Genomic DNA, 57,671 nt, shown 5'->3' on the forward strand with positions numbered 1-57,671 from the left:
ACGGCCCGATCCTCGGCTGCGCTGGTGCCGTCCCGGGCGGCTGGAACTGGTCGTGGTATTGCAACAAGGAGCTCGATGCCAAGGCGGCCGAAGCCGACTCCATCGTCGACCCGGCCAAGGCTGGCGAACGCGCCAAGATGTGGAGCGAGATCTACGGCAAGATCATGGAAGACGCGCCCTGGGCACCGGTCTTCAACGAGCAGCGTTTCACCATGAAATCAACCCGCATGGGTGGCGCCGACAACCTCTATGTCGACCCGGTCCACATCCCGATCAACTACGACAATGTGTATGTGACCGATGTGCAATAACTGCGACTACACCATCCACGGGCGCCACCATCATTTCGGCTGGGACAATTCCTTTGTCCCGACCGAACGGGTGGCGCCAGGGTCGACGATCGAGTTCCAGTGCCTGGACTCGTCCGGCGGGCAGCTGACGATGGAGAGCACCGTCGACGACGTTGCTTTGCTCGACTTTGCCAAGGTGAACCCGGTCACTGGGCCAATCTATGTCGAAGGGGCAGAGCCGGGCGATGCCCTGAAAATCACCATCGAGGCGTTCAAGCCGTCCGGCTTCGGCTGGACGGCGAATATCCCGGGATTCGGTCTGCTGGCGGATGACTTCACTCAACCGGCACTGAATATCTGGAAGTACGACGCCGCCTCGCTCGAACCGGCGCTGTTCGGCAAGAGCGGCCGGGTGCCGCTCAAGCCCTTCGCCGGCACCATCGGCAGTGCCCCGGCTGAGCCGGGTCTGCATTCGGTGGTCCCGCCGCGGCGCGTGGGCGGCAATCTGGACATCCGCGATCTCGCCGCCGGCACGGTTCTCTACCTGCCCGTGGAGGTCGCGGGAGCGTTGTTCTCGGTCGGCGACACGCACGCCGCGCAGGGTGACGGCGAGGTCTGCGGCACGGCGATCGAGAGCCCCATGAACGCCGTGCTGACGCTCGATCTGGTCAAGGATGCCCGGCTGCGGACGCCGCGTTTCACAACGCCCGGTCCGGTGTCGCGGCATCTCGACGCCAAGGGCTATGAGGTGACAACCGGTATCGGGCCGGATCTGATGCACGGCGCCAGGAGCGCCGTTTCCCAGATGATCGACCTGCTCTCCGGCCGCTACGGGATGGATCCGGTAGATGCCTATATGCTCGTCTCGGTTTGCGGTGACCTGCGCATCAGCGAGATCGTCGACATGCCCAACTGGGTGGTTTCGTTCTACTTCCCCCGCTGCGTCTTTGAATGAAGGTGGAGGACATCAAACGATCCGGGCAGGCCGCCGCGGAGAGTGGCTCTGTCAGACCGGTACTCAGCGTCTCAGGTCTGAGCGTCGCCGTGCGCGGCGAGGAGGGCGAGCGCGACGTCGTTTCCGACCTGACATTCGGCCTGATGCGCGGCGAAACGCTTTGCATCGCCGGCGAGTCCGGTTCCGGCAAGTCGATGATGGCGCTGGCCATCATGGGCTTGCTGCCGCAGCCGGCGGCACGCATCAGATCAGGCTCCATCCGACTCGGCGATCAGGATCTCGCGGCTCTCAGCGAGAGCCGCATGCGCCGCATCCGCGGCAACCGTATTGCCATGATCTTTCAGGAACCGATGACGTCGCTCAATCCGGTTCTGTCCGTCGGCCGTCAGCTCAAGGAGGCGATCGAGGCACACACCTCGATGTCGCGCTCCAACTCGCGGCTGAGGGCGCTCGAGGCGCTGAAGGCAGTCCGAATTCCGGATGCCGAACGGCGGCTCGAGCACTATCCGCTCGAACTCTCAGGCGGCATGCGCCAGCGCGTGATGATTGCCATGGCTCTGGCCCTGAACCCGGACGTGCTGATCGCCGATGAGCCGACGACCGCCCTCGATGTTACGGTTCAGGGCGAGGTGCTGGAGCTGCTGCGCGACCTGCAGCGCGAGCACGGCACCAGTGTTATCCTGATCACGCACGACATGGGCGTCGTCGCCGAGATGGCGGACCGCGTCATCATCATGCGCGACGGCCGGATGGTCGAGCAGGGCAGGGCGGCTGACATCTTCAATCGCCCGCAGGCCGACTATACACGCGAGCTTCTGGCCGCCGTGCCGCGTATCGGCGGTGGACGGACGGCCGAAGACCGACAAGATGCCGCCAACATGCCGGCCGAGCTTGTATCTGTCAGCGATCTTCACGTCCGCTTCGACCTGCACGGCGGCTTCTTCGGCCGCGTTGACCGCAGGGTGCACGCGGTCGAAGGCGTGAGTTTCTCGATCGCGCTGCACGAAACCCTGTCGCTGGTCGGCGAATCGGGCTGCGGCAAGTCGACGACGGCCAAGGCGATCGCCGGACTGGTGCCCTTCACCGGCAGCATTTCAATCGGCGGCCACGACCTGTCGGCGCTCAGCCGCAAGGAGCGCAAGGCTGTCCGCCGCAATGTGCAGATGATCTTTCAGGATCCCTTCGCGTCCCTCGACCCGCGCATGCGGGTAGGCGATCTCGTCGCCGAGCCTCTGCTGATCCACGGCCTCGGCGACAGAGAGCAACGGCATGCCCAGATCGCCGCTCTGTTCGAACGCGTCGGCCTCTCCGCTGACCAGATGGAGCGCTATCCCCACGAATTCTCCGGCGGGCAGCGCCAGCGAATCTGCATTGCACGGGCGCTGGCGCTGCGACCAAAGCTGATCATTGCCGACGAGAGCGTCTCTGCTCTCGACGTGTCGGTGCAGGCGCGCGTGTTAAGATTGCTGAAGGAGCTGCAGCGCGAATTCGGCGTCGCATATCTCTTCATCTCGCACGACATGGCGGTGGTCGAGAACATCTCCGATCGCGTGGCGGTAATGTATCTGGGGCAGATCGTCGAGATGGGCACCCGCGACCAGATCTTCTCCAACCCGCGCCATCCTTACACAAAGCGGCTGATCGAAGCCGTTCCGGTTCCCGATCCAAGCCGGCGCCGCGCCAGGTTCGTCCGTTTGGACAGCGAAATTCCAAGCGCTGTGCGGCGCATCGGTGACGAGCCTCGGAAACTCAAGCTCGAAGATGTTGGCGACGGTCACCTCGTCGCCACTTGATCGAGCTTAGGCTGCCTCGTCCAGCCAATCCCGCAGAGACTCGGGGACAGCTGCATATGTGATGTTCGAGCGGCGAAAATGATCGGCGATGGCGCTGCCGCGGCAGCGCCGTTCGGCGATGTCGAGTTGGCAAGATCACCCGTTTACATCTGACATGTTAGCGTGCTAACGCTACGTCCACATTGATTTCAACGGAGATCGCATTGGTTTCCCGCTTTGGTCTTTCGGTTGCCCTGACCACACCCTTCGACCCGTCGGGGCAGATAGCGCTCGCGCCGATGATCGCGCATGCCCGAGCCTGCCTTGGCGCCGGCTGCAGCAGCGCGACGCTGTTCGGCACCACCGGCGAAGGAGCCTCAGTCGGCACCGACGAGCGACGGATCGTCACCGAGGCCATGCTGGCGGCCGGTATTCCGCCACATCAGCTCGTCGCCGGAGTGCTGGTCGATGCAGCCGAAGATGCCGCCGATCAGGCCCGGCACGCTTTGCAGCGCGGCGTTCGCAACATTCTGCTCGCTCCGCCGAGCTACTTCAAGAATGTCGGCGAGGACGGGCTGTTCGGATGGTTTTCCGCCGTCTTCGCCGCACTCGGTCCGCTGGCGCGCGACGTGCTGCTCTATAACATCCCCTCAGTCACCATGGTGCCGCTCCCGCTTGGGCTGATCGGCCGGCTGCGCGCCGCTTTTCCCGCTGTGGTGGCCGGGGTGAAGGATTCCGGCGGGGACTGGAGCTACAGTGAGGCGATGCTTGAGGCGCACGGCGATCTGGTGATCCTCATCGGCGACGAACGGCATCTGGCGAGAAGCGTGCGCCGCGGCGGACAGGGCGCGATTTCCGGCATGGCTAATTTTGTTACCGGCGAAATCCGGGCAATGGTCGAAAACGGGGGCGACGACCCACGCGTCGAAGACTTCGTGCTCGAATTGCTCAAATACCCGGTCACGCCGGCGGTGAAGGTCATGGTCGCGCGCAAGACCGGCGACGAGCACTGGCTGGCGGTCCGCCCGCCCCTGGAGGCGATCGATCCGCAGGGACAGCGGCAGCTTGCCGCTGCCTACGACAGGCTGTTTGCGACAGAGGCGGCCTGACCGACAAGGCCGGGCTGACCGACAAGGAAGCGAGCTGAAGTGGAAGACGGCAGCGAACCGATCACTCTCCGGGAGAGAGCCTATGCCAGCTTCACGCGGCATTTGCTGGCCCGCGATCTGCGGCCGGGGCAGTTCGTGTCACAGCGCGAACTGGTCGCTTTCACCGGGCTGCCGCTGGGTGCCATTCGCGAGATCGTCCCGCGTCTCGAGGCCGAGGGACTGCTGACCACCATCCCGCAGCGCGGCATGCAGATCGCGCATATCGATATCAATCTGATCCGCGAGGCGTTTCAGTTTCGGTTGTTCATGGAACGCGAGGCAGTGGCGCTATTCACGACCAGTGCTTCTGATGCCGAACTTGCCCGCATGCGGCGCGAACATGAAGAGATGCTGGCTCAAGCTCTCGGGCAGGCGCCGACGCCGGAAATGGAAGCCAAGGCCCAGAACATCGACTGGGCGATGCACGACACCTTCATCAATGCGCTCGGCAACGAGATTATCGCCAAGGCCTATCTGGTCAACTCGGTGAAAATCCGGCTGATCCACCAGGAGCGTTTCCGCATCGACGGTCGTGTGGTGCCGGTGATGCGCGAACATTTGGCGGTCATCGAAGCCATGGAGAGCCGCAATCCGCAAAAAGCGGTTGAAGCGATCAGTCTGCATATCGACAATGCGCGCCGGCTGGCGCTCCAGATCTGAGGAAATATAGCCGCGCCGCGGTTCGCGGCGCATCCACAACGACAGCAACCGGGAGGAAGAAATGTCGTCCAATCTGTTCAACCCAACCAGGAGGCAACTCCTTGCCGGAACCGCGGCGCTAACCGCTGCCGGCCTTGTGGGGCTTCGCCCCGGCTTTGCCGCAGGCGTTGACTGGAAACGCTTTGCCGGGACGACGCTTGACGTCAATCTGGTGAAAAGCCCGCGCAGCGACACCATCCTGAAATATCTCGCCGAGTTCGAGGAACTGACCGGCATCAAGGTCAATGCCGAGGCAACGCCCGAGCAGCAGCAGCGCCAGAAGACGGTGATCGAGTTGAGCTCGGGCAAGCCGAGCTTCGACGTCGTGCATCTGAGCTACCACGTGCAGAAGCGCCAGTTCGAGAAGGGTGGCTGGCTGGCCGACATCGCCGGCTATCTCGCCGATCCGTCGCTCACCGACCCGGCGCTGGTCGAAAGCGACTTCGCCGAAGCCGGCATGCTGTTTGCCAAGGACGGCCAGGGCGTGCTGCGCTCGCTACCGTTCTCGGTGGACTACTGGATCCTGTATTGGAACAAGGAGCTGTTCGAGGCCAAGGGCCTCAAATACCCAGAGACCTTCGAGCAACTGGTGGCAGCCGCCGAAGCGCTGACCGACCCCTCGACCAATACATACGGCTTCGTCGCCCGCGGGCTCAAGAACGCAAACACGCCGGTGTGGACGTCGCTGATGCTCGGCTACGACATGACGCCGCTAGATGACAAGGGCAAGCTGCGCACCGAGGCTCCCGAGGCGATCGAGGCTGCCGCGCTCTATCAAAGATTGATGACCAAGTCCGCCCCTCCGGGCGTTACCGGGTTCAACTGGGCCGAAGCACAGTCGGCCTTCCTGCAGGGCAAGATCGGCATGTGGCTCGACGGCGTGGGTTTTGCCCCGCCGATGGAAAATCCGGAAAAATCGAGGGTAGTCGGCAAGGTCGGTTACGGCGTGATGCCCAAGGGTCCCAAGGCGCATGCCTCGGGCACCTTCGGCGACGGGATTGGCGTTACCGCCGCCAGCGAGAAGAAGGAGGCTGCCTATCTGTTCTGCCAGTGGGCGGTATCGCCAACCATGGGTGCACGGCTGTTGCAGGCCGGCGCCGGCGTTCCGTTCCGCAAATCCGTGCTGGAGGATCCCAAGGTGCGCGAAGGCGTCACCATGCCGGCAAGCTGGCTTGATGCCGTGGTCGGCTCGGGCAATATCAGTCGGCTGGCACTGCCGGTCATCATCCCGGTCACGGAATTCCGCGACATCTATGGCGTGGCGCTGACCAACATGATTGCCGGCGCCGATCCCGCCGCGGAGCTGAAGAAGGCCACCGAACAGTTCCAGCCGGTTCTCGACAGGAGCGAGCAGGGCTGATGTCGGCCACCACCCCAGAACAGACCGGGGTGACGATGCCGGTTATCGACGGGAGCCAGACGATCCGGCTGGCTCCCAACTACTGGCCTTTCGTTGTCCCCGCACTCGTCGTCGTCGGCGCCGTCATCGTTTTCCCCTGGGCTTTCACCCTGTGGATGAGCGTCAATCGCTGGACGCTCGGCCAGTCGCGGAGCTTTGCCGGGATGGAAAACTATCTCCGCCTGGCCAGCGACCCACGTTTCTGGGAATCCCTTGTTCATACGTTGACCTACACCTTCCTCTCGGTTGCAGCGCCGATGCTGCTGGGCACTCTGGCCGCCCTGATCTTCGATGCCAGGTTTCCGCTGCGCGGCTTGCTGCGCGGCGTCTTCGTCATGCCGATGATGGCGACGCCCGTTGCCGTGGCACTCGTCTGGACTATGATGTTCCATCCTCAGCTTGGCGTGCTCAACTACCTGCTGTCGCTGGTCGGCATCCCGGCTCAGGAATGGATATTCAACGCCAACACGGTCATCCCGTCGCTGGTTGCGGTCGAGACCTGGCAGTGGACGCCGCTGGTCATGCTGATCGTGCTTGGCGGGCTGGCCTCGGTGCCGCGCGAGCCCTTCGAAAGCGCCGAGATCGACGGCGCCAATGCCTGGCAGCAATTCCGCTATCTCACTCTGCCGATGATCGCGCCATTCCTGATGATTGCCGTCATCATCCGCACCATCGATGCTTTGAAGAGCTTCGACATTATCTACGCGATGACCCAGGGCGGGCCGGGAACGGCGTCGGAGACCATCAACATCTATCTCTACAACACCGCCTTCTCCTACTACGATATCGGCTACGGCTCGGCCATGGCCGTGGTGTTCTTCATTGTCATCGTGGCCCTGTCCTTCGTCCTGCTGATGCTGCGCCAACGCTCGCAGTGGATCGATACGGAGGGCAAATAGATGAGTTCACGGCTGCTCAACCAGATCGGGCTGTTTTTCGCTGCCCTGGTTTTCGTCTCGCCGGCGATCCTGTTCTTCCTCTGGATGATCTCGTTGTCGCTGAAATTCGAAATCGATAACGGTGCTTATCCGCCGATCCTGATCCCCGAACGTTTCGCCTGGTCGAACTATGTGAAAGTGTTCGAGGAGAACAATTTCCTGCTCTATCTCTGGAATTCGGTTCTGGTGACCGGCACGGCGACCTTGCTGGCGCTGCTGATCGGCGTACCGGCCGGCTATGGCATCGCACGGCTCAAGGCTGAACGATCGGCGGTCGTCATTATGATCGCCCGCATGACGCCTGGGCTATCCTATCTCATCCCGCTGTTTCTGCTGTTCCAATGGATCGGGATACTCGGCACGCTGTGGCCGCAGATCATCATCCATCTGGTGGTGACGGTGCCGATCGTGGTGTGGGTGATGATCGGCTATTTCGAGACCACGCCGATGGAACTGGAAGAGGCGGCCAACATCGACGGCGCCAGCTCCTGGCAGGTTTTCCGGCTGGTTGCCCTGCCCATCGCCAAGCCGGGCATCGTCGTCGCGTTCATCCTGTCCGTGATCTTCTCGTGGAACAATTTCGTCTTCGGCGTGGTGCTCGCCAGCCGTGAGACGCGCACACTGCCGGTCGCCGTCTACAACATGCTGTCCTACGAGCAGGTCAGCTGGGGGCCGCTCGCCGCGGCGGCGCTGGTGGTGACGTTGCCGGTGCTGATCCTGACCATGTTCGCGCAGAGGCAGATCGTCGCGGGGCTGACCGCCGGCGCCGTCAAGGGCGGCTGAGGGCGCGCCCTGACATCACTCTTTTTCCAGGAAAGATCCAATGGCATCGGTAACGATCAACAACGTGCAGAAGGCCTTCGGGGCCACCAAGATCATTCACGACGTCAGCGTCGATATCGCCGATGGCGAGTTCGTCATCCTGGTCGGCCCGTCGGGATGCGGAAAATCGACGCTGCTGCGCATGATCGCAGGCCTTGAGACGATCTCCGGCGGGAAGATCGCCATCGGCGAGCGTATGGTCAACAATCTGCGGGCACGGGACAGGAACATCGCCATGGTGTTCCAGAATTATGCGCTCTATCCGCATATGACTGTGGCCGACAATATGGGCTTTGCCCTCAAGATCAAGAAAGCCGACCCGACCGATACCGCTGGCCGGGTCAGGAAGGCAGCCGGCATCCTCGGCCTGGAAAAGCTGCTTGACCGCTATCCGCGCCAGCTTTCGGGCGGCCAGCGCCAGCGCGTTGCCATGGGTCGCGCGATCGTACGCGACCCGCAGGTCTTCCTATTCGACGAGCCGCTCTCCAACCTCGATGCCAAATTGCGCGTCCAGATGCGCGGCGAGATCAAGGCCCTGCACCAGCGGCTGGGTACCACGACGATCTATGTCACGCACGACCAGATCGAGGCCATGACGATGGCCGACAAGATCGTCGTGCTGCATGACGGCCTGGTCGAGCAGATCGGCGCGCCGCTGGACCTCTACGACCATCCGGCCAACCTCTTCGTTGCCGGTTTCATCGGCTCGCCCGCCATGAACTTCATCGCTGGCCGCATCGAGGAGGGCGTGTTCCGCAGCGCCGGCGGGTTGATCCTGCCGTTGCCGGAAGGCGCCCAGCCGGCGGATGCCGCGGGACGCGAACTCGTCTACGGCATTCGACCGGAACATATCCGGGCAACCGGGCAGGGCGTGCCGGGCACGATCACGCTTCTCGAGGCGACCGGCTCGGAAATCTTCACCAGGGTCGACTGCTCCGGTGAAGAAATCTCCTGCCTGTTCCGAGAAAGGCTTGCGCTCAAGCAAGGCGAAGGAGTGCGGATCGAAATCGACCGCGCCTGTGCGCATCTGTTCGACGCAGCAACCGGTCGGCGCATCTGACTCGGTGGTCCGCTGAATGCGTGGTCGGCCTTAGGTCGGCAAGGCGAATTCACCGGCGAGTTCGATGGCGCGGCCTTCGCGGGCCGATCTCTGGGCGGCGAGACCCATGACGACGGCCCACCAGCCGTCTTGCAAGGTCACTTCAACCTTGCTCTGTCCGCGCACCGCAGCGGTGAAGCGGGCGTGCTCGAAATAGGTCGAACCGTTATGGTCGCCTGCCTCGAGCAGCCGGGGGTCGACGGGAATCTCCAGCAGTCGTGGTCCAGGCGGATTGCGCGGACTAACGATCAACTGGGGCACTGGCGCAGGGTCAAGGTGGGTCGGCCAGAAACGGCCTGGTCCGGGCACCAGACACTCGATCTTTCCGTCGCCGCCGACAGCGCAGAGTTCCTCCTGGTAGCGGCTGCCCTCAGCAAACATACAGAGTTCCAGCATGGCGCGCGCGCCGCTCGCGAAATCAACCAGCACATAGCCATGGTCAAGGATATCCGGCCTCTCACCGCCATAGCGTTCGTCGAGATGGTTTACGGCCTGTCCAGCGCTCGCCATCACGCGGACGGGGTCGGATCCGAGGATCAGCCGCATCAGGTCGAAGAAGTGGCAGCACTTCTCGACGAACGTGCCGCCGGTGTTGCGGTTGAAGCGGTTCCAGTCGCCGACCTTGGCCAGAAATGGGAAGCGGTGCTCGCGGATCGTCAGCATGCGGATGCCGCCGGTGGCGTGGCCCGCCTGCTCGACGAATACGGCGACGGGGGGCATATAGCGATATTCCATGGCCACCCAGACGAGCGGAAGCCGAGCTTTCAACGCCGCGATCCGCCCCTCGTCGGCGCCCTCGGTGAAGAGCGGCTTTTCCACCAGTACCGGCAGTGGTCGAAGTGCGGCGATCTGTTCCATCTGACCGAGGTGCTGGTGGTTGGGGCTGGCAATCAAGACGCAGTCCACCTCGTCCATGGCCAGCAGTTCGGCGATCGATGCCGCCGATCGCGCGCCCGACGCCGTCGCCAGCGACGCCGCCAACATGCCGGGGTCCGGCTCGACGATCGCGGCCACATGCGCGTCGGGCAACAGAGCGATATTGCGGATATGCTCGCGGCCCATCATGCCGCAGCCGATGATGCCGTAGCCGATCGATGATCTGGTCACGCTGCGTCTTCCTCCGGCCTATCTGAAACGCGTGACGTACCGCGCCGCGCCCGGATCGAACCAACTGCGGGAATATTCCGCGCTGGCGCCGTCGCCAGCCCAGGCGATACGTTCTATGAACCCCACGACCGTCCCCGGCGGTGGCCTGAATTCGAGCGGGGCCCAGTCCGGCGCGGGTGCGACGGCAACATGGTCTTCGGCGCGAACGATCGAAAAGCCGAGCGCGAGCCGGTAGTGGAGATAGAGGGATTCCGACAAATCCTCGCGCTTGAGCCGCTCGGCGCGGCTGACGTCCAGCCAGATCTCCTCGACCGCGGCCGGCTCGCCGTCGAGCCGCCGCAGCCGGCGTATACGGTGGGCTTCGCCGGCACTGCCGAATTGCGGCATGTCGGCGGGCTTGCGCAGTCGCTCGACGGACAGCACGTCGGCGCTCGGCAGGCCGCCGCCGCCGATACGCTCCAGGCGAAAGAAAGCATAGACCCCGAGCAAGTCGCCGCGCGCCCGCACATAGTTACCCGAGCCCTGGATGCGGTCGAGAAGGCCCTTTTCGGTCAAATCTGCCAGCGCCCTCCTGAGCGTCCCGACGGCAATCCCAAGGCTCGCGGCCATCTCGCGCTCGGGCGGCAGCCGCGCCCCGTCGGCCAGCCGTCCGGCCGCGATTTCGCGGATCAGCATTTCGCTGGTCTGCAAGTGCACAGGCAAGGGCCCACGCATCTGGCTGGATCGGTGGCCGGGGTCAGCCCTTGTCAAATGCATCCCGCGTTCCAATCGCATCCCGGTTTCGGGGTTTGGCTCAAATTGATACAGTATTGATCTACACCAAAACGAATGCTACGCAAGCCCTATTCGCAGCTCCGGACCTCTTTGAAGAATGGCCCGGGCTTCTTTTTTGAAGAGTGGCAATGAGCATCGTCCCAATCACTTCGCCGGATCTCGATGCAGCCGAAGTCTCGTGGTTCGCCGCACTCTGCTCGGACGACTATCGCTATCTCGGTGTGCCGGACGGCGCGTTGCGCTCGAGCTGGGCGCATTGCTCCGAGATCGTGAAGACGTCCGAGGAACTAGGTTTCCGCAACATCCTGTGTCCGTCGTCCTATCAGGTCGGCCAGGACACGCTGAGCTTCGTAGCCGGCTGCGCGCCGATCACCTCGAAGATCAATCTGCTCGCCGCGGTGCGCTGCGGCGAGATGCAGCCGATCATGCTGGCGCGCACGATTGCGACGCTGGATCACATGCTGGAAGGCCGGCTGACGGTGAACATCATTTCGTCTGACTTTCCGGGCGAGACGGCCGACAGCGCCTACCGTTATCAGCGTTCGCGCGAGGTTGTGCAGATCCTGCGCCAGGCCTGGACCAGGGACAGCATCGATTTCGAGGGCGAGGTCTATCGCTACAAAGGACTCTCGACGGCGCCAGCGAAGCCCTATCAGCAAAATGGCGGCCCGCTGCTCTATTTCGGCGGTTATTCGCCCGACGCGCTCGAGCTTTGCGCCGAACAGTGCGATGTCTACCTGATGTGGCCGGAAACCAGGGAGGAACTTGCCGGCCGCATGAAGGCCGTCCACGAACGCGCCGAGCGCCATGGGCGGACGCTCGACTACGGCCTGCGCGTCCACATGATCGTGCGCGATACCGAGGCCGAGGCAAAGGAATATGCCCGGGAGCTGGTTTCGAAGCTGGACGACGAGCAGGGCAGGGCGATCCGCGAGCGCGCGCTCGACGCCCGATCGCTCGGCGTATCGCACCAAGCCAGGAACCGCCAGATCGCCGATGCCGAAGGCTATGTCGAGCCGCATCTGTGGACGGGCGTCGGGCGGGCGCGCTCTGGTTGCGGCGCGGCGCTCGTGGGCTCGGCCGATCAGGTTCTGTCGGAAATCGAGACGTATATGAAGATGGGGATCCGCGCCTTCATCTTTTCCGGCTACCCGCATCTCGACGAGGCGCGTCATTTCGGCACCAAGGTGTTGCCTCAGCTCAAGACATGCTCGCTCCCGCACGCCTATGGCCGGGTGCCGGAACGGATCCCGGCGACACCACTGGGAACGGGGGAGCGCCGCTGATGGAGCATGTCGTGTGCGATCCACGCCTTTTGCGCAATGCCTTCGGGCGCTTCGCCACCGGCGTCACGGTCGTCACCACCGGCACGGCCGACGGCCCGGTCGCAATCACTGCCAACAGCTTCTCATCCGTGTCGCTCGATCCGCCGCTGGTGCTCTGGTCTATCGGCCGCCACTCGCGCCGGTTCGAAGCCTTCGCCAATTCCGCGCACTACGCCATTCACGTGCTGGCGGAAGATCAAATCGATCTGTGCTGGCGTTTTTCGAAGTCGGGGACGGACTTTGCCGATCTTGACCTGTCGTGGAGCGAGCACGGCGTGCCATTGCTGCCGCGCGCACTGGCGCGGTTCGAATGCAGCGTCGCCGACCGCTTCCCGGCTGGCGACCATATGATCCTGCTTGGACGTGTCCTTGAACTGCAGACGCAAGAGGGTTTGCCGCTGCTCTTTGCTGGCGGCAAGTCGCGCGCTCAAGAGGCCAGTTGATGACCGCCGGCGCCGCTTCGGGCTGGTGCCGTCGACTGGCGCACCACGAGATTGCAGGCAAGTTCGACGCGACGCGGCGGCGACCCCGAATGGGCCATATCGTCGAGCAGCAGGCTAAGCGCCGCCGATCCGATCTCGCGCATGGGAATGTGCATCGCCGTCAGCGGCGGGTTGCAGAAGGCAGCGAGCGGCAAGTCGTCCATACCGACCACGGACACATCGCCAGGCACCGAATATCCGGCCTCCTGGACGCCGGCGATGGCACCAAACGCCAAGCTGTCGCCGGCCGTCAGCACGGCGGTGAAATCGAGGCCACGGGCCGCGATGCGCTCGGTCACGGCCCTGCTCGCAAGTTCCGGCAGCCAGTCCTGCACCTCAACCACGAAGTCGTCGAAGCCGGCAATTCCGGCTGTGATCAGCGCGTCGCGCCAACCTTCGTAGCGCCGCTCGATCGTGCGCCGGCCACGCCGCATCAGGAACAGGATGCGGCGGTGGCCGAGGCCGATCAGATGCTGCGCCGCAAGCATGGCGGCAGAGCGATTGCAGGGCGTCACGCTCGAATGGCGCATCGAGGGATCGTCGCCGTTGACGAGCACGATCGGCTTGGCGAATCCGGCTGTCAGCGTCAGCACATCGTCATCGTCCAGCGTCAGAAACAGGCAGCCGGCGACGCTGTCGTCGCGCTCGGATTCACGCAGCAGCGCGATTTCGTCCTCGGGCGCCGAAACCGGCCGGGTCACGAGTTCGACGCCCAGCAACCGGGCGCGCTCGTTGAGTCCATCAAGGACATGGTAGGTGAACTGATTGCGGGCACTGTCCACCATTGCCACGCTGCTTGCGGCCAGGATGACCTTGCGGCCGGCAACCGAGGCGGGAATGGCATAGTTCATCGACTTCGCCGTTTCGATGATCCTGGTGCGAAGCTCGTCCCTCACGCCGCCGACGCCGCTCAGCGCACGGGAGGCGGTGCTGACCGACACGCCGCAACGCGCCGCTATCTCTTCAAGTCGAATGCGGCGGCTGGGGCGGCCGCGCTTGCCCTGGATATTCATCCGCTCCGTCACCTCCGGCAAAGTCATCCGATTAATGCAAAAAATTTTCAGATTGCGCAAGAAAAATGGCTGTGAAACAGTTCCGATGAAGCGGGAGAAACGGGAGGAGTGATGCCGCTATCGGCCGAACGCCTGAATTCCGTGCTTGCCAGCCTTGTGGCCGGCATGACCGGCTTGCGTCATGACGGGCGGTTCCATGAGCCGAATCTCGACGGCACGCCGGGCGACTATGTCAGCTTCGACAGCTGGGAATGGCCGCAAGGCGTCGGGCTCTACGGGCTGATTCGGCTGTGGGCGCAGACCGGCGACGATCGGCTGCTGCAGACGATCGAGGCCTGGTACGACCGACGCATCGCTGCCGGTCTCCCTGCGATGAACGTCAACACCACCGCGCCCCTTTTGGCGCTAAGCGAATTGTGGCGGCGCCGGCGCCAGCCGCGCTTCGAGCCGGTGCTGCGCGAATGGGCCGAGCGGGTGGCCACCGCCTTGCCACGGACGCCCGAAGGCGGTTTCCAGCATGATGTTTCGGACCGGGTCAACGACGACGAATTGTGGGACGACACGCTGTTCATGGTGGCGCTGTTCCTCGCATCCTACGGCCAGGCTGCCGGCCAGCGTCGCTTCGTCGAGGAAGCAGAAAGGCAATTCCTGGTCCACGCCCGTTATCTCGCTGACCCGGCATCAGGGCTGTGGTTTCACGGCTGGACGTTCGCGGGACGGCACAATTTCGCCCGCGCGCGTTGGGCGAGAGGCAATGCCTGGATTACCGTCGGCATCCTGGAACTGGTGGAGTTCGCCGAAATTGCACCTTCGGTCCGGGCCTATCTGCTCGGCGTGCTGGACACGCAGATCAACGCCCTGCTCGAGGTGCAGGCAGGTTCGGGCGCATGGCACACTCTGCTCGACGACCCGACATCTTACGAGGAGATTTCCGCCACGGCCGGCTTCGGCTACGGGTTGATGAAGGCCGCGCGGCTCGGAATCGGCTCGACAGAGTGCCGTGCCGCCGGCCTCCGCGCCTTGGAAGCCGTGGTAGCCAACATCGATGACAAAGGTGTGGTGGCGAACGTGTCCTATGGCACACGCATGGGCGCCGACCTGCAGTTCTATCGCGATATACCCATCCATCCGACGGGCTACGGGCAGGCGCTGGCCATTCTGTGCCTGACCGAAGGGGCGCGTCATCTGCAGTCGAAGGTGGAGGCGGCATGATGCGGACGCTCTATGGCGCGTCGCCGGGCGATATTGCCGGCATGGACACGGACCGGCTGAGGGCCGAGTTCCTCGTCGACGGCTTGTTCCGGCCTGGCGCGATCGAATTCGTCTACACCCATGTCGACCGCATGATCGTCGGTGGCGCGGTGCCGCTGGCCAACCCGCTGGCATTCGGCGACGGGGCCGAAGTCGGCACCCCGCTCTTCTTTGACGCGCGCGAGATGGGCATCGCCAATCTCGGCGGCAATGGCACGGTCGCGGTGGACGGCCGGCGCTTTCACGTGGCTAACCGCGACATCGTCTATGTCGGACGCGGAGCGCGTGAGGTGACGCTGGAGAGCGACGATCCGGAGAGGCCGGCACGCTTCTACATGAACTCGGTGCCGGCTGGCGCCGATATTGCGCACCGTCTCATCGTCAGCAGCGAAGCCAGGCCGCTTGTGCTCGGCGAGGAGGCCCGTGCGAACAGGCGCACGCTGCGTATGTACATCCATCCCGAAGTGGCCCCGTCCTGCCTCTTGCTGATGGGGATCACCGACCTCGCGCCGGGCAGTGTGTGGAACACCATGCCGCCGCATCTGCATGAGCGGCGCATGGAAGCTTATTGCTATTTCGACCTCGCCGAGGCCGACCGTGTAATCCATCTGATGGGCCGGCCAGACAAGACGCGCCACCTGATGGTCGCTGACGGCGACGTCGTCCTGTCGCCTGCCTGGTCTATCCATATGGGTGCCGGCACCGGCCCTTATGCCTTCGTCTGGGGCATGACCGGCGAGAACCAGGCCTACACCGATGTCGATCCAGTTGCCGTGAAGGATTTGCGATGAGCGAGGCCGCGCAAAGCGTTCGGACGGATTTTACGCTGCGCCGGCCGCTCATGGCGGGGCAGCCAATCGTCTATTGGCGGCTCGGGTCTATCGCCGAGCAACGCTACGACGTGGCCGACCAGCCCATGCAAGGCGAGATGGATCCCTTCTTCTTCCTGACCAAGCACAAGAATTTCATTCCCCACGAATATCCGTGCCGCACGCAGTTCGCAGCGGAACGACGCGGCAAGCGACCACAGGTCAGCGCCGAATTCGGCGCCGAGCGCATCTGGCTGCCCTTCGCCTCGCCGCGCATCGACCTATCGGGCTTCTGGTTCCGGCCGACGGTGCTTGGAACCTGGGCCGAGACCACCATCGAGGCTGCCTCGACTAGCGAGGCGCTGGTGCGGCTGCGCACATGCGGCGGCGCCACACTCTTTGCCAATGGCGAGGAAGCCGGCTGGATGGCGCCCTACGGCCGCAATCTGGAAAGTGCCGAGCACTTCAAGATCGCGCTGCGGGCCGGCCGTAACGACATTCGCGTGTGGTTCGACGATCTCGCCGAGCGCGACGCCCGCTACTATTTCCAGCTCGACTATCTGTCCGGTCCGGCTGCTTCGGTGGCATTGCCGATCGAAGTCGAGAGCGGCGTTGCCGATGCGATGGAAGCAGCCCTTGACGACATGCATTTCGACCGTCCCGCCTATGACGGCGGCGAGGTGGCGCTCGTCACCGGCGTGGCCCTGCCGCGCGACGCGCAAGTCGAGATCGAGATCGAAGGCGATTTCATGTCGATCGAGACGCCGGTGCGCTTCGCCTTCGATCTGCCGGCGGGCCAGACGCGGCTGCCGATCGCCGATACCGAGCAGCTGCCGGCCGACTTTCGCCATTTCAAGGTGGCGCTGACGGTCGCAGACCATGCCGTATCGCGTGTCTTCGGCGTCGAGATATGCCACGCGCGCCGTCAGGGCGATGCGCCGGAAACGCTTACCGCGCGGATCGATGAAGCCCTGCGTGAGGTCGCCGGTCACGCCGAGGCCGATACGGTGCGCGCGCTGGCGCGCCTGGCGATCGGGCGGCAGGGCGCCGAGACCGACGCCATGATCTCCGGCACGCTGCCGGCGATCGAGGATTGTCACGATTGCGCCGACTTCATCCTGGTGCCGCTGCTGTGGTGCCGCAAGGCCTATGGCGATCGGCTGGAAGCGAGCCTGCGCGCGCGCGTCGACAACGCCATCCTCGGCTATCGCTACTGGATGGACGAGCCCGGCAATGATGTGCAGTGGTACTTCTCCGAGAACCACGCGCTGCTCTTCCACACCGCCGCCTATATTGCCGGGGGCCTGTTGCCTGATGTGCGGTTCGTGCGGTCGGGCCGCCTTGGCCGCGAACAGTCCGCGGTTGGAGCCGCGCGTGTACGCGCCTGGCTCGACCATTTCGAGGCATGGGAGATGGCCGAGTTCAACTCGGCGCCTTATTTCCCGATCGACCTCAAGGGCCTGTGCGCGCTCTACGCGCTGGCCCCGGACAAGGACATCGCCGAACGTGCCGGCAAGGCAATCATACGCCTGCTTGAAATAGTCGCCCGCTCGGCGCATCGCGGCATCCTCACCGGGGCGCAGGGCCGCTCCTATGAGCACACGCTGCGCGCCGCGCGTTCCCTGGAATTATCCGGCATCTGCCGCATGCTTTGGGGCAAGGGCAACTACGGCATGCGCTTTCACGCGCTGCCGCAGCTGGCACTCTGCCTGCGGGATCACGATTTGAGCGTTCCGGACGGGTTGGCTGCAATTGCTTCCCTCACCGACGATACGGCGTGGGAATGGACTTTTGCGCAGGGACAAGACCGCTTCGCGCGGCTCTACCACTACAAGACGCGCGACCATGCGATGGGCAGCGCCGCTGGCTACCGCTGGAATCAATGGGGTTATCAGGAGACCGTCATTCACGCCCGGCTGGGCAAGAATCCGGATGCGCAGATCTGGATCAACCACCCCGGCGAAGTGCTGCAGTCGGGATATGGCAGACCATCATATTGGGGCGGCTCAGGCACTTTGCCCCGGGTTCACCAATACCGCGACCTCGCCGTCGTCAGCTTCTCCTGCTCGGATGAACAGCCCGACTTCACGCACGCCTGGTTTCCCGCACGTGCCTTCGATGCCGTGCAAGTGGGTGGCGATCGGGCGTTCGCGCAATCGGGCGACGCCTTCGTCATGCTGAAGACGGATGTTCCGCTCACGCAGGTAGTGGCCGGCCCGACGGCCGGCAACGAGTTGCGGGCGGCGGGACGCAGGACGACATGGATCATTCGCCTCGGTGACCGGAATGCCAATCGGCCGGCCCTCGACGCCTGGACTGCCGTTTTTGGGGACCTGTCGGTGCGGTCGGGTCCCGACGGCGAGTTGATCGTCGAGGATCCGGAATACGGCACGGTGCATTTCCTCGCCGACGCAAGGATCGTGGCTGAGGGACGTACACTCGATCCGGCCAACTGGACCGTGCGCGGTGAGGCGATGCGCATGAAGCACAGAGAGTAGGGAGGAGATCGGCTGCGACGCTCAAGAGGAGAGGGCGTAGCAGGCTTGAACCATCGGGGCGCCGCCCCGCTAAAGGAGGAGACGAAGCATGAATAAGACCCGCACTTTGCTGGCCGCGCTATCGGTCAGCCTGCTCGCATCGACCAGCGCGTTTGCCGGCGACGTGCGCATCATGTGGTATTCGGACGGTGTCGAGGGCGATGTCATCCAGGACATTCTGAACCGCTTCATGAAGGACAATCCCGACATCCACGTCACGCTCGACAACGTCGCCTACAAGGTGATCCAGGAGCAGTTGCCCATCCAGCTCGAAGCCGGCCAGGGTCCGGACATCGCCCGCGTCACAAACATCAAGGAGCTTGCCCAGCACTGGCTCGATCTCAGGCCACTGGTGGCCGATCCGAAATATTGGGAGGACAATTTCGCTGACACGCTGGACTGGATGCGCCCCGACGGCTCCAACGCCATCCCGGGTTTCATGACCCAGCTCACGCTCACCGGCGGCTTCGCCAACAAGACGCTGTTCGAACAGGCCGGCGTGCCGCTGCCCGGTGACAAGGCGACCTGGGACGACTGGATCAACGCCGCCGCCGAGGTGGCGAAGAGCCAGCAGCTTCCGGCTGCCTTCGCCATCGACCGTTCCGGTCACCGCATTTCGGGCCCGAATGTCTCCTTCGGAGCGAACTATATCGGCCCCGATGGCATGCCGGCGAAAGTGGACGACGGCACCAAGGCTTTCGTCGGCAGGCTCGTCGACTGGACCGCCAAGGGCCTGATGCTGAAGGATACCTGGGTTTCGGCGGCAGGCTCGACCTATCGCGCGGCCGCCGACGACTTCATCAACGCCCAGATCCCGTTTTATTATTCGGGCAGCTGGCAGGTCGCCAATCTATCGACCAAGATCGGCGATAGTTTCGACTGGGTGGCGACCGGCTCGCCTTGCGGTACCGCAGGCTGTTCGGGCGTGAAGGGCGGCGCGGCGCTGGTCGCCATCAAATACACGAAGAATCCCAAGGACGTCGCCAAGGTCATGGATTATCTAGCCCGTGAAGACGTGGTAAAAGAGTTCAGCGAGCGCACACTGTTTCTGCCCGCGCACAAGGGCGTCGTAGACAAGGGCGGGCTGAAATGGGTCTCGGCCGACAAGAACGTCGGTCCGGCGCTCGACAAGTTCGTCAAGGCGGCGGGTGAAACCCTGCCGGCGGCCGATGCGCTGCCGCCGTGGAAGTGGGCCAACGCTTACTTCGCCGCGCTGGTGACGCGCGTCAGCCAGGTGATGGCCGGCGAGCTCAGCCTCGACGATGCCTGGGGCAGGATCGACCAGGATATCGCCGACAAGGTTGCCGAGGCGAAGTGACCGCCGCCGCGACACTGAAGGCATGGATTGGCGCCGCCCTCGCGGCGCCGGTCGTGTGGCTGGCGTCGATCGTCAACGTGCCGCTGAAGTTCTGGCAGCGAGCGACGGGCACCGGCGGCATGGCCGCGTTCTTCCTCGCCCCAAACATGGCGATCTTCGGCATTTTCGTCCTGGTGCCGATGATCATCAACTTTTTCTATTCGGCCACGTCGGGAACGGCCTACTTCCTGCAGGACCGAACCTATGTTGGGCTCGAGCAATATCAGCGCCTGCTCGATTGCGGCAACTACCTGGACACTGCCACTTGCCACGAGGATCTCTTCTGGAAGGCCGTGCACAATACCGGCCTGTTCGTCGTCGTGCAGGTGGCGCTGATGACGGTCGTGTCGATGGCGACAGCGTTGATCCTCAACCGCGAGATCGTCGGGCGCAGCTTCTGGCGCGCGGTGTTCTTCTTTCCGGTGCTGCTGTCGCCCGTCGTCACCGGCCTGATCTGGCGTTGGATCCTGCAGCGCCAGGGCCTGCTCAACCTGATCGTCCATGATCTGGGCGGCGAGCCGCACAATTGGCTGACAGACCGTTTCTGGGCTTTCACCGCCGCGGTCAGCGTTTCGGTTTGGGCACATATGGGCTTCTATACGCTGATCTTGCTTGCCGGATTGCAGGCGATCCCGCGCGACCTTTACGAAGCGGCCGAGATGGACGGCACGAAGCCGGCGCGGGTGTTCTGGCGCATCACGCTGCCGCTGCTGATGCCGAATCTGCTTGTCGTTATCGTACTGGCGCTGATCCGCGCTGTGCAGATCTTCGACGAAGTCTATGTGCTGACGGGTGGAGGGCCGGGAACCTCGACCCTCTATATCACGCAGTACATCTATGAGATCGGCTTCGCCTCCCTGCTGCGCAACCCGGGGCTGGCTTCGGCGGCTTCGATCCTGATGGGGTTGGTGCTGGTCGTGCTCACCTTGGTTCAGCTGCAGGTCGGACGCCGGGGTGAGCGGAAAGGAGCCCGCGAATGAGCGGCGTGATGACATTCCTGACCCGCCGGCGCGGCGGTCGCGGCTGGCACTGGACGGATATCGTGAGCTGGCTGTGGCTGCTCGGCGGCGTTGTCATCATGTTCGGCCCGGCCGTCTGGCTGGTGGGTTCGTCATTCAAGACGCCGGCACAGCTCGCCGAGTTCCCGCCGACCATAATGCCTTATGTCAGCCAACACGCGAGGGTCGAAGGCTACGACAAGCCGCTGACCCTCTACAGGGTGAAGTTGCCGGATGGTTCGACCAAGGTGCTGGCCGAGGTGCGGCGCATCGGCATCGTGGCGCAAATGGTGGATCCGCAGGCGCCGAACGATATCGTGAAGGTCAACATCGCCGACCGGCAGCCGGTGCGCGAAATCGGCTTCGCGACGGAGAATTACACCGAGCCCTTCGTCCATTTCGACTTCCTGCGCTATCTGCGCAATTCGGTTTTTGTGACGGCAATGGCAACGCTGATCACGCTGCTCACCAATTCGATGGCCGCCTTCGCCTTGTCGAAATACAAGTTCCGCGGTCGCGATCTGACGATGCTTGTGATCGTCGGTACGCTGATGGTGCCGCTGTCGGTCATCCTGGTGCCGCTCTATTCGGTGGTGGGCGCCGTCGGACTGCTCGATTCGCTGTGGGGCGTGATTTTGCCGACCGTGGCGACGCCAACCGGCGTCTTCCTGCTGCGCCAATATATGCTGACCATCCCCGACGAGCTGCTCGATGCGGCGCGCATGGACAACGCTTCCGAATGGCAGATCTACTGGCGCATCGTATTGCCGCTTGCAGCACCGGCGCTCGCCGTGCTGGCGATCTTCTCGGTCGTCTGGCGCTGGAACGACTTTCTGTGGCCGCTGGTGGTGCTGTCGCGCAAGGAACTCTACACACTCCAGGTCGGCCTCAACACCTATGCCGGCCAGCTAAACGTGCAGTGGCACTACATCCTGGCGATGACCGTGGTGACGATGATCCCCGTCGTCCTCGTCTTCGTCTTCCTGCAGCGTTACATCACTTCCGGCATTGCCGGCACCGGGCTGAAGTGAGGATGTCATGGGACGGATAACGCTGACCAACATCGATCGCGCTTACGGCAAGATGAAGATCTTGCACGGCATCAACCTCGACGTCGGTGACGGTGAGATGCTGGTCCTCGTCGGCCCGTCGGGTTGCGGCAAGTCCACGCTGCTGCGGTTGATTGCCGGGCTCGATCGGCCGACCGACGGCAAGGTCGAGATCGACGGGGTCGACGTCACTAACGTTTCGGCCGCGCAACGCGGTCTGGCGATGGTGTTCCAGTCTTACGCGCTCTACCCGCACATGAGCGTGCGCCAGAACCTCGCCTTCGGGCTTGAAAACATTCGTATGCCGAAGGCCGAGATCGACGCGCGGATCACGGAAGCGACGCGCATGCTGGAAATTGCTCCCTATCTAGACCGCCGGCCCGGTCAATTGTCGGGCGGCCAGAAGCAGCGCGTGGCGATCGGCCGTGCGGTGGTGCGCAATCCGACCGCCTTTCTGCTCGATGAACCGCTGTCCAACCTCGATGCCGAACTGCGCATCACCATGCGCGCTGAACTGGCGGGCCTGCACCGGCGGCTGGCAACCACGATGGTCTACGTCACCCATGACCAGATCGAGGCGATGACGCTGGCGGACCGCATCGTGGTCATGCGCTCGGGGCGGATCGAACAGGTCGGCCGGCCGCTCGATCTCTACAACGCGCCGGCCAACCTGTTCGTCGCCGGCTTCATCGGCGCGCCGCGGATGAACCTGCTGCCGGTGAAGGTGCGTTCGGCAAGCGGCGCCGAGGTGCGTGTCGAAGGTCCAGGCGGGCTGTCGGCCTCGATCGCCGCCGACGGGGTCGCGCTGAAACCGGGAGACGACGCGACGCTTGGCATCCGGCCACACGACATCCAACTTTCGAATGGCGGCAAGGGATCGGTGGAAGCGCGGGTAACGCTGGCCGAGGCGTTGGGACCGGAAACAGTTGTCCACGCCACCATTGCCGGCGACAGCAAACTTATCGCCGTTCTCAAGCAGCAGGGCGTTGAATCGCAAGGGCCGCCGATCAACCTCGCTCTGCCGCCGGAGCGCATGCATCTCTTCGATGCCGCCGGGCTGCGTGTCGCACCGCGTTAGCCGGCGGCAAGATAGTGGGTTGCTTTTCATGAACCCTCGCAACTGCGCACAGCGAATGCGTGTTGCGCTTGTCAAAATAGGTGAACGTTAAGACAACCGAACTCTTCAAGAGGGCGCTCTCTGCGATCATTGCTGCCACAGGATGGATCCGGAAACACTTCAAAGTGGATTTTCTCGTGGGCGGTCTTCGGCACTACGGAGATCCGCGCCGGCACGTTCGCGCGCCTGAATCCGGCTGACTGATAATACGACCTGTGCTGAGGTTCAGTACGAACTACCGATCAGGTTCTGTTGTCCGGCTTCGTCATCCAAAGGACCGGGATGCGCCTGATCACGCTTGCGCCATTTGGCATTCTGCTCTTCGCAGGCGCGATGTGGCTGCTGTCTGCTTCGACGAGCGGTAGCGTCTTACCTGTCCGGCTCGTATTCCCAGTGATATGTGTTGATGCATCGATCCGCGTCGCTCCTCGCGCGAGGCCATCGTAAGGGCCCCCGTAGCGGCGATATCTCCGCGCAATGCATGGATTTCCATGAGATGCAGCCGAGGCATGGCGGAACTAGATTTAGGCGGTGAGTTCGCCTGTCCAGATATTGAAAACAAGTGCTATATCAAGCGCTGACCGTCCCCAGGCTTTTTTGTCCGACAGGAGAAGCCAATGACAGCAGCGTCCAACTCACTTGGCGAAATCGACCCCGAAGCAACGCTTGCGCTGCAAATCATCGAGAGCATGCCCGGCCACGCGTGGGCAGCCGATGCCGCCGGAAGATTCACCTATGTCAGCCCAAACACCCTGGCGTTCCTCGGCAACACGCATGAGGGTCTCAACACTTCCGAAGACGACGATGAGTTCGGCTGGCGTCGAGCCGTCCATCCCGACGATTATGATCCTGTAGCCGCCAGATGGCGGCATTGCCTCGAAACCGGCGATCCCTATGATACCGAGCATCGCCTGCGGCGCGCCGATGGCGTCTATCGCTGGTTTCGAAGCTCAGGACGACCTTTTCGCGATAGCCAGGGGCGCATCATTCAATGGTACGGCACGACAATAGACATTGAGGACCAGAAGCGGGCCGAGTCAGCATTGCGCGACCGGGAGCGGGAACTCTCGCAACTCGTGGACATGGTCCCGAGTCACATCTGGCGGCTCGATCCCGACGGCGAGCCGATCTTCTTCAATGGGCGCATGGTCGACTTTCTCGGCCTCGACGTAGCGGATCTGGACCGACCGGGCATGAGCCGGCTGGCGGTGATGATACAGGCCGCCGTTCATCCGGACGACGCGGCAGCATTCGGCGATGCACTCCGTGGTTGCTTCGCTACCGGTGCGAGCTTCGCGATGCGCTATCGCCTGCGCCGTGCCGATGGCGTCTATCGCTGGATGTCGAGCCGGGCGGAGCCGATGCGCGATGACGCCGGCCGCATCGTCCAGTGGTACGGCCTCTGTCACGACATAGACGATCAGATGCACGCCGAAGCGGCGTTGCGGCAGAGCGAGCAGCAACTTCAGCACATGATCGACGCGGTGCCGGTCCGCATCTGGAGTGTGATGCCGACCGGCGGGCCGGTCTACTTCAACAAGCGATACCAGGACCATTTCCGCTCCGTTATCGCGAACTTTGATGTGCTCGGCGAGCCGGGCATCGAAACGTTGCTGCACGAGGTGATTCATCCCGAAGATGCGCCCGAGGTGCAGCGCACGTTGTTGACCTGTTTCGAAACTGGCGGCGGCTCCGCGATGCGGTTTCGCTGGCGCGAAAAAGACGGCACCTATCGCTGGGCAGAGTGCAGGGTCGAGCCGCGGCGCGATGACGACGGAACGGTCGTGCAGTGGTACGGGGTTTCTCTCGACATCGACGATGAGGTGCGCGCGCAGGCCGCGTTGCGCAAAAGTGAGCGGCGCCTTCAGCAGCTGATCGACACCGTGCCCGCTTTGATCTGGAGTACGACACGGGAAGGGACGCCTTCCTACGTCAACAAACGGTTCACCGATGTAACCGGGGCCACGCTCCACGACATCACCGCCCCGGACGGGTCGCCGTCGCTGAGCGTGATCCACCCAGACGATATCGACACCGCACGGCAGGCGATCCGCCATTCATTCGCAACGGGCGTGCCTTACGTTCAGAGATATCGCCAGAGGCGGGCCGACAGCGGCTATCGCTGGACCGAGACTCGCGCCGAGCCGCTGCGCGACGAAGATGGCAGCATTCTCCAATGGTACGGCGTGAGCGTCGACATCCATGACCTGGTGACCACGCAAGCCGCGTTGCACGACCGGGAACGAGAGCTCTCGCAGCTCGTCAACATGGTTCCGAGCTACCTCTGGCGGCTGTCTCCCAACGGTGAGCCGACCTTCTTCAACAAGCGCCTGATAGATTTTCTCGGCCTGGACATAGCGGACGCGGAAAAGCCGGACACGAGCCTGCTGGCGGCCTTCATTGCCACCGTCGTCCATCCCGACGATGCAGCCAGCCTGAAGGAAGCACTCGACAGCTGCTTTGCCACCGGCGAGCGCTTCTTCATGAAGTATCGCCTGCGCCGTGCCGATGGCGTTTATCGTTGGATGGAGGGCCGCGCGGAGCCGCTGCGGGACCAGGGTGGACGCATCGTCCAATGGTACGGCCTTACGCACGACATCGACGATCAGCTGCGCGTCGAAGAGGCGCTGCGCGAGAGAGAACGCGCTCTCTGGCAGCTCGTTGAAACGCTGCCGGCAATGATCGATTGCGCCGCGCCGGATGGCGAACCGATATATCGCAGCCAGCAGCTCCGCGAATTCCTCGGATACAATCTTGAGGAATTGGACGAAGCGGGAAAGTCCCGGCTGGCTGGCACACTCGACGCCGGTGTTCATCCCGACGACCTGACAGGTGTCAAAGAGAGATATGCCCATTGCCTGTCCACAGGCGAGCCGTATGCGCGACGGCACCGTCTGCGGCGCTTCGATGGTGAATATCGCTGGGTCGAGACGCGCGCCGCGCCGATGCGCAACGCTGAAGGCGCCATAGTGCAGTGGAACGTTATCTGCCTCGACATCGAAAATGAGGTGCGGACACAAGAGGAGCTTCGGCTGGCACAAGAGAGACTTGCGCGTGCGAGCCAGGCGGCGAGCCTTGCCGAACTCTCCGCATCCATCGCTCATGAGGTGAACCAGCCGCTGGCCGCCATCGTAGCCAACTCCAACGCATGCCACCGTTGGCTGTCCGCCGAGCCCCCGAACGTCGAGCGCGCGAAGATCACGGCCGAGCGTATCATCCGCGATGCCAACTCGGCGGCGGATGTCGTCAGCCGCATCCGTGCCTTGTTCAGACCTTCGCTTGAAATGAGAACCAGCACACCGATCCCCAGCGTCGTTGCCGAAGCACGTGACCTTATGGCCGAGGAAGCCATGCGGCGTCGCGTTCGCATGGACATCGACGTCGAAAGCAACCTTCCGCTGGTTGCGTTCGATCGCGTCCAGATTCAGCAGGTCCTGGTCAACCTCATTCGCAACGGCATGGAGGCGATGGACAACACGGCGGGCGACAAGGTTCTCGGAATGCGCGTGCGCCGGATAGAGGACACGATCCAGACCGAGGTCCGCGACCGAGGCCCGGGTATCGAACGTCCCGACAAGATATTCGAGCCGTTCTTTACAACGAAAGGGAACGGAATGGGCATGGGGCTCGCGATCTCCCGTTCGATCATCGAGTCTCACGGCGGACGCCTTTGGGCGGAGAATAGCGTGCCGCGTGGGGCGACATTCATCTTCACCCTCCCGGTTGAAGCGAAAGCTGCGCAATAACTGGCGGCGCTCAGTAAGCGCTTGGTTTTTTCGGCTCTCGGTGAAGGGGCGCCGCCGCCCCGTGCAATGCATGGATTTCCATGAGGTGCGGTTGGGGCGTGGCGGGATTAGGGTGGCTACGTGAGTCCGTCAGCCCAGTCCAGCTATCAAGAGCAAGTGCTACACGAAGCGCCGACAATCTCCAGAGTTTGTTTGTCCGTCAGGGGCACCCGATGACGATAGCGCCCAACTCACTTGGCGAGACCGATTCCAGCGCAACGCGCGCGTTAACGCATGACTTGGACCGATCCGGACCGGGAAGTGGCCGATCTTTCGCGACGAATGAACCGGGCCTGATTCGCGGCAACATGATCAGTGATCTTGAAAGAGGCAGGTTGTCGCGCGTCTGGTCGCACCGTCCCCAATTCTTACATCTGGGGCTTTTTATTACGGCCTATGTCCTGGGCTGCGGCTTCGCCCAGTCGCTCGCAATCATACCTGGAACAGGGATTTCCATTTGGCCTCCGAGCGGGCTTTTCATCGCTACGCTTGTCTTCGCCTCCAGGTATAGCTGGCCGTGGTGGGTGCTGGGGGCCTGTGTGGCAGAACTGTTCAGCAACTTCTTGTGGTTCCACACTCCGCTGCCCGCGGCCTTCCTGATCTTTGCCGGCAACGCTCTTGAAGCGGTGGCCGGCGCATGGCTTGTGAACCAGACCTGCAAGCGCCCAGTTCGGCTGGAAACGTTGCGGGACGTTCTCGCATTCGTCGCACTGGCCGCTGGAGTTGCGCCAGTTGCAAGCGCGACGGTGGGAAGTGCGGCGCTTTCGTGGTTTGGCATACAATCGCAAACCTTTGCGACGGCTTGGCCGCTGTGGTGGATCGGAGACGCGACGGGAGTCCTGATCGTAGCGCCACTGGCGCTGGTCGTGTTCCAGAACTGGCGCGGCAAGGCGCAGCTCTCGGCGGCGCGGTGGATGGAAGCTTGCGTCCTGGGGCTGATCTTTCTTGGTACCGCCGCCCTTTCCTTGAGCGGCTATCTGCCCTTCGCCTACATCATCATGCCGCCTCTTCTTTGGGCCGCGGTGCGCTTTGAGTTCCGAGGCGCCGCCGTAGCATTGACCGTTCTCGCTCTGATCACGGCGGTATTCACGATATCCGGCGCCAGCCAATTTGCCGGCGATCCCGAGTCCCAGAAGCACAACCAGATCATGCTGCAGCTTTTTCTGGCCATCTCTGCATTTTCGGCGCTCGTCATGGCCGCCATTTCCAGGCAGCATCAGGCGGCGGTGCTCACTTTGCGCCAAAGTGTGGAGACCTTGCGGGAGCGGGAGCGAGAACTCTCGTTGCTGGTCGAAATGATCCCCGCTCACATCGCCCGTATGGCGCCCAACGGCGAACCAACCTTCTTCAGCAAACGCACGACAGACTATATCGGCCTCAACGACATCGCGGACTGGGACAAGCCGGGCACGAGCCGCCTGGCGACCGTGGTCGCGGCAGCCGTCCATCCCGACGATGGACCCAGGATGAGAGAATGGCTCAGCCGCTCGCTCGCCACCGGCGAACCCTATCCCATAAGGTATCGCCTGCGTCGCGCGGACGGCGTGTACCGCTGGAGGGAGGGCCGCGCCGAGCCGCTGCGGAACCAGAGTGGGGCGATCGTGCAATGGTACACGGCCAGCATCGACATCGACGATGAGGTGCGCGCGCAGGAGGCATTGCGCGACCGGGAGCGGGAGCTCTCGCAGCTTGTCGACATGGTTCCGAGCCACGTTTGGCGCCTGACGCCGGACGGCGAGCCGACCTTTTTCAACAAGCGAATGGTCGACTTTCTCGGCCTTGACGTGACGGATTTGGACAAACAGGGCATCGGCCGGCTGGCGGCGATGATAGCGGCCACCGTCCATCTCGACGACGCAGCAGCATTCGGCGATACGCTCAGTCACTGCCTCGCCACCGGCGAGCGCTTCTCCATGAGGTATCGCCTGCGCCGCGCCGATGGCGTCTATCACTGGATGTCGAGCCGGGCAGAGCCGATGCGCGATCACGCTGGGCTGATCGCGCAGTGGTACGGCCTCTGTCACGACATAGACGATCAGATGCAAGCCGAAGAGGCGCTGCGGCGGAGCGAATTGCGGCTTCAGCAGATGATCGACGCTGTGCCGGTCCGCATTTGGAGCGCGGTGCCGACCGGCGGGCCGGTCTACTTCAACAAGCGATACCAGGACCATTTCCGCGCCGTCATCGCCAATTTCGAAACACTCGGAGAGCCGCGCATCGAGGAATTGCTGCAAGAACTGGTTCATCCCGAAGATGCTCCCGAGGTGCTGCGCACGTTGCTGAGCTGTTTCGAAACAGGCGGCGGTTCCGCGATGCGGTTTCGCTGGCGCGAAACAGATGGCTATCGCTGGGCGGAGTGCAGGGTGGAGCCGCGGCGTGATGAAGACGGGGCGGTTGTGCAATGGTACGGGGTTTCCCTCGACATCGACGAAGAGGTGCGCGCCCAGGAAGCGCTGCGACAAGCCTCCGACAAACTCGCGCAAGCCACTCAGGCTGCAAGTCTCGCCGAGCTTTCCGCTTCGATCGCGCACGAGGTGAATCAGCCGCTGGCCGCGATCGTCGCCAATTCCCATGCATGCCACCGTTGGCTGGGCGCCGTCCCGCCGAACGTCGAACGCGCGAAGATTACGGCCGAGCGCATTATACGGGACGCCAATTCGGCGGCGGACGTCGTCGGCCGCATTCGCGCGCTGTTCAAGCAATCCACCGAGACGAGGACCAATGCGACGCTCAGCAGTGTCATCGCAGAGGCACGCGACCTCGTGACCGAGGAAGCGATGCGGCGGGGCGTTCGCATCAGCGTTGATGTCGGAAGCGACATTCCGCTAGTCGCGTTCGATCGCGTCCAAATCCAGCAGGTTCTGGTCAATCTCATCCGCAACGGCATGGAGGCGATGGACTCTGGTGCGGATGACGGAGTTATCAGCATCCGCGTGCGCCATATCGGGGACGTTGTCCAGACCGAAGTCAGAGATCGCGGCCGGGGCGTCGAGTTTCCCGACCGGATATTCGAACCGTTCTTTACCACGAAAGAGCAAGGGATGGGCATGGGACTGGCGATCTGCCGTTCGATCATCGAGTCGCACAGCGGGCGTTTATGGGTCGAGAAGAACGAACCACGTGGAGCGACGTTTATCTTCACGTTGCCGATTGAAGCGAAAGCGGCGTCATGACGACGGACGGCCAAATTGTCTTCATCGTAGATGACGATGAACGCATCCGGGAGGCGCTCAGTGAGCTGCTGGCCGCACATGGCATGCGTGCCGTAGCGTTCGGATCGGCGGGCGATTATATCCGCGCTGACAAGCTGGACGTCTCTGCCTGCCTCATCCTCGATATCGAGTTGCCGGATATTAACGGCCTCGATCTGCAGCGGCAGATTGCCGAGGGCGATCATCCGCCGATCGTTTTCCTGACGGGACATGGCGATATCCCGTCCTCGGTGCGTGCGATCAAGCACGGCGCCGTGGATTTCCTGACTAAGCCCTTCAGCGATGCAGACCTCATGGCCGCAATCCATGCGGCGATTGCCCAGGATCGGGTACAGCGATCGGAGCGCGCCGAGCTGGGCGTGTTGAAGCAACGTTATCTCGAGCTGACGCCGCGCGAACGTGAGGTGCTGCCACTGGTGGTCAGCGGCTTGCTCAACAAGCAGGCCGCCGCTGAACTGGGGATCAGCGAAGTTACGCTGGAAATTCATAGAAGGAACGTCATGCAGAAGATGGTCGCGGCGTCGCTCGCCGACCTAGTGCGCATCGCCGAGCGATTGGGAATACCGATCACGCACTCGCGCAGGGCAGGGGGGAGCTGAGGGTGAGCAAGCGGAGGCCTGTCGTGGCGATTGTCGACGATGACCCAAGACTGCTCGAGTCGCTGGAGGACCTTCTGGAGTCCGCCGGCTATGTGGCCCGCAGCTTCTCGTCGGCGGGGGCGTTGCTGGTCAGCGGCCTGTCTGGATTGGACATGCTTATCACCGACATCGGGATGCCCGGCATGGACGGCTTTGAACTTCGCGACTTGGTCAAGAAGGCGCGTCCGGACCTGCCTGTGTTCCTGATCACCGGCCGCCACGAGATAGTGGATCAGCACCGCGCCAAGGGCATTGGCGGGCTTTTCCGCAAGCCGTTCGATGGCCAGGCACTGCTTGCGGCGATCGGCGACGCTTTACGCAACCCAGAAACGGAGGCTGAACATGAGAGTTGACCAATTGCCCTTACCGAGATCGGCGCCATCATCACAGCAGCGAAGGGCTGAAGCCGAGCAGCCGCTGGTCATTATTGTCGATGATGATGCCTCTGTTCGGGAGGCGCTGTCTGAATTGATCCTGTCGGCGGGTTTCCTGCCGGTGTGCTTTACCTCAACCCGTGAATTGCTTGACGCCGACGTGTTGGAGAGCCCCGGCTGCTTAATCCTCGACGTGCGCATGCCGGGGACGAGCGGTCTCGATCTGCAGCACCATCTTGCGAAAAACGGCAACCCCAAACCCATCATCTTCCTGACCGGGCATGGCGACATCCCGATGACTGTCCAGGCGATGAAGGCCGGCGCCGTGGACTTTCTCACCAAACCGGTGCGGGATCAGACGCTGCTTGACGCTGTGATCGCCGGCATTGCGGTGGATGCCAAGCGGCGGGCGGATGCCGTGATCGTCAAGCGCAATATCGAGCGCGTCGAGACGCTGACGCCGCGCGAGCGCGAGGTCCTGCGTGAAGTGGCGCGCGGACGCCTCAACAAGCAGATCGCCTTCGACCTCGGCATCAGTGAAGTGACGGTCAAGCTTCACCGCGGCAATGTCATGCGCAAGATGGAAGCCGCTTCCATCGGTGAGCTGATCCGGGCGTGGGAAACGCTGCCCGCGCCGATGCGCGAGGTCTAGAATTTGGCACAAGCCGATCCATGCCCCATCCAATAGGATCGCCCGGCGCGCCCGGCCATTTCAGGTGCTTTCTCAGCGCGCCCAGGCCTTCCTGCCTGTTGGTACGCTCGTGCTGCTGCGGGTGATCCTGATGTACATCGGTGGTCCTGTTGGTGTTTCGCGGCAAGGCCCGCGCCAAACATCGGTTACCACTGAGCGGCGCTCTTTGGCGGCGCCAGTCTGACCGACAAAGTCGCAACATTTCATGCAACAGCAACTGACGCCGGCGATGCCGCGTCGGTCCCCGCGCCGCTACCCAAGCCTAAATTGACGTGTGTCTATAAGAGCTTGCCTTAGCCCGGCCCTATCTTCGGCGTGCCTGCCCTGCACCTTGGCATCGTATGACAGATGCTTCCGTAGAATAGGTTCGCGGCCCGGATCGATGCATCCTGTTCCTCGCAAGCCATCACGACCGTCGCGTTTCTACCGCTCCTCGCTCGCTCCTCCCCGAACGCGACCGCACAGGCCGACTCGACGGTCGTGATGGTGAGCAGGATGTTCAAAGCACATGGATGGACATGATGAACAAAGACGGACTTTTCTCCGTCGGCGGATCTCGCCGCGATGTCTTGTTGGCAGGCCTGATCTCTACGGTTGCCGCCGGACTGCCCCGCGCTGCTTCGGCAACGAGCCGAAAACAAAACCTTCCCTCTTCCCCCTCAATCAAAGGAACCAAGACGATGAGCACCATCACGACCAAGGATGGCACCGAAATCTACTACAAGGATTGGGGCAAGGGTCCTGTCGTCACGTTCTCGCACGGCTGGCCGCTGAATTCCGACGCCTGGGACGGGCAGATGCTCTTTCTTGCCCATAACGGCTTTCGCGTCGTTGCGCATGACCGGCGCGGCCATGGCCGATCGAGCCAGGCCACGTCCGGCAACGACATGAACGGCTATGCGGACGATCTTGCAGCCGTGATCGAGGCGCTGGATCTCCGGGACGCCACGCTGGTCGGCCATTCCACCGGAGGAGGCGAGGTTGCTCGCTATATCGGACGGCACGGCACGAAGCGGGTGGCCAAGGCTGTTCTTATCGCCGCTGTTCCGCCGATCATGGTGAAAACGCCGGCCAATCCGGAAGGCCTGCCGATCGAGGTATTCGACGGCATAAGGGCTGGCCTCGTCAAGGATCGTTCGCAGTACTACCGGGACCTCGCACCGTTGTTTTATGGCGCGAACAGGCCGGGCGCCAAGGTTTCCCAGGGGACTCTGGATCAGTTCTGGCTCTGGAGCATGCAGGCGGGTCTCGTGAACGCGTACGAAAGCGTCAAGGCGTTCTCCGAGACCGATTTTACCGAGGACCTCAAGAAGTTCGACGTACCAACCCTCGTCCTGCATGGCGAGGACGATCAGATCGTCCCCGTCAAGGACTCGGCAGTCAAGTCGGCCCGATTGATCAAAGGCGCAAAGGATATCTATTACCCCGGCGCGCCCCACGGGATCACGGCCACGCACCAAGATCAGGTCAATGCTGATCTGCTCGCCTTCATCAAAGGATAGCACGCCCTCAGTCACGACCGCATGTTGTCCGCAATTCCTTGGAGCCGCCGATGACCACCTTTGGCAATATTTCGCGCGCCCTGAACCGCATTTCGGGTGGCGCGCCAGGTCAAACCTTGTGCGCTCGCATAGCCGAGCGGTGGCCTGAATGCTGGTTCTGTCGGCTCATGTCCCGGATTGTGGAACCGAACCACTGCGCCATCGAGCTGGAGCGCTGGCAGAGGCGCGAAACATATGCTGCGCCACGGCTGCCACTCGGGCAACTGCGCCTGTGCAGCGCGGAGGCGATCGCCGGCGTTCGACAGTACGTCGCGCTGTCGGGGGTCGCCGCCGCGCGCTTGTTCTGCCTTGAAGGCCAAAGCGCTCTCCAAGACGTCAAACTGGCTAAGCGCCGGGAGTTTATCAATCGGTAGCCGTTTGCGATTGCCGCTCATTTTGGCGGTCTCAATTCGGCGTGAAATTTTCTTGGCGAGCAGTTGCGACTATCGCAGCAGCACCGGCACTATTTTTCGAAGGCAGGAACGAAATGGGCGCACTCTCGGGCAAGATCGCAGTGGTCACCGGCGGAAACAGCGGGATCGGACTATCGGCTGCAAAAATCTTTGCGGCCGAGGGCGCGCAAGTCGTCATTACCGGCCGCCGGCGGCAGGCGGTCGAGGAAGCGGTCGCACAGATCGGGGCAGGCGCGCTGGGCATTCAGGGAAATGTGGCCGACGTGTCGCACCATGACGAGGTAGCGCAACAGATCCGCCAGAGGTTCGGGGCGCTCGACATCTATATGGCGAACGCCGGCATAAACACCATCACGCACTCGGCCGACGTCTCCGAGGCAGAATATGATGCGCAATTTGCCGTCAATACGCGGGGCGTCTTCTTCGGCGTCCAGAAGCTGATTCCGGTCATGCGGAATGGCGGCGCAATCATCCTCACAGGCTCGCTGGCCAGCGAGAAGGTTCTGGACGGTCATGCTGTTTACGCGGGCTCGAAGGCGGCCATAAATGCCTTTGCGCGCGGTTGGGCGATCGAACTGAAGTCTCGCGGCATCCGGGTCAACGTGCTCAGCCCAGGTCCGGTGGATACGGCTATTCTCGATAAGCTAGGCGTACCGTTTGAGCAGCGCGGGCTGTTTGAAAAGGCGATGGCGGAGGCAATACCCCTGGGCCGGATGGGGCAGCCGGAAGAGCTGGCAAAAGCTGCTCTGTTCCTTGCCTCGGACGCGAGCAGTTTCGTCACGGGCATCAATCTGCGGGTCGACGGCGGGATGGCAGTGCTCTGAGCCACGACTGCGATGTCGCGCCAATAGACTGGCGAATAACGCCGGAGCAATCGGTCTTCCTCACGACGATTTTCCGGGAAGCTGCCGCACGAATCCCGCCAAATAGGTCGGAGGCGAGACGTTTTGTCGACGTGGTGCAAATTGAGCCACGTAAATGGCAAGTCGCATTGCAGGGATCGACGCGCAAGAGAGAAGTCGGCTCGCCGATACGGCGGAGGGACCGAGGTCACGCCCCGGTCCTTCAAATTTTTCTGTAGGTCGGGATCAGTGACCCCAGATGCCCTGGCCATATTCATCGTTGGGAACAGTCGGCTTGCGTGCGGTTTTCGGCACCCCGATATCGTTGTTCATTTTTTGGATCGAGGATGTATACATGTTGTCAGAGGCAGTCGCAGGCTGCTGGGCTCCGTTTGATCCATAGTGGTCGCTTCCGGCAGTGGCGCTTCCTGCTGTAATAACAAACACGGCGACAGCAAGGACTGTCATTTTCATTTCAGTAACTCCATTGATAGTTTGGATGGTATTCACACATGCAAATATAAATGTCGTGACGCAGCGACACGATCAGACGGTCCGGCTGTTTGACTCATACCAAGGCATTGGGCGATGCGGGCCGAAGGCCAGGAACTATGTCGTTGACGAGAGGAGGCTTTGCCGCCGTGTTCGATCCGGCCGGCTCACCAGCGCTCAACGGATCGACCGCGCCAGGTTCTCGCCACGGCGGCAGCGAAGTCTTGCAAACACAACTCTCTGGCCGCGCGCCCTCAGTGTCTGTTCCGGCTACCGCCGACAATGCACACCCGCATAGATAGCTCAATCATGCTGCAGGGCACCTGATCTCCCTGGTGACCTACCCTGCACCTTGGCATTGTATGACAGACCCTTCCGCACAATAGGTTGGCGGGCCGCGTCGGCGCATTCTCCTGAGCATTGGTCACCACAGGCCACACGGGAGAAAGCAAATGCGAAACATAACTCGAGTCCTGGCCCTCACCGCAGCGCTTGCCGCGTCGGGCGGCGGGATGGCGCAGGCCGCGAATTCTCAGCCCAAGCCGACGATCGTGCTGGTGCACGGCGCCTTCGCGGAATCGTCGAGCTGGGATGCAGTCATCACCAAGCTCAGCAAAGACGGTTATGTAGCGATAGCCGCAGCTAATCCGCTCCGCGGCGTTGCCAGCGATGCGACAGCAGTCTCAGCCATCGTCCGGTCGGTTTCCGGGCCGGTCGTGCTGGTGGGGCATTCCTACGGCGGGCCTGTCATCACCGAGGCCGCCAATGGCAATCCCAATGTGAAGGCATTGGTCTACGTGGCGGGTTTCGCGCCGGATACCGGCGAATCGAGCCTTACGTTGTCCAGCATGTTTCCCGGCAGCACCTTGGGGAGCGCGCTTGCTCCCGTCGCGTTGCCGGACGGCGGACAAGACCTCTTCATCGAGCCGGCCAAGTTCCGCGCCCAGTTCGCCGCCGACGTTCCGCAAGAGCAGACTTTGCTGATGGCTGCCACTCAACGCCCTGTTGCGCAGGCGGCTCTGGCTGAAGCCTCGGGCGTCGCCTCATGGAAGACGCTGCCGTCCTACATGATCTACGGCTCGGATGACCGCAACATCCCGGCAGCCGTCATGAGCTTCATGGCCAAGCGTGCGCACGCGGTAAAGACCGTCGTCATCGAGGGTGCGTCCCACGCGCTCATGGTTTCGCATCCCGACGAGGTCACGTCACTCATCGAGGATGCTGCTGCATCGGTCAGTCAGTAGCAGGCCGGAAACGCCCAGCATCCGATCGAGCAACGAAAATAGACACGCAACACCAGGAGACCAGACATGAAGATCGTCGTCATCGGCGGAACCGGGCTGATCGGTTCAAAGACCGTGGAGAGACTGCGAAACAAAGGACACGACGTGCTTGCGGCGTCGCCGAATTCGGGCGTCAACACCGTTACGGGAGAGGGTCTGGCGGCCGCGCTTGCCGGTGCGCAGGTCGTCGTCGACCTCGCGAACTCGCCGTCGTTCGAGGAAAAGGCTGCCCTGGAGTTCTTCGAGGCATCCGGGCGTAATCTTTTTGCCGCCGAAACGGCCGCCGGCGTCCGTCATCACGTGGCGCTGTCGGTCGTCGGTACCGACCGGCTGCAGGGCATGGGCTATTTCCGCGGCAAGTTGCTTCAGGAAAAGCTGATCAGGGAGTCCGGAATTCCCTACACCATCGTTCACGCCACTCAATTCTTCGAATTCACCGCCGCCATCGCAAACACGGGCGCCGTCGGGGATACCATTCATATGTCGCCGGCCTACTTCCAACCCATGGCGGCTGATAATGTTGCCGATGCGATGGCGGACGTCGCGCTTGCCGCGCCGTTGAACGGCATGATCGAAATTGCCGGCCCGGAGCGTGTTCGCATGAGCGAACTTGTCGAGCGCTTCCTGAAGGCCACCAACGACCCGCGCAAAGTCGTCCCGGATCCCGGCGCGCTCTACTACGGCCAAGTGGCAATCGACGATCGAACGCTGGTGCCCGGCGAGAACGCGCGCATCGGCGCCGTGCGTTTCGATGATTGGCTCAGCCGATACACACCACCGAAGTAAGTAATCATCGGATAGGCCCGCCATTCGCACAACAAGGAGACCAGACATGATCAAAACACTTCTCTGCGCCGCGCTCACCTCCGCTTCCGTCACCGCAGCAATGGCCAATGACGCCGCCAGCGTGAAGCTTGTCTACGACCAGGCTCTTCCAAACGTGCCCGGCAAGAGCATGAAAGCCGTGCTCGTCGAGTACGCGCCTGGGGGTACGTCGCCGGCTCATACCCATCCCAAATCCGCGTTCATCTATGCCACGGTCCTGCAGGGGGCGATCCGAAGCCAGGTCAACGACGGGCCGGTGAAGACTTATCGCGCCGGCGAGAGTTTCTCGGAATTCCCTGGCGACCGTCATGCCGTCAGCGAAAACGCCAGCAAGACGGAAGGCGCTCGTCTGCTTGCTATTTTCGTCGTCGACACCAGCGAGACGGAACTGACGACGAACGCGAAATGAAATCGTAGCCCCCGGGACCATCGGGGCGTACGCGAAGGGACGGTCAGTGACATGAATTCGATCGCCATCCGCACACTTGCGGGGATTTTGGTCCCCGATACTCCGCTTGTTGGCCGAGCGATCGAACATGCCCGCGCTCGATGTGAACCCTACCTGTTCAACCACGTGGTCCGATCCTGGCTTTTCGCGGCCCGGATCGGACAGATTCAGAATATCCAGCACGACGCGGAGGTTGTTGCGGTTGCAACCCTGTTGCATGACGTCACGCTCAATGAGGACTTCGCCGGGCCGCGCCGTTTCGAAGTGGAAGGCGCCGATCTTGCCCGCACCTTCGTTCGGGAGGGCGGCTTCGACGAGCGGCGCGCCCAATTGATCTGGGACAGCGTCGCCCTCAACTCGACGCCGTCAATCGGCCTCTACAAGGAGGCTGAGGTGGCGCTTTGCACAGCCGGCATCTGTCTCGATGTCGTCGGCTTGCAATACAGCCTCATTTCGTCAGCCGAGATTGCAAAGATCATCGGTGAGTTTCCACGCCTCCAAATGAAGCGACGGATGACGCGATGCTTTTGCCATATCGCCGAGGTCAGGCCGGAAACCACCTACGACAACTTTGCCCGGGACTTCGGCGAGCGCTTTGTTTCAGGCTACAAGGCGACTTCGGCAGTTGATCTTGTGATGAACGCTCCCTTCGAAGAGTGAACGCAGTTTCGATCCAGGTTCTATCGACACCGGTCGGTTCAGCCTCGCCCTTCAAGTGACCCAAACGCTGTGCGCCCGTCGCATGCCTGCGCCAAAGCGAATTGCCGGGGGCAGCGGTCAGGTGCCAATTTCCACCTCCTATACTTCGGTTTAGGCGCCCCAACCCAATCGAGTGGCAATACATATCATCGGCACGATAGCAACAGTTCGTCTCACCGGTCATCCTTACGCTGCAATGGATCGCAAACACCTCAAGGAGATAAGTAATGAATATTGCAGCGTCACCGGTCGCTCCGAAAGGAAAAGCCGTCGCCCAACGCGCGAGTTATGCGGAGCAGTCGCCGGAACTTCTGAAGAAATTTATTGAATTTCTTGGTGCGACGCGAGAGGGGTCGATCGAAGAACCGATCCGCGACCTTGTTGCAGTCCGAGCCGCGCAGCTGAACGGGTGCACCTTCTGCCTCGATATGCACGTCAAACAGGCGAAGATCCATGGCGAGCGCGAACTGCGCCTTTACCACCTGGCAGCCTGGCGGGATTCGACCTTGTTCGTTCCTCGCGAGCGCGCAGCCTTGGCATGGACGGAAGTCTTGACCAAGCTGCCCGAGCAGGGTGTCCCCGACGAGATCTACGATCGGGTCAGGTCGCAGCTTTCCGAGAAGGAAATTTCCGATCTGACCTTCGTTGTCATGGCGGTCAATTCTTGGAACCGTCTGAACATCGGCTTCAAACCCGTCCCGGGCTCGGGGGATGCGAAGTTTGGCCTGAGCAAAGCAGCACTGAGCTAATCTTTGGAACGGGTCAGAATGGCGCTTGTTTGCGCGCCATTCTGACCGGCCAGGCGAAGGCGCCGAGCTCGGCGACCAACACTGGAACCGATCTCAGCCTCCCGGCCGCGGCCGCGAGGCGCTCTCAGGAGGGCGTCATGCGCATTGACAGTCTGCATCCAGTAATATCGGCCCGTCTCATGGTGATTGATGTCGACGCTCCACTCCGCAGTGCAGCACTCTCACTTTCCAGGCCCGCAATAGGCCTGGTCGTGGTGTGCCACGGCAGTGGGGAGGCGGCAGGCGTGCTGAGCAAGTCCGACCTTGTCCGCCATCTGGCGAATTCAGGGCCAACAGAAGCGCCGATTGCGGCATTGATGAGCACGTCCATCGTGTCCTGTGGTCCCGATGACGACCTTCATTCAGTCTGGCAGACCATGGCCGCGCAAGGCCTTCAGAATGTGCCGGTGCTAGGGGCTGACTCGAAACCGCTAGGCGTCCTCGATATCCGTGATGCGATGAAGGCGCTTTTCAAACAAGAGGAACTGCAGGAACGGCTGCTTGCCAACTACATCAGCGGAATCGGTTATCAATAGAACTTGGTCTATCGTTTGGATATACAGAAGTATGTATCGGAGCCTTCTTAGATATAATGGAAAATAAATGCCGTGAATTATAGCGTATTGAAGCAAATGGGTGTCGACTGAGCCAAGCGGGGGCATGAAATGTTTCGTCCGGACATAAAAGAAGATGTCTTCGACAGCCCGCCCGATGGTTCTGGAAGTAGTATGTCCGTGCAAATGTCGACGGCCGGCATCGTCCATGACCTGGGCAATCTCATTCAGGTCGCGTCGTCGGCGTTGAACCACCTGGCCCGCGATCCGAGCATCCAAGCGGCTCCGGCGCTTGGGCCTGTAATTGCCGGCGCCAAAACGGCTTTGGAACGGGCTGGGGACCTTGTCCGGCAAACCATCAGCCTGGCCCGAGAGAGCCACGCGGAAATCGAATGCACAAACGTAGGTGCTTGCCTGGCTGAGATCGAAACCCTCGTGCGGAGCGCCTTGGATGCCAATTTCGATCTTGAGCTTCGGGTTGGATCCGACCTGCCTTTGGTGAGATGCGACCGCTTTGGATTGCAAAATGCGGTTCTGAATCTTCTGTTCAACGCGCGCGATGCAATGCCTGACGGCGGTTTCATCTCGATCGATGCCGGCTTGGCCTCTGAAAGCTCTACCGCCGGTCAGGTAGATATCCGTGTCGCGGACAACGGTCTCGGGATGACCAGCGAGACGATGGTCTGCGCCTTCGATCCGTTCTTCACCACCAAAAGCGAAGGCCTCGGCGGCGTCGGTTTGCCGATGGTGAAGCGCTTTGTCGAGCAGTCAGGCGGAAGCATCGCTATTCAGAGCACACTTGGGGCAGGCACGACCGTCACTCTGCGGTTGCCTGCGGTGCGATAGCGGCCGGCCAATCTCCCCCCGGTGACAGACGTGACATACAATCGAGAGATAGAGATGGATGCACAAGTCGTTGAAAACGTCCAACAGCACCGTTTCGAGCTGCCGATCGCCGGCGATATGTTTGCGGCGGCCTACTATCGGCTCGAGGGCGGGCAGGTCGCGCTGATACACACCGAAGTCCCGTCGGAATTTTCCGGACAAGGGATCGCGTCGCGATTGGCCCAAGGGACCTTCGAACTGCTCCGCAAAACCGGCCGTAAAGCGATCTTGAAATGTCCCTTCATGAGCCGCTTTTTCGCCAAGCACCCGGACTATGCAGATGTCGTCGACGGCTAGTCAGGGCACCAATGTTGAGGGTTTCCCAAGGATCTATCCAAATGCCTGACGAGTATGATTTGCAGAGGTTCGTCAGCGCACAGGATCCGGTCTACGACGACGCGCTGGCCATTCTACGTCGAGGGATGATGTGCACTCCCTATATGGAGTTCATCTTCCCAAGGTTGGCCACAAGGCGAAGTGGTGCAGCGCCTGAGCCATATGCAATCACATCGCTCGACGAAGCCAGCGCCTATCTGTCATTTCCGATCCTCGGAGGCCGTTATCGGGAATGCGTTGGCACCCTGCAACGGCTCTCCGGCCTAAGCGCTCGCGCTGTCTTCGGTGACGTTGATGCGAAGAAGTTGCACGCGTCCCTGACGCTGTTTTCCGAAGCAAGCAACGACGAGTTCCTGCTCGAGACAATCTTCGACGTCTGGTTCGACGGTTTGCTGGATGAGGAAACGATGAACGATCTCTACTTGATGTCGTAGTGGTCTGCCTGCGCCACCCGGCGTAAAGCTGTCGCGGCGCTGAGGTCACCATCCGCTGCCTTATCCCTCACACGCTGCCATCTGGCAGAGGCATGAGCTCGTGCTCTCCCGGCACGCCGGGGAAGCGGCGTTCGCGCCAATCCGCCTTTGCCTGCTCGATCCGTTCGGCTGAAGAGGAGACGAAGTTCCAATAGATATGACGTGGCTCGGCCAGGGGCTCACCTCCTATCAGCATCAGTCTCGCCGCATGGAAGGCAGGCGCCTGGAGCACAATCTCAGCGCCGGGCGCCAGAGCTACTAATTCGGCCTCATGAAACGTACCGAGCTGGCCGGCAATTCCAACCTCACCGGCGACGATGTGGATCGCACGCTCACGGTGTTCGGGTTTCACCTGGTAGCGCGCACCGCTCGTGAGCACAATTTCGGCATAGACCATGTCGGAGAACGTCCGGTGGCGTGCGCTCGGAATGGACGATGCCCGACCCGGCCGTCATCCAGTTGGCCTCGCCAGGACGGATGGTCTGCACTTTACCCAAATTGTCGCGATGGACGATCTCGCCATCGATCAGGTAGGTCACGGCCGCAATGCCGATATGCGGATGTGGTCCCATATCGAAACCGTGACCTGCGTCGAACATAGTGGGGCCGAAATGGTCGAACAGGATGAAGAGCCGGATCATCAGGCGATTCGAGGACGGCAATACGCGCCTTATCTTCAGTCCGTCCGCAAAATCACGGATAGCCGGCTGGATGAGTGTATCGATGCCTGTGATATCGCTTTGGCGGATGGTCATGGATCTCTGTCCTTCTGCATGCCTTATCAGCCAGGTGCCCGAACGCGCTTGAACGGAGCGGCGCGAAAGACTGTCTGAATGGCTTTGAGGAGCGCGAATTTGGAGCCCGCGTGGTGCTGTCCGGCGATGCCGCTTTCATTAAAAGCCGACACCCTCATCGACAGGGTCGCGGCAAGATCTTCGGCCATTTCGGGCCTGTCGTGCAGCAGCGGCGCAAAGCTTTCCTGGTCTATCTCGTAAACCGTGATGGGGGTCATTGCCCGCAAACTTGACATCTCGCCAATGCCCGCGAGCAAGCCGGTCTCGCCGAAGAAATCGCCAGGTGCAAGCCGGCCGATCTCCTGCAGTTGATCATCGCCCTCGCCAATTTGCCGGACGATGACTCCCGTCCGTACGATCATGAGCGACGGCAGCATCTCTCCCTGTCGTGCGATGATTTCGCCCTTATGGTAGGTGCGAACCGAGGCCGCTTTGGCGAGCGACTCCTGCTCGGTATCCGTTAGCGCCGAGAATACCGGTATGGAATTGATGAGTTCGATCGGGGTGAAGCCTTGGGAGGCCGCCGTCTCGTGGCCCGGCCGGTTGGTCATGGCAATCGAGCCCGAAAATGGCTCCGCCAGCAGCATGCCGGTCGACTTTGAATGGCGATAAATGAGATCGAAGATTTCGTTCCGAGCGGCACTTCGCTGGTCGATACTTGCGACGCGAAAAAACAACTCGATCTCGATAGCTGCGGCATCCAGGCTTCTGATGGTGACCGAAGGCGAAGGCTCCTGGAGGATTGAATTGCAGCTCAGCAAGACAGTGCGCATGAGGTCTACGATGATCGCCGGCGTCTTCGTTGGCACCACCTTGACGGTTACGGCAAGTCCATGGCTCTCGTCCGGACCGCTTAAATTTGTTACCCCGATCTTGGCGAGAAGGCTGTTTGGCAGCGCGACGACATTGTGGGTCGGGGTCAGGAGTTGAGTCGACCGCCAATTGGTCTCGACAACGCGGCCTTCGGTTCCGTCGCCCAGAATGATCCAGTTTCCAAGCACGTAAGGGCGGCCGAGGTTTAGCGCGATCGCCGAAAATACGTCACCAAGCGTATTCTGGAGCGCCAGTCCCAGGATGACGGCAAAGACGCCCGACGTGGCAATGAGCGTTCCGACCGGCACTGCAAAGACAAACGCCAGGATCGACAGGAACATTCCAGCGTAGACGACACCGACCACGACGTCCTGCAGGAGACGTGCCTCGCGCGGCTTTCGCTCAAAGACGAGATAGATACGGACAAATCCGATCAGCGCCCAGGCAAGGTGAACCCACCAGAGCAGCTTGACCGAGCCGATGAGGATCGCTCCTCCGGTTGTCTCGTTGTCTCCTGCGGCCTCGTATGGCACGACGCGCAGGTGGAGAACCATGGCCGACATCGCGAGGAAAAAGCCGAGTTGGACGAGCAGCTTCGCATTGGCGAAGCGTCTGGGGATGAGGGACCAAACGACGATCCCGGCGAGGCCGAGCAACACGAGGTAGACCAGAGGAGAGTTCCACCAGCTCATGAACGATCACCGCGATGCCAAGTTCAATGTTTGGTCTCCGGCCCGGCGATCGGGCCTCTGCCGCTGGCCTTGTCTTTTTCGAGAACTGCTTCGGTGATCGAATTCGGCAGCCGTCGCGGCTTTTCGATCAGCCCGAGCACCGGCATGGCGATGATGAAGAACGCAAAATAGTAAAGCGTCGCCAGTTGGGACATGACGACGTATGCGCCTTCCGCCGGCCGGGAGCCGAGCCAACCGAGAAAGAGAGCATTGGCAACGAACAGCCAGAAGAGCACCCTGTACCAGGGCCGATAGACCGCCGAGCGTACCCTCGAGGTGTCGAGCCACGGCACCAGGAACAGCACCGCGATCGAGCCGAACATCGCGAGCACGCCGCCGAGCTTGGAATCGATGGGCCCGATATTGAAGGTGATGGCCCGCAGGATCGCGTAAAACGGCAGGAAGTACCATTCCGGCACGATGTGGGCCGGCGTCTTCAGCGGATTGGCGATGCTGCTATTGTCGGGATGGCCGAGGTAGTTCGGCAGGTAGAAAACGAAATAGGCGAAGAAGAACAGGAACACGAGGATGCCGAAGGCATCTTTGACGGTGGCATAGGGCGTGAAGTCCACGACATCAGTTTTCGATTTGAACTCGATGCCGGTCGGATTGTTCTGGCCGACGACGTGAAGCGCCCATATGTGCAAGGTCACCACACCCGCAAGCACAAATGGCAGCAGGTAATGCAGCGCAAAGAAGCGGTTCAGCGTCGGATTATCGACCGCGAAGCCGCCGAGCAAAAGCTGCTGGAGCCAGTCGCCGATCAGTGGGACTGCGGTGAAGAAGCTGGTGATGACAGTAGCGCCCCAGAACGACATCTGCCCCCAAGGCAGCACGTAACCCATGAAGGCCGTCGCCATCATCAGCAGGAGATTGGTGCAACCGAGCACCCACAGCAGCTCACGCGGCGCCTTGTACGAACCATAGTAGAGTCCGCGGCAGATGTGGATGTAGACGGCAATGAAGAAGAACGACGCGCCGTTGGAATGGAGATAGCGCAGCAGCCAGCCCGAATTCACGTCGCGCATGATCTGCTCGACCGAGTTGAAGGCCAGCCCCGTATCAGGAGCGTAATGCATCGCCAGCACGATGCCGGTCAGGATCTGTGAAACCAGCATGATCGTGAGAATGCCGCCGAACGTATAGGCGTAGTTCAGGTTGCGCGGGACGGGATAGACGATGAAGCTGTCATAGACCAGCCGCGGCAGCGGCAGGCGGGCGTCGAACCAACGTTCGATTCTGGTTTTGGGCGTATAGGTCGAGTGTTTGTCGCCGCTCATCGAAATGCCCTTGCCTCAGCCGATACGGATCTTGGTGTCGGAAACGAATTGGAACACCGGTACCGCCATGTTCTCGGGTGCCGGCCCCTTCCGGACGCGGCCGGCGGTGTCGTATTGCGAACCATGGCAGGGGCAGAACCAGCCGTCGAAATCGCCTTCCTGACCATGCGGGATGCAGCCGAGATGGGTGCAGACCTGGATCATCACCACCCAGGCTTCCTTGCCCGGCATAGTTCGATTGGCGTCGGTTGCCGGCGCATCGGCCGGCAGATTGGCGTTGCGGGCAATTGGATCCTTGAGCTCGGCGAGACTGACTGCCTGGCCGTCCTTCCTCTCTTTTTCGGTGCGGTTGCGCACGACCACCGGCTTGCCGTGCCAGTCGACGATCAGCGACGTTCCCGGCGTCAGCGAGGAGACGTCGACCTCGATCGCGGCGGGCGCTTCGACGCGCAATGTGTGCTCGGCTGTGGAGGTTTCGGAAAGGTCGGCCATGATGGCGACTCCTATTGTCGGAAGCTGCGTCATCGCGTTGGTGGCAATCGAGCAAAAGCAGACCACGGCTTTCGCGTTTCCAGTCTGCTCGTGCCGCGCGGAATATGCCGGCCGAGGCCGGTGTGAGCCATCGTGCCAACGGCACGTGCGTCCAATACTTTCGTTTAGGATTTCCTGAGCGAAGGACTGGCCGGGCCGGCGATGTTGCCATCATGGAAGGTTCTGGATTCCTCCAGATAACCGTTGGCCGCTGAGCTGGCATACGTCCCAGCATTGCGCACGGCGATCCAGAACTTCACCCCGACCATACCTCGGCATAGGCACGTCTAGCTGTCGGTGTCGTAGTCGTCGTCTCCGCCAAGTGCGAGTTTCTGGAGCGGTTGTCTCGCGTGGCGCGGGGCAGGTTTTTCGCTCGGCGACGACCAATTGCGGGATTCAATCGGGTTTAGAAAAGGGAAAAGCGGTGAAACTCTACTACAGCCCTCTCGCCTGCAGCCTGGCGGACCACATCGCTCTGGAAGAGGCCGGTGTTTCCTTCGAGCGCGAAAGTGTGAACCTCAAGACCAAACGGACAGGCTCCGGGGATGATTTCACAACCGTCACGCGCAAGGGCTATGTTCCAGCCCTCGTGCTGGATAGCGGCGAAACGCTGACGGAAAATATCGCCGTCCTCGACTGGATTGCGTCGCAATACCCGCCACTGGGAGTGGCGGGGCCGTTGGGCCGTACCCGCCTTCTCGAAGCGCTGACCTATGTCTCAACTGAAATACACCGAAGCTTCAAGCCGATGTGGCACCAAAGCAGCGCTGCCGAAAAGGCCAGGGCGAGCGCGACGATTACGAGCCAACTCGAGTTCTTCGCTGACGGGCTCGAGACCGACTATCTGTTCGGCGACAAACCCGGCGTCGCGGATTTTTATCTTTTCGTGATGCTGCTTTGGGCGGCCCGCTTCCACGTCCCTGTTCCCGCGCCTTTGCAAGCCCTTCGCGTCCGAATGGCTGCCCGACCGGCCGTGCGCATCGCAATGGATCGCGAGGGCCTCGTCTGAAGCCGAGGGCGACTTCGAGCATAAGATCAGATGCAACATGTCCTCTCGCCCAAACAGAAGATCAGGAGTCATTCTCATGCTGCCGTTCCTTCGGATGCTACATCCAGCCGCTTCCAAGCGCGGCGACGGCCTAAGTCTCGAATTTCTGAGGAGGGAAATCGAGGAAACGCTTGACCTGACCGGCATTCAATCAGAGTTCGCCGCACTGCCTCCTGGCCGAGTGGTTACAATGGTTGGTCCGCCGCCCGCAGTCACCATCGAAATAGGCAACATTTCCGGTCGGCCGATGAGGCGGGCGGGTCCGGTCGTTCCTGCTTGTTGGTCATTACAGAGGCTTCATCATGAATGCGAGTAAGGGTCCCGAGACGGTCGATCATCGCCGCCGACGCATTGTTGGTGCTGCGGCAGTGACGTTCGCCGCCACCGAACTCGGCTTGAGCGTGCCGGCAAAGGCGGCAGCCGCTAGGACGGTCGAGGCGAGGGCATCTGCTACGCAAACCACGCAGAAATCATTCGGCTCGCTCGGGCAGGTCAATGCCGGAAATCTGAGCGTCGGATATGCGGAGCTGGGGCCCGCCGAAGGTGCCCCAGTGATCCTGCTTCATGGCTGGCCTTATGACATTCACACCTACGCCGATGTCGCTTCCCTGCTTGCCGCAAAGGGGTACCGCGTGATTGTGCCCTACCTGCGCGGCTACGGCACTACGCGCTTCCTGTCGGACGAGACGATGCGCAACGGCCAGCAGTCGGCGCTCGCCGTGGATACGATCGCCCTGATGGATGCGCTGGGGATCGAAAAGGCCACGATCGCCGGCTGCGACTGGGGCGCTCGAACGGCCAATGTCGTTGCCGCGCTCTGGCCTGAGCGTTGCAAGGCGATCGTCTCGGTGAGCGGCTATCTCATAGGAAATCAGCAGGTCGGCATGGTGCCGCTGCCACCGGAGACGGAGCTTCAATGGTGGTATCAGTATTACTTCGCCACGGATCGCGGCCGCGCCGGCTACGAGAAATACACGCGCGATTTCGCCAAACTCATCTGGCAACTCGCTTCGCCGCAGTGGGATTTCGACGATGACATCTTCCAGCGCAGCGCCGCAGCACTGGACAACCCCGATCACGTCAGCATCGTCATTCACAATTACCGCTGGAGGCTCGGGCTGGCACAGGGCGAGCCGGAATATGACGTTCTGGAAAACCGGCTGGCCGAAGCTCCCGTGATCACAGTGCCGACCATTACCCTTGAGGGTGATGCCAATGGCGCACCCCATCCCGACAGCAGTTCCTACGCCAAGAAATTCTCGGGCAGATACACGCACCGGATCATCACCGGCGGTATCGGCCACAACTTGCCTCAAGAAGCCCCGCAAGCCTTTGCCCAGGCTGTTATCGACGTCGGCGAATACTGATCAAAATCCATGACGTGCCCCGACCGTAAGGAATAACACGGGAAGATTCCTGGTTCTCGGCACAGCCTCCCGTCCGCTTAGGCGAGAACAGCTCTCCCGCCGACCCAGACCGACGCGATGTTGGCCCTGGAAGCGGAGTAGACGATCTTCTGAAGGATGCCGTCGCCGTCGTCGAGTTCGTCCCACAGGTGAATTGTGCCTCTGGGCGCGGCGGTGTCGACCAGGATCGCATCGAAATGGTAGCCAGGCGAGAATCGCCCCACAGGCAAGCCGAGTGCCGCGCCACCGCCTGCCGTCGCCAGGTGGAAGGACTCGCGAAAGTCGACGCGTGCTGTTCCGGCCGTGCCGCGCGTCTCGGCCGCTAGCGCCGGGTCGGTGCCGGTTTCCAGCATGCGCGACGACATGACCGTCGCGCGCATCGCATCGAACATCGAGGCGCTCGGTCCCCCGGAAATGTCGGTGCCGAGCCCGACCTTGACACCCTTCTCGAGGGCCGCCCTCAACGGGAACACGGCGCCTGCGAAGTAGGCGTTGGAGACGGCGCAGTGCGCCACGGCCGCCTTGCGCACGCGGATCGTCTCCATGTCGGCAAGCGTAATGAAATTGGCGTGCGCGAGCACGCTGCCGGCGCGCAGCAGGCCAAAGCGATCAAGGCTAGACGTGTCGCTGATCCCGTGGCGCTGCAGCACGTAGCCATGCGCCCAGTCGCTCTCCGAGCAATGCGTCTGCACATGGCAGCCGCATTCCTGCGCAAGCGTGCCGAGCCCTTCGAGGGCGGCGTCGGTACAGGAGGGGATGAAGCGCGGCGTAATGACCGGCTTTACCCGTCCCGTGGCATTGTCTGGATGCCCATGCACGTAGTCGATCAGAGCGCGCGTGCCATCGATGGCCTCGTCCGCCGAGGTATCGCGATAATAGGCCGGGCACTCATCGGGATTGTCCATCGCCACTTTGCCGACCAGCGCACGTTGCCCGCGTTCGAGGCAAATGTCGACGAGCAGCCTTGTCGCGTCCTGGTGGATGGTTGCGAAGTAGAGCGCTGTGGTCGTGCCGTTAGCGATCAGGTCGTCGACCAGCAGGCCGTAGCTGCGCCGCGCGAAGGCGAGATCGGCGTAGCGCGCCTCCAGGGGAAACGTGTGTTTGTGGAGCCAGGCCTCGAGCGGCACGTCCAGAGCCCGGCCGAGCTGCGGATATTGTGGCGCGTGCACGTGAAGATCGACGAAGCCGGGCAGCAGATAACTCTGCGCCGGCAAGGTCGCCAGCGAACCGGTTCGGCGCGCGGCCTCCAGCGCCTCGTCATAGCCGGCATCATGCGGATGCAGCACCGAGGCGATGATGCCTGATTGATCGATTGCGATCAGGGCATGGCGCAACTCTTCCACGAGCCCGCGCTCCGGAGCGTGAAAGCCGCTGGCCAGAAGCGTCTTGCCGCTCAGGTCGCTCACCTGTCCTCCGCCGAAGAACAGCTACGCACTGCCGTCGCGAAGCGCCAGAGCGCGATTGCCCGTCCGTCGATGCCGATGACAATAGCGGAAGGGCTGCCGCTCATGCGGCTTGCGCCGTCGTGCCGTAGGTGATGCCCTTCTCCTTCAGCCAGCGGCGATAGGCGATCGACGAGCCGTCGGCCCGCGTCGGGATTTCCGCGCGCGGCTCGAGCGGCAAAAGAAGTGGCCGTTGGTTCTCCAGGATGATGCGGTCCTGCAGGAAGATAAGCTGCTGGAACTGCACAAGTTCGGTCGTGGTCGATACGTCGTCGATCAGGAACATGACGGGGTGCGCGCGGCAGCGGTCCGGATCGAGGGGCTGCACGAACAGACAGATCACGTCCCACCGGGTAGCCGCGTTGGGGCAGGTCTTGTAGAGCATCACCGCGAAAGGATTGGCGACCCGGTACATGTATTGGGTCATGATGCCGCCGGTCGCCGAGAGTGCCGCCTGCGGCTGGAAGAATTCGCAGTTGGTCGCCCACACCTCATCCACGTCGCGGCGGATTTCGGTTGTGTAATGCCGCACTTCCGTGTGCGGCTCGGCGCCCAATATGTCGGTATGGACGAAGGGGAAATGCGCCATGTCGAGGAAATTCTCGACGATGCGCAGGCCGGACGCCTTTACCGCGATCGCTCCGCAAACGACAGGCCGGCGATCGTCCTCATAGGCCTCCGGGATCGACAGCACATCGCCGGCCGGCATGCCGAGCGTGATCCATAGATAGCCGTAGCGTTCCCTGGCCGGGACTTGGCTGCCGTCGCCGGCACGCGACACATTGACCGCGCCTGCCGTATCGCGGGCTACCAACAGATCGATGCCCAGAAGCCGGTTCGCCATCGTGCCGACCGGAATCTCGTTCAGCGCGTCAATGCAATACCATTGATCGAGGGCCGCCTGCTCCGCAGCTCGCTTAATGGTCATTGTTGCGTCCTTCCTGTGCTATCTCACTGCCGATAGATGCGGTCCATCACAGCCCGGTGGTCGGCCATCGCCGCCTCGACATCGAAAGAGGCGAAGTCACCTCTCGCGATAATCTGCCGGCCGTTGATGTAGGAATAGTCGACCTTGAAGGGTCCGCAAAGCACCAGCGCGGCGAGCGGGTCGCGCTCGGTGCCGGAAAGGCCGAGTTGGCTGCGTTTGACCGCGATGAAGTCGGCGCACATGCCGGGCGCGAGATGGCCGATGTCATTGCGACCGAGCAGGGCAGCGCCGCCGCGCGTCGCCATTTCGAGGGCCTCGCGCGCGGACAGCGCCGTCGGCGTGCCGCCGAAACCGCCGCGGCCGCCGGGCTTTTCGGAGAGGTAGTGGTGCGGCGCGACACGCTGAAGCATCAGCGCCAGCCGCGCTTCCATGAACAGGTTCGACGTGTCGTTCGAGGCCGAGCCGTCGACGCCAAGGCCGACCTTCACGCCCTTGTCGAGCATCTCGCGGATCTTCGCGATGCCCTGGCCGCAGCGCATGTTAGCCGACGGGCAATGGGCGACCCCGGTGCCGGTTTCGGCGAAGCGGTCGATCTCGTCGCTGGTCATGAAAATCGAGTGGGCGAACCAGACGTCGTCACCGAGCCAGCCGACGGATTCGGCGAACTCGACCGGCCGCTTGCCATAGATTTCGAGGCAGTACTTCTCCTCGAAAAGCTCTTCGGCAAGGTGCGAATGCAGGTTCACGCCCTTGTGGCTGCGCGCCAGCGATGCCGCATCGCGCATCAACTCCGGAGTCACCGAGAACGGCGAGCAAGGAGCCAGGATGATTCGGCTCATCGAATGTCGCGACGCGTCGTGATAGCTGCCGATCAGCCGTTCGGCATCCTTCAGGATATCCTCTTCCTTTTCGACGCAGCGATCCGGCGGCAAGCCGCCCTGGCTTTCGCCGCGCGACATGGCTCCACGCGCAGCGTGGAAACGCAGACCGATATCGCGGGCCGCACCGATCGTCGCGTCGAGCGTGCAATTGTTGGGCAAGATGTAGAGGTGATCGGAGCTGGTCGTGCAGCCCGAATGGATGAGCTCGGCCATCGCTACGCGCGCCGAGACGCCTATGGCATCGTCGTCGAGCTCGGCCCAGATCGGATAGAGCGTCTTCAGCCAGACAAGCAGCTCGTCGTTCTGAGCCATCACACGGGTGAGATTCTGGTACATATGATGATGCGTGTTCACCATGCCCGGCATGACCACATGGCCCGATAGGTCGAGCACCTCGTCGGCACTGGAGGCACTGAGTTCCGCGGTGGTGCCGACCGCTTCGATGACGTTGTCGTCGATCAACAAGGCGCCGTCGGAAATCTCGCGGCGCGTACCATCGAAGGTGGCGAGCAGATCGATGTTCTTGACAAGCAGGCGGGGCATGATGGTCTCAACGCATGTCGCGGAAATAGGGTTCGCCGAGAGCAGCCGGCGCGGCCATTACCCGGCGCATGCGCTGCCAGGCAAGCACCGGCACGATGATCAGGGCGATCGTGCCGAGATAGGGCAGCATCGACAGGATCGGCGCCGCGATCGGCCAGTTGCGTGCTTGGCCGACGAAGCCGAGAGAGGTGATGAGACCGAACAGCAGAGCGGCCAGCACGGCGTTGAGGGGCCGGTAGCCTGCGAAGATGACGAGAGAGACGGCAATCCAGCCGCGGCCGGCCACGACGCCTTCCGACCAGGAGGGCACGAAGGCAAGCGTGAGGTAAGCGCCGGCGCCGGCCGCCAGCGCCGAGCCCGCGGCGACATACCAGAAGCGGATGCTTTGCACCGAAATGCCGGCGGCGTCGGCTGCCGCGGGGTTTTCGCCCACCGCGCGCATGTTCAGCCCGTGGCGCGTGCGGAACATGATGTAGTGCAGCACAACCGGCAGGACGATGTAGATCAGGTAGACAAGGATGTTCTGCGTGAAGATCGCGCGACCGAGCAGCGGGATGTCGCTAAGATAGGGAATAGCGATCGGCGCGAAGGTCGCCGGCGCCGGCATGCCGGAATAGGCGCGACCGATCGTTGCGGCCATGCCGGTGCCCATCAGCGTCAGCGCCAGGCCGCACAACACCTGGTTCGCTTTGACGACGACGGTGCCAAGAGCGAAGACGCAGCCAACGAGGAAACCGACGGCAAGCGCAAGGACGAAGCCGAGCATAGGGTGCGGCGTGGCGACGACGACCGCGATGCCAGTGATTGCACCGAGCGCCATAAGCCCTTCGACGCCGAGATTGACGACACCGGCGCGCTCGGAGAGCGTCTCGCCCAGCGCCGCCAGCGCCAGCACGCCGCCGGCGAGAATGGAGGTCTGGATCAGTCCGGCGATCATGTCCATGGGTGTTTCCTCAGCTCGCGACCGGTTCGGTCCGCGTGATGCGGTAGTGAGCGAGTTCGTTGCCGATCGCCGTGAAGAACAGGATCAGTCCGGTGATGGCGAGCACGGCCGATACGGTGATGCCTTGCGTTTGCAGGATGATGCCCGAATTCAGGATGACGCCCATCAAAGCCGCGCCTGCGAGCACGCCAAGTGAGGAACCGCGCGCCAGCACCGCGACCATGATGCCGAGATAGCCGAAATTGTTGGAGATGCCGCCCTGCAGGCGATGCACCGTGCCAGCTACTTCCAGCATACCGGCGATGCCGGCGATCGCTCCCGACATCAGCAGGACGACGATCAGGCGGCGGCGGAACGGCATGCCCGCATAAAGCGCCGCGCTCGGGTTCGACCCAGCGACCCGCACCTCGTAGCCCCAGCGCGTGTAGTTGAGCAGTCCTGCGATGACAAAAGTGAGCAGGATCGCCAGCGGGAAACCGTAGTGCACGATACCCCAGAATTCAGGCACGTCATGCGGCAGACGTGCGGTGGTCGCGAGCGCATGGCCGCTCGGGTCGAGCCATGGTCCGGTGGCGACGTAATAGACCATCAGCGTCGCCACGAAATTCAGAAGCAGGGTGGTGATGAGTTCGCTGACATCGGCGTAGGCGCGCGCCAGCGTCGGCACCAGTATCCAGAGCAGCCCGCCGAGCGCGCCAGCGGTGAACATAACAGGCAGGATCAGCCAGGTCGGGCCGGGAATGAACAGCGCGACCGCCGTGGCGCTGAAGGCGCCGGCATAGAATTGGCCCTCCGCGCCGATGTTCCAGGCGCCGATTCTCAGCGCTACCCAGACCGACAGGCCGGTCAGGATCAGGGGAGTGACCAGAAGTCCGACGTCTTCCAGCCCGAAGCTCGAGCCAAAAGTCGAGCTGAGCACCTCCCAGGCGAGTTCGACGGGAGCATTGCCGCGAGCGGCCAGAACCAGGCCGGCGACCCCCAGCGCCAGCACGATCGCCAGGGCACGTGCCGCAAAGGCAACGGAGGGCTGCGCGGATGGAACGCGCTGAAACTTGATCGCCAAGGTCAGTGCTTCCCGGCAGCGGCCTGGGCGCCAGCACTGGACCGCATCTGCCCGCCCATCATCAGGCCGATTTCCTCGATGTCGGTGGAGGCAGTCTCCACCGCGCCCATGATCTTGCCATGGAACATCACGGCGATGCGATCCGACAGGTTGAACAGCTCTTCCAGCTCCTCGGAAATGAAGAGCACACCGACGCCGGCATCGCGCAATTCGACGAGGTAGTGCATCATCGTGTTGATCGCTCCGACATCGAGGCCGCGGCTCGGATAGGCGGCGATCAGAACCTTGCTTGCGATGCGCATCTCGCGGCGTGCGACGAGGCGCTGCTGATTACCGCCGGAAAGGTTGCGCATGGGCATTCCGAAATCGGGCACCGCAACGGATGCCGCTTCGGCGATCGTGCGTGCGAGAGCAGCCGCAAGGCGCGGTCGGAACACGAAGCCTTTTGAAACAGGCGCCGTCGCATATTCGCGGATTATGGCGTTGTCGGTGATTGAAAGCGCCGGCGCCAGGCCGCTGTGCAGCCGGTCTTCGGGAATGTGGCCGACGCCGAACTTCGCGTAATCGACCGCGCCGGCGGTCGTGACGTCCTTTCCGCCGAGCAGTATCTGGCCGGAATGGATCAGCCGTAAGCCGGTGACGGCCTGGGTCAGCTCCTTCTGGCCGTTGCCGGCCACACCGGCGATGCCGACAATCTCGCCGGCATGGATGTCGAGCGAAACCTCGTCGAGAAGGATGCCGCCCACGTCGTCACGCGCGACGACAGATTTGAGGCTGAGCACCGGCTCGGCGGAGATGCCGGCCGCGCCTGGCTGCCTGGCACGCAGATTGCTAAGCACGATCTCACGGCCAACCATCAGGCGCGCCAGCATCTTCTCGCCGCAGTCCGCAGTCTTTTCGGTGGCCACCTTGCGGCCGCCGCGCAGCACGGTGATGCGGTCGGATATCTCCAGCACCTCGTCGAGCTTGTGGCTGATGAAGACCACCGCATTGCCCCGGGACACGAACTGCTTGAGCGCCTTGAAGAGCTCGCGCGCTTCCGCCGGAGTAAGCACTGCAGTCGGCTCGTCGAGGATCAGAACGCGAGCGTTGCGCGCGAGCACGCGTAGGATTTCCACGCGCTGCTGCTCGCCGGTCGAAAGATCGGCGACGCGCGCGGATGGCCGTACCGCGAGGTTCAGCTTCTCGGCCAGTGCGGCAGTCCGCGCCTCGAGCACCGACGAGCCAATACGCTTGGGCGTTTCGGACCAGCCGAGATGAATATTCTCGGCGACCGTGAAGGCGGTCACCAGCTTGAAATGCTGGTGGACCATACCAATACCGGCGGAGATCGCATCGACTGGAGATGCGAAACGTTTGGCATAGCCGTCGACGACGATCTCACCGGCATCCGGCTGATAGATGCCGGTGAGGATGTTCATCAAGGTCGACTTGCCGGCGCCATTCTCGCCGAGCAAGGCGTGGATCTCCCCCGGCATCACGTCCAGGTCGACATCCTGGTTGGCAACGACGCCGGGGAAATATTTGCTGATGCCCTTGAGCAGCACGAGCGGCGGCGCGCCGGAGCCAGGCTCGTAACGCCCCGGGGAGGTGGACGGCACCTCCATGCCGCCGTAGCGGTGCTCACTCGAAGCATGATGAACTGGAACAAAATCATTCATCCCGCTTAGCTCTTTGCCTTCTGCCCGCATAGTCTATCCGAAAACTCTGCAATCTTTCGGGATCACGCTTGGAGGCCGCTGACGCCTTCGATCGACCAATCCCAGTTGTAGAGTTCCTCTTCGGTCATGCGATGGCCGGCAGCCACCTTGACGTTGCCCTTGGTGTCCTTGATCTCGCCCTCGAACGGGCTCCAGCCGCCGAGAATCTTGTCGCGCACGGCATCGGCCTGCTTTGCGACCTCGGTGGGCACCGTCTCGCCCCAGGCATCGCGGTCGATACCGCCGCCCATCGGCAGGATGGTCTGCGAGGGCGTCCACTTGCCTTCGAGGCGCAGGCGCACCTGGTCGACATAGAATTTCTTGAAGTCGATGGCGATCGAGGAGACGTAGGCCTTCGGCCCATAGCGGCGGATGTCGGTATTCCACATCACGGCCTTCGCGCCGCGCTGCTCGGCCACCTGCAGATAGCCTGCTTCGTCCATGATGCCGAACAGAAGGTCGGCGCCGTTGTCGATGAGTGCGGTGCCGGCCTGGGTGGCAGCCTGCGGATCGAACCACGAATTGATGACGATGGTCTGCATCGTGGCGTTGGGATTGACCGAACGGGCGCCCATCAGGAAGGCATTGGTGCCGGAAAAGACCGACGGAACAGGGAAGGAGGCGACGTAGCCGAGCTTGCCGCTCTTGCTCATCAGGCCCGCGGCGACACCGGTGACGTAGGTCGGGTACCAATGGGCGAGATAGTAGGTCGAGAGATTTTCGAGCGGGTTGCGGCCATCGCATTCATAGAAGGCGACGTCCGGCGAACGCTTGGCCACGTCGTAGAGGAAGTCGCCATAGTTGGAGGTGGCAAACACCATGTTGGCACCTTCCGAGACGAACTGGCGGAAGGTGCGGGTCGCGTCGGCCGAATAGGGGATGCTTTCGACGAACAGCGTCTTCAGCTTCGGGAACGCTTCCTGCACGGCCTTCATGCCCTGGTCGTGGCTCCAGGTCCAGCCTTCATCGGTCACCGGACCGGTGTGGCCGAAGGCGATGACCGCGTTTTCCTCGGCGACGGCGGCGAGCGGCGTCTGTGCATGGGCGGGCGTGATAAGGCCGGATTTCGGCAGGAGCAGCGAGGCGCCGGCTGCGGCGCCCATGTTGAGGAAGCCTCGGCGGGAGAGATTGCGCAGGTCGATCATGCTTCGGTCCTTTGTTCCGTGTCGTGTTCAGTTCGGGAGAGACAGTTCGGTTTCCATGAGGCGGTCGATTTCTGCCGACCAGTCGGCCAGCCATGCCTGCTTGATGTCGTCGTCGAGCCATGCTGCGGACAGGCCAGCCAGCGCGATCCGCTTCAGTGCCGGCGGCCCGAGCGCAAAATTTTCGGCGATCAGCGCGTATTCGCGGTCGAGTGTCGTGGCGAACATTGGCGGGTCGTCGGTGTGGATGGTGACGTTCAGCCCCGCCTCCATCATGCGGCGGATGGCATGGTCGGGTGCCGCGAGATCGCGCCATACCGTGGTCGTCAGCGTGGTGCTGGGGCAGCAGGTGAAGACGATGCCCATCTCCCTGCACCGCTCCATCAGAGCCGGGTCGTCGACGACGTGGTAACCGTGGTCGACCCGCCTCAAGCCGAGAATGTCGATGGTGTCGCGGACATATTCCGCCGGGCCGTCCTCGCCCGCGTGGTTGGTGACATTGAGCCCCGCCGCTCGCGCCCGCTCGACGATGCCCGCAAACATGGGCGGCGGGTTCGGGCGTTCGTCGTAATCGAAGCCGATGCCGATCACCTCTGCCGGGCGCTCTGCCAGAACCATGTCCAGGAAGCGCTCGCCACCTTCCGCGCCGAGCGGCTTCGCATGGGCCGGTATCAGTTTCGCAACGAGGCCGTAGCGCTCCTTCGCACGGCGAAAGCCGTCGAGTATGCCTTCGAGCATGGTCGAATAGGCCACGCCATGGGCAAGATGCGCATGCGGGCTGAAGAACAGCTCGACATAACGCGCGCCCGCCTTGGCGCAGCGCTCCAGCGCCTCGAAAGTGACACGCGAGAAATCGTCCACGGTTTTGATCGAGGCGCAGACGAGATCGTAGACCTTGAGGAAGTCCAGCAGGTTGCCGTAGCTGTAGAGTTCCGACGTCGGCTTGCCGTCCGGCAGCGGCACGGAGTGCAGCGCAGCCAGTTCGGCAAATGTCGCGGCGGACACCGCGCCTTCGAGATGCAGGTGCAGCTCGGCCTTCGGCATGGACTGAATGAAACTTGACAACGACATCGACGCTCACCCGCCGGACACGGCGATCTTGTGCCGCGACCTGTTTTCATAAGCGACGGGGCTATCCGCTGAGTTGTTCGATAATCGCGGCTTTTTGCGACCGTCCCATCGCCATATATGCAACAGATGTCAGGG

52 protein-coding genes and 1 pseudogene (1 of these 53 only partly in view) are annotated in these 57,671 nt (G+C 62.3%); 37 read left to right on the plus strand and 16 right to left on the minus strand.

The window, feature by feature from the left end:
- From NKI52_RS13780 to NKI52_RS13820, 9 genes are all read left to right on the plus strand, one after another.
- On the plus strand, positions 1-311 hold the final stretch of the coding sequence (locus NKI52_RS13780; protein WP_352698285.1) for an ABC transporter substrate-binding protein. It extends 1,333 nt beyond the left edge of the window; 311 of the gene's 1,644 nt are visible here — the last part of the coding sequence; its start codon lies off the left edge, out of view; its stop codon occupies positions 309-311.
- Positions 301-1,245 (plus strand): acetamidase/formamidase family protein, encoded by a 945-nt coding sequence (locus NKI52_RS13785; RefSeq protein WP_352692173.1) that lies wholly within the window; start codon positions 301-303, stop codon positions 1,243-1,245. The genes NKI52_RS13780 and NKI52_RS13785 overlap by 11 nt, the downstream gene beginning before the upstream one ends.
- Entirely contained in the window at positions 1,242-3,038 is a 1,797-nt protein-coding gene (locus NKI52_RS13790) for an ABC transporter ATP-binding protein (protein WP_352698287.1), read from the plus strand. Before NKI52_RS13785 ends, NKI52_RS13790 begins: the two co-directional genes overlap by 4 nt.
- Before the next feature lie 203 nt (positions 3,039-3,241).
- The gene (locus NKI52_RS13795; protein WP_352698289.1) at positions 3,242-4,126 is read left to right on the plus strand and encodes a dihydrodipicolinate synthase family protein; all 885 of its coding nucleotides are present in this window, start codon (positions 3,242-3,244) and stop codon (positions 4,124-4,126) included.
- A 39-nt stretch (positions 4,127-4,165) separates the two neighbouring features.
- Complete coding sequence (locus tag NKI52_RS13800; RefSeq protein ID WP_352698291.1) at positions 4,166-4,825, plus strand: GntR family transcriptional regulator; 660 nt, start codon at positions 4,166-4,168, stop codon at positions 4,823-4,825.
- A 61-nt stretch (positions 4,826-4,886) separates the two neighbouring features.
- The gene (locus NKI52_RS13805) at positions 4,887-6,224 is read left to right on the plus strand and encodes an extracellular solute-binding protein (protein ID WP_023674177.1); all 1,338 of its coding nucleotides are present in this window, start codon (positions 4,887-4,889) and stop codon (positions 6,222-6,224) included.
- 35 nt (positions 6,225-6,259) lie between these two features.
- Entirely contained in the window at positions 6,260-7,162 is a 903-nt protein-coding gene (locus tag NKI52_RS13810) for a carbohydrate ABC transporter permease (protein WP_245274609.1), read from the plus strand.
- Positions 7,163-7,984, plus strand: coding sequence for a carbohydrate ABC transporter permease (locus NKI52_RS13815; protein WP_023674179.1), 822 nt, complete (start codon positions 7,163-7,165; stop codon positions 7,982-7,984). It abuts the gene before it with no gap.
- Positions 7,985-8,024: 40 nt separating this feature from the next.
- Positions 8,025-9,083, plus strand: coding sequence for an ABC transporter ATP-binding protein (locus tag NKI52_RS13820; RefSeq protein WP_352698293.1), 1,059 nt, complete (start codon positions 8,025-8,027; stop codon positions 9,081-9,083).
- Between the two features lie 30 nt (positions 9,084-9,113).
- Here NKI52_RS13820 and NKI52_RS13825 read toward each other — a convergent pair whose 3' ends face one another.
- Both NKI52_RS13825 and NKI52_RS13830 read right to left on the minus strand, forming a co-directional pair.
- Positions 9,114-10,187: a Gfo/Idh/MocA family protein gene (locus NKI52_RS13825; protein ID WP_502897756.1), complete on the minus strand. Its 1,074-nt coding sequence runs from the start codon at positions 10,185-10,187 to the stop codon at positions 9,114-9,116.
- 60 nt (positions 10,188-10,247) lie between these two features.
- On the minus strand, positions 10,248-10,904 hold the full coding sequence (locus tag NKI52_RS13830; protein WP_352592469.1) for a GntR family transcriptional regulator: 657 nt from the start codon (positions 10,902-10,904) through the stop codon (positions 10,248-10,250).
- A gap of 227 nt (positions 10,905-11,131) precedes the next feature.
- Here NKI52_RS13830 and NKI52_RS13835 point away from each other — a divergent pair, with 227 nt between their 5' ends.
- Together NKI52_RS13835 and NKI52_RS13840 are read left to right on the plus strand one after the other, a co-directional pair.
- Positions 11,132-12,289 (plus strand): LLM class flavin-dependent oxidoreductase, encoded by a 1,158-nt coding sequence (locus NKI52_RS13835; RefSeq protein WP_352571375.1) that lies wholly within the window; start codon positions 11,132-11,134, stop codon positions 12,287-12,289.
- Positions 12,289-12,771 (plus strand): flavin reductase family protein, encoded by a 483-nt coding sequence (locus NKI52_RS13840; RefSeq protein ID WP_023674185.1) that lies wholly within the window; start codon positions 12,289-12,291, stop codon positions 12,769-12,771. The genes NKI52_RS13835 and NKI52_RS13840 overlap by 1 nt, the downstream gene beginning before the upstream one ends.
- Here the strand turns inward: NKI52_RS13840 and NKI52_RS13845 are convergent.
- Positions 12,756-13,823: a LacI family DNA-binding transcriptional regulator gene (locus NKI52_RS13845; RefSeq protein ID WP_352455781.1), complete on the minus strand. Its 1,068-nt coding sequence runs from the start codon at positions 13,821-13,823 to the stop codon at positions 12,756-12,758. The two genes, NKI52_RS13840 and NKI52_RS13845, sit on opposite strands and share 16 nt — an antisense overlap.
- A gap of 111 nt (positions 13,824-13,934) precedes the next feature.
- Here NKI52_RS13845 and bglB point away from each other — a divergent pair, with 111 nt between their 5' ends.
- The 15 genes from bglB (at position 13,935) to NKI52_RS13920 (ending at position 34,419) form a co-directional block, all read left to right on the plus strand.
- Positions 13,935-15,035 (plus strand): beta-galactosidase BglB, encoded by a 1,101-nt coding sequence (gene bglB, locus NKI52_RS13850; RefSeq protein WP_352592475.1) that lies wholly within the window; start codon positions 13,935-13,937, stop codon positions 15,033-15,035.
- Entirely contained in the window at positions 15,032-15,865 is an 834-nt protein-coding gene (gene kduI, locus NKI52_RS13855) for a 5-dehydro-4-deoxy-D-glucuronate isomerase (RefSeq protein WP_051406061.1), read from the plus strand. The genes bglB and kduI overlap by 4 nt, the downstream gene beginning before the upstream one ends.
- Complete coding sequence (locus tag NKI52_RS13860; RefSeq protein ID WP_502897752.1) at positions 15,862-18,381, plus strand: hypothetical protein; 2,520 nt, start codon at positions 15,862-15,864, stop codon at positions 18,379-18,381. The genes kduI and NKI52_RS13860 overlap by 4 nt, the downstream gene beginning before the upstream one ends.
- Before the next feature lie 88 nt (positions 18,382-18,469).
- Positions 18,470-19,738 (plus strand): ABC transporter substrate-binding protein, encoded by a 1,269-nt coding sequence (locus NKI52_RS13865; protein ID WP_352592478.1) that lies wholly within the window; start codon positions 18,470-18,472, stop codon positions 19,736-19,738.
- Entirely contained in the window at positions 19,735-20,757 is a 1,023-nt protein-coding gene (locus tag NKI52_RS13870; protein ID WP_502896943.1) for a carbohydrate ABC transporter permease, read from the plus strand. Before NKI52_RS13865 ends, NKI52_RS13870 begins: the two co-directional genes overlap by 4 nt.
- The gene (locus NKI52_RS13875) at positions 20,754-21,806 is read left to right on the plus strand and encodes a carbohydrate ABC transporter permease (protein ID WP_023674192.1); all 1,053 of its coding nucleotides are present in this window, start codon (positions 20,754-20,756) and stop codon (positions 21,804-21,806) included. Before NKI52_RS13870 ends, NKI52_RS13875 begins: the two co-directional genes overlap by 4 nt.
- Positions 21,807-21,813: 7 nt before the next feature.
- Positions 21,814-22,902 (plus strand): ABC transporter ATP-binding protein, encoded by a 1,089-nt coding sequence (locus tag NKI52_RS13880; protein ID WP_023674193.1) that lies wholly within the window; start codon positions 21,814-21,816, stop codon positions 22,900-22,902.
- Between the two features lie 656 nt (positions 22,903-23,558).
- Positions 23,559-26,687: a PAS domain-containing protein gene (locus NKI52_RS13885; RefSeq protein ID WP_023674194.1), complete on the plus strand. Its 3,129-nt coding sequence runs from the start codon at positions 23,559-23,561 to the stop codon at positions 26,685-26,687.
- A 374-nt stretch (positions 26,688-27,061) separates the two neighbouring features.
- Positions 27,062-29,899: a sensor histidine kinase gene (locus NKI52_RS13890; protein WP_352698431.1), complete on the plus strand. Its 2,838-nt coding sequence runs from the start codon at positions 27,062-27,064 to the stop codon at positions 29,897-29,899.
- Positions 29,896-30,537 (plus strand): response regulator transcription factor, encoded by a 642-nt coding sequence (locus NKI52_RS13895; RefSeq protein WP_352698297.1) that lies wholly within the window; start codon positions 29,896-29,898, stop codon positions 30,535-30,537. The genes NKI52_RS13890 and NKI52_RS13895 overlap by 4 nt, the downstream gene beginning before the upstream one ends.
- Positions 30,538-30,539: 2 nt before the next feature.
- Positions 30,540-30,929: a response regulator gene (locus NKI52_RS13900; RefSeq protein WP_352698299.1), complete on the plus strand. Its 390-nt coding sequence runs from the start codon at positions 30,540-30,542 to the stop codon at positions 30,927-30,929.
- Positions 30,919-31,602, plus strand: a complete 684-nt coding sequence (locus NKI52_RS13905) for a response regulator transcription factor (RefSeq protein ID WP_352678711.1) — start codon at positions 30,919-30,921, stop codon at positions 31,600-31,602. The genes NKI52_RS13900 and NKI52_RS13905 overlap by 11 nt, the downstream gene beginning before the upstream one ends.
- A gap of 560 nt (positions 31,603-32,162) precedes the next feature.
- Entirely contained in the window at positions 32,163-33,143 is a 981-nt protein-coding gene (locus NKI52_RS13910; protein ID WP_502894826.1) for an alpha/beta fold hydrolase, read from the plus strand.
- 50 nt (positions 33,144-33,193) lie between these two features.
- The gene (locus tag NKI52_RS13915; protein ID WP_352571371.1) at positions 33,194-33,556 is read left to right on the plus strand and encodes a hypothetical protein; all 363 of its coding nucleotides are present in this window, start codon (positions 33,194-33,196) and stop codon (positions 33,554-33,556) included.
- Between the two features lie 113 nt (positions 33,557-33,669).
- Positions 33,670-34,419 carry a glucose 1-dehydrogenase gene (locus NKI52_RS13920; RefSeq protein WP_023674202.1) on the plus strand — a complete coding sequence of 250 codons (750 nt, stop codon included), beginning with the start codon at positions 33,670-33,672 and terminating at the stop codon, positions 34,417-34,419.
- A 264-nt stretch (positions 34,420-34,683) separates the two neighbouring features.
- Here the strand turns inward: NKI52_RS13920 and NKI52_RS13925 are convergent, their stop codons facing one another.
- Positions 34,684-34,911, minus strand: coding sequence for a DUF680 domain-containing protein (locus NKI52_RS13925; protein ID WP_352571370.1), 228 nt, complete (start codon positions 34,909-34,911; stop codon positions 34,684-34,686).
- A gap of 470 nt (positions 34,912-35,381) precedes the next feature.
- Here NKI52_RS13925 and NKI52_RS13930 point away from each other — a divergent pair, with 470 nt between their 5' ends.
- The 9 genes from NKI52_RS13930 (at position 35,382) to NKI52_RS13970 (ending at position 41,181) form a co-directional block, all read left to right on the plus strand.
- Positions 35,382-36,173: an alpha/beta fold hydrolase gene (locus tag NKI52_RS13930; protein ID WP_023674204.1), complete on the plus strand. Its 792-nt coding sequence runs from the start codon at positions 35,382-35,384 to the stop codon at positions 36,171-36,173.
- 66 nt (positions 36,174-36,239) lie between these two features.
- Entirely contained in the window at positions 36,240-36,998 is a 759-nt protein-coding gene (locus NKI52_RS13935) for an SDR family oxidoreductase (RefSeq protein ID WP_023674205.1), read from the plus strand.
- Between the two features lie 46 nt (positions 36,999-37,044).
- Positions 37,045-37,446, plus strand: coding sequence for a cupin domain-containing protein (locus NKI52_RS13940; protein ID WP_023674206.1), 402 nt, complete (start codon positions 37,045-37,047; stop codon positions 37,444-37,446).
- Positions 37,447-37,497: 51 nt separating this feature from the next.
- A complete protein-coding gene (locus NKI52_RS13945) occupies positions 37,498-38,145 on the plus strand; it encodes an HD domain-containing protein (protein WP_023674207.1) in 648 nt (215 codons plus the stop codon).
- A 266-nt stretch (positions 38,146-38,411) separates the two neighbouring features.
- A complete protein-coding gene (locus NKI52_RS13950) occupies positions 38,412-38,933 on the plus strand; it encodes a carboxymuconolactone decarboxylase family protein (protein WP_023674208.1) in 522 nt (173 codons plus the stop codon).
- A 137-nt stretch (positions 38,934-39,070) separates the two neighbouring features.
- Positions 39,071-39,508 (plus strand): CBS domain-containing protein, encoded by a 438-nt coding sequence (locus tag NKI52_RS13955; RefSeq protein WP_031211084.1) that lies wholly within the window; start codon positions 39,071-39,073, stop codon positions 39,506-39,508.
- 129 nt (positions 39,509-39,637) lie between these two features.
- Entirely contained in the window at positions 39,638-40,372 is a 735-nt protein-coding gene (locus NKI52_RS13960; RefSeq protein WP_352635283.1) for a sensor histidine kinase, read from the plus strand.
- 54 nt (positions 40,373-40,426) lie between these two features.
- Positions 40,427-40,708 (plus strand): GNAT family N-acetyltransferase, encoded by a 282-nt coding sequence (locus NKI52_RS13965; RefSeq protein ID WP_023674211.1) that lies wholly within the window; start codon positions 40,427-40,429, stop codon positions 40,706-40,708.
- 41 nt (positions 40,709-40,749) lie between these two features.
- Positions 40,750-41,181, plus strand: coding sequence for a DUF1810 domain-containing protein (locus NKI52_RS13970; RefSeq protein ID WP_352635281.1), 432 nt, complete (start codon positions 40,750-40,752; stop codon positions 41,179-41,181).
- A gap of 67 nt (positions 41,182-41,248) precedes the next feature.
- Here the strand turns inward: NKI52_RS13970 and NKI52_RS13975 are convergent.
- The 4 genes and pseudogenes from NKI52_RS13975 to petA form a co-directional block, all read right to left on the minus strand.
- Positions 41,249-41,975, minus strand: a pseudogene (locus tag NKI52_RS13975) (pirin family protein).
- A 26-nt stretch (positions 41,976-42,001) separates the two neighbouring features.
- Positions 42,002-43,519, minus strand: a complete 1,518-nt coding sequence (locus tag NKI52_RS13980; RefSeq protein ID WP_352635279.1) for a mechanosensitive ion channel family protein — start codon at positions 43,517-43,519, stop codon at positions 42,002-42,004.
- 23 nt (positions 43,520-43,542) lie between these two features.
- Positions 43,543-44,838 (minus strand): cytochrome b, encoded by a 1,296-nt coding sequence (locus NKI52_RS13985; protein ID WP_023674217.1) that lies wholly within the window; start codon positions 44,836-44,838, stop codon positions 43,543-43,545.
- 15 nt (positions 44,839-44,853) lie between these two features.
- The gene (petA, locus tag NKI52_RS13990) at positions 44,854-45,363 is read right to left on the minus strand and encodes a ubiquinol-cytochrome c reductase iron-sulfur subunit (protein ID WP_023674218.1); all 510 of its coding nucleotides are present in this window, start codon (positions 45,361-45,363) and stop codon (positions 44,854-44,856) included.
- Between the two features lie 430 nt (positions 45,364-45,793).
- Here petA and NKI52_RS13995 point away from each other — a divergent pair, with 430 nt between their 5' ends.
- Complete coding sequence (locus NKI52_RS13995; RefSeq protein WP_352635277.1) at positions 45,794-46,378, plus strand: glutathione binding-like protein; 585 nt, start codon at positions 45,794-45,796, stop codon at positions 46,376-46,378.
- Between the two features lie 341 nt (positions 46,379-46,719).
- Positions 46,720-47,784: an alpha/beta fold hydrolase gene (locus tag NKI52_RS14000; protein WP_023674221.1), complete on the plus strand. Its 1,065-nt coding sequence runs from the start codon at positions 46,720-46,722 to the stop codon at positions 47,782-47,784.
- A 77-nt stretch (positions 47,785-47,861) separates the two neighbouring features.
- Here the strand turns inward: NKI52_RS14000 and guaD are convergent, their stop codons facing one another.
- From guaD to add, 8 genes are all read right to left on the minus strand, one after another.
- Positions 47,862-49,229 (minus strand): guanine deaminase, encoded by a 1,368-nt coding sequence (gene guaD / locus NKI52_RS14005; RefSeq protein ID WP_023674222.1) that lies wholly within the window; start codon positions 49,227-49,229, stop codon positions 47,862-47,864.
- A 100-nt stretch (positions 49,230-49,329) separates the two neighbouring features.
- The gene (locus tag NKI52_RS14010) at positions 49,330-50,193 is read right to left on the minus strand and encodes an aromatic ring-hydroxylating oxygenase subunit alpha (RefSeq protein ID WP_023674223.1); all 864 of its coding nucleotides are present in this window, start codon (positions 50,191-50,193) and stop codon (positions 49,330-49,332) included.
- Positions 50,194-50,216: 23 nt separating this feature from the next.
- A complete protein-coding gene (locus NKI52_RS14015) occupies positions 50,217-51,617 on the minus strand; it encodes an 8-oxoguanine deaminase (RefSeq protein WP_023674224.1) in 1,401 nt (466 codons plus the stop codon).
- A gap of 7 nt (positions 51,618-51,624) precedes the next feature.
- Positions 51,625-52,560, minus strand: coding sequence for an ABC transporter permease (locus NKI52_RS14020; protein ID WP_023674225.1), 936 nt, complete (start codon positions 52,558-52,560; stop codon positions 51,625-51,627).
- A gap of 10 nt (positions 52,561-52,570) precedes the next feature.
- Complete coding sequence (locus NKI52_RS14025; RefSeq protein ID WP_352635274.1) at positions 52,571-53,623, minus strand: ABC transporter permease; 1,053 nt, start codon at positions 53,621-53,623, stop codon at positions 52,571-52,573.
- 2 nt (positions 53,624-53,625) lie between these two features.
- A complete protein-coding gene (locus tag NKI52_RS14030) occupies positions 53,626-55,230 on the minus strand; it encodes an ABC transporter ATP-binding protein (protein ID WP_051406067.1) in 1,605 nt (534 codons plus the stop codon).
- 116 nt (positions 55,231-55,346) lie between these two features.
- A complete protein-coding gene (locus NKI52_RS14035; RefSeq protein ID WP_031211089.1) occupies positions 55,347-56,468 on the minus strand; it encodes a BMP family ABC transporter substrate-binding protein in 1,122 nt (373 codons plus the stop codon).
- Positions 56,469-56,495: 27 nt separating this feature from the next.
- Entirely contained in the window at positions 56,496-57,536 is a 1,041-nt protein-coding gene (gene add / locus NKI52_RS14040) for an adenosine deaminase (protein WP_352698303.1), read from the minus strand.
- Between the last annotated feature and the right edge of the window lie 135 nt (positions 57,537-57,671).

This window comes from Mesorhizobium sp. M0590 (assembly GCF_040320905.1).
GTDB lineage: Bacteria > Pseudomonadota > Alphaproteobacteria > Rhizobiales > Rhizobiaceae > Mesorhizobium.

Coding starts and splice junctions, on each gene's coding strand:
- NKI52_RS13785 (WP_352692173.1), top strand. CDS start 301: ATGTGCAATAACTGCGACTACACCATCCACGGGCGCCACCATCATTTC.
- NKI52_RS13790 (WP_352698287.1), top strand. CDS start 1,242: ATGAAGGTGGAGGACATCAAACGATCCGGGCAGGCCGCCGCGGAGAGT.
- NKI52_RS13805 (WP_023674177.1), top strand. CDS start 4,887: ATGTCGTCCAATCTGTTCAACCCAACCAGGAGGCAACTCCTTGCCGGA.
- NKI52_RS13810 (WP_245274609.1), top strand. CDS start 6,260: ATGCCGGTTATCGACGGGAGCCAGACGATCCGGCTGGCTCCCAACTAC.
- NKI52_RS13815 (WP_023674179.1), top strand. CDS start 7,163: ATGAGTTCACGGCTGCTCAACCAGATCGGGCTGTTTTTCGCTGCCCTG.
- NKI52_RS13820 (WP_352698293.1), top strand. CDS start 8,025: ATGGCATCGGTAACGATCAACAACGTGCAGAAGGCCTTCGGGGCCACC.
- NKI52_RS13825 (WP_502897756.1), bottom strand. CDS start 10,187: ATGATGGGCCGCGAGCATATCCGCAATATCGCTCTGTTGCCCGACGCG.
- NKI52_RS13830 (WP_352592469.1), bottom strand. CDS start 10,904: ATGCTGATCCGCGAAATCGCGGCCGGACGGCTGGCCGACGGGGCGCGG.
- NKI52_RS13835 (WP_352571375.1), top strand. CDS start 11,132: ATGAGCATCGTCCCAATCACTTCGCCGGATCTCGATGCAGCCGAAGTC.
- NKI52_RS13840 (WP_023674185.1), top strand. CDS start 12,289: ATGGAGCATGTCGTGTGCGATCCACGCCTTTTGCGCAATGCCTTCGGG.
- NKI52_RS13845 (WP_352455781.1), bottom strand. CDS start 13,823: ATGAATATCCAGGGCAAGCGCGGCCGCCCCAGCCGCCGCATTCGACTT.
- bglB (WP_352592475.1), top strand. CDS start 13,935: ATGCCGCTATCGGCCGAACGCCTGAATTCCGTGCTTGCCAGCCTTGTG.
- kduI (WP_051406061.1), top strand. CDS start 15,032: ATGATGCGGACGCTCTATGGCGCGTCGCCGGGCGATATTGCCGGCATG.
- NKI52_RS13860 (WP_502897752.1), top strand. CDS start 15,862: ATGAGCGAGGCCGCGCAAAGCGTTCGGACGGATTTTACGCTGCGCCGG.
- NKI52_RS13865 (WP_352592478.1), top strand. CDS start 18,470: ATGAATAAGACCCGCACTTTGCTGGCCGCGCTATCGGTCAGCCTGCTC.
- NKI52_RS13875 (WP_023674192.1), top strand. CDS start 20,754: ATGAGCGGCGTGATGACATTCCTGACCCGCCGGCGCGGCGGTCGCGGC.
- NKI52_RS13880 (WP_023674193.1), top strand. CDS start 21,814: ATGGGACGGATAACGCTGACCAACATCGATCGCGCTTACGGCAAGATG.
- NKI52_RS13885 (WP_023674194.1), top strand. CDS start 23,559: ATGACAGCAGCGTCCAACTCACTTGGCGAAATCGACCCCGAAGCAACG.
- NKI52_RS13895 (WP_352698297.1), top strand. CDS start 29,896: ATGACGACGGACGGCCAAATTGTCTTCATCGTAGATGACGATGAACGC.
- NKI52_RS13905 (WP_352678711.1), top strand. CDS start 30,919: ATGAGAGTTGACCAATTGCCCTTACCGAGATCGGCGCCATCATCACAG.
- NKI52_RS13910 (WP_502894826.1), top strand. CDS start 32,163: ATGAACAAAGACGGACTTTTCTCCGTCGGCGGATCTCGCCGCGATGTC.
- NKI52_RS13915 (WP_352571371.1), top strand. CDS start 33,194: ATGACCACCTTTGGCAATATTTCGCGCGCCCTGAACCGCATTTCGGGT.
- NKI52_RS13920 (WP_023674202.1), top strand. CDS start 33,670: ATGGGCGCACTCTCGGGCAAGATCGCAGTGGTCACCGGCGGAAACAGC.
- NKI52_RS13925 (WP_352571370.1), bottom strand. CDS start 34,911: ATGAAAATGACAGTCCTTGCTGTCGCCGTGTTTGTTATTACAGCAGGA.
- NKI52_RS13930 (WP_023674204.1), top strand. CDS start 35,382: ATGCGAAACATAACTCGAGTCCTGGCCCTCACCGCAGCGCTTGCCGCG.
- NKI52_RS13935 (WP_023674205.1), top strand. CDS start 36,240: ATGAAGATCGTCGTCATCGGCGGAACCGGGCTGATCGGTTCAAAGACC.
- NKI52_RS13940 (WP_023674206.1), top strand. CDS start 37,045: ATGATCAAAACACTTCTCTGCGCCGCGCTCACCTCCGCTTCCGTCACC.
- NKI52_RS13945 (WP_023674207.1), top strand. CDS start 37,498: ATGAATTCGATCGCCATCCGCACACTTGCGGGGATTTTGGTCCCCGAT.
- NKI52_RS13950 (WP_023674208.1), top strand. CDS start 38,412: ATGAATATTGCAGCGTCACCGGTCGCTCCGAAAGGAAAAGCCGTCGCC.
- NKI52_RS13955 (WP_031211084.1), top strand. CDS start 39,071: ATGCGCATTGACAGTCTGCATCCAGTAATATCGGCCCGTCTCATGGTG.
- NKI52_RS13960 (WP_352635283.1), top strand. CDS start 39,638: ATGTTTCGTCCGGACATAAAAGAAGATGTCTTCGACAGCCCGCCCGAT.
- NKI52_RS13965 (WP_023674211.1), top strand. CDS start 40,427: ATGGATGCACAAGTCGTTGAAAACGTCCAACAGCACCGTTTCGAGCTG.
- NKI52_RS13970 (WP_352635281.1), top strand. CDS start 40,750: ATGCCTGACGAGTATGATTTGCAGAGGTTCGTCAGCGCACAGGATCCG.
- NKI52_RS13980 (WP_352635279.1), bottom strand. CDS start 43,519: ATGAGCTGGTGGAACTCTCCTCTGGTCTACCTCGTGTTGCTCGGCCTC.
- NKI52_RS13985 (WP_023674217.1), bottom strand. CDS start 44,838: ATGAGCGGCGACAAACACTCGACCTATACGCCCAAAACCAGAATCGAA.
- petA (WP_023674218.1), bottom strand. CDS start 45,363: ATGACGCAGCTTCCGACAATAGGAGTCGCCATCATGGCCGACCTTTCC.
- NKI52_RS14000 (WP_023674221.1), top strand. CDS start 46,720: ATGAATGCGAGTAAGGGTCCCGAGACGGTCGATCATCGCCGCCGACGC.
- NKI52_RS14010 (WP_023674223.1), bottom strand. CDS start 50,193: ATGACCATTAAGCGAGCTGCGGAGCAGGCGGCCCTCGATCAATGGTAT.
- NKI52_RS14015 (WP_023674224.1), bottom strand. CDS start 51,617: ATGCCCCGCCTGCTTGTCAAGAACATCGATCTGCTCGCCACCTTCGAT.
- NKI52_RS14020 (WP_023674225.1), bottom strand. CDS start 52,560: ATGGACATGATCGCCGGACTGATCCAGACCTCCATTCTCGCCGGCGGC.
- NKI52_RS14030 (WP_051406067.1), bottom strand. CDS start 55,230: ATGGAGGTGCCGTCCACCTCCCCGGGGCGTTACGAGCCTGGCTCCGGC.
- NKI52_RS14035 (WP_031211089.1), bottom strand. CDS start 56,468: ATGATCGACCTGCGCAATCTCTCCCGCCGAGGCTTCCTCAACATGGGC.
- add (WP_352698303.1), bottom strand. CDS start 57,536: ATGTCGTTGTCAAGTTTCATTCAGTCCATGCCGAAGGCCGAGCTGCAC.